38 protein-coding genes and 1 other RNA gene (1 of these 39 only partly in view) are annotated in these 57,671 nt (G+C 66.3%); 18 read left to right on the plus strand and 21 right to left on the minus strand.

Annotated elements, in window-relative coordinates:
* Positions 1-10 precede the first annotated feature (10 nt).
* The 4 genes from ssrS to OU994_RS27265 form a co-directional block, all read right to left on the minus strand.
* A non-coding RNA gene (ssrS, locus tag OU994_RS27250) (6S RNA) lies at positions 11-191 on the minus strand.
* Positions 192-237: 46 nt separating this feature from the next.
* Positions 238-549 (minus strand): cell division protein ZapA, encoded by a 312-nt coding sequence (locus tag OU994_RS27255; protein ID WP_131144200.1) that lies wholly within the window; start codon positions 547-549, stop codon positions 238-240.
* Entirely contained in the window at positions 546-776 is a 231-nt protein-coding gene (locus OU994_RS27260; protein ID WP_131144199.1) for a hypothetical protein, read from the minus strand. The genes OU994_RS27255 and OU994_RS27260 overlap by 4 nt, the downstream gene beginning before the upstream one ends.
* 348 nt (positions 777-1,124) lie before the next feature.
* Positions 1,125-1,259 (minus strand): hypothetical protein, encoded by a 135-nt coding sequence (locus OU994_RS27265; RefSeq protein WP_259772414.1) that lies wholly within the window; start codon positions 1,257-1,259, stop codon positions 1,125-1,127.
* A 347-nt stretch (positions 1,260-1,606) separates the two neighbouring features.
* On the opposite strand from OU994_RS27265, the gene groES reads away from it, so the two are divergent.
* Positions 1,607-1,897, plus strand: a complete 291-nt coding sequence (gene groES, locus OU994_RS27270) for a co-chaperone GroES (protein ID WP_130187819.1) — start codon at positions 1,607-1,609, stop codon at positions 1,895-1,897.
* 38 nt (positions 1,898-1,935) lie between these two features.
* On the plus strand, positions 1,936-3,582 hold the full coding sequence (gene groL / locus OU994_RS27275; RefSeq protein ID WP_130187818.1) for a chaperonin GroEL: 1,647 nt from the start codon (positions 1,936-1,938) through the stop codon (positions 3,580-3,582).
* A 465-nt stretch (positions 3,583-4,047) separates the two neighbouring features.
* Here the strand turns inward: groL and OU994_RS27280 are convergent, their stop codons facing one another.
* Complete coding sequence (locus tag OU994_RS27280; RefSeq protein ID WP_165497569.1) at positions 4,048-4,221, minus strand: hypothetical protein; 174 nt, start codon at positions 4,219-4,221, stop codon at positions 4,048-4,050.
* A gap of 274 nt (positions 4,222-4,495) precedes the next feature.
* Here OU994_RS27280 and OU994_RS27285 point away from each other — a divergent pair, with 274 nt between their 5' ends.
* The 4 genes from OU994_RS27285 (at position 4,496) to OU994_RS27300 (ending at position 8,250) form a co-directional block, all read left to right on the plus strand.
* On the plus strand, positions 4,496-6,286 hold the full coding sequence (locus OU994_RS27285; protein ID WP_131144198.1) for a thiamine pyrophosphate-requiring protein: 1,791 nt from the start codon (positions 4,496-4,498) through the stop codon (positions 6,284-6,286).
* Positions 6,287-6,361: 75 nt separating this feature from the next.
* Positions 6,362-6,916 (plus strand): hypothetical protein, encoded by a 555-nt coding sequence (locus OU994_RS27290; protein WP_281608458.1) that lies wholly within the window; start codon positions 6,362-6,364, stop codon positions 6,914-6,916.
* 32 nt (positions 6,917-6,948) lie between these two features.
* Positions 6,949-7,590 (plus strand): glutathione S-transferase family protein, encoded by a 642-nt coding sequence (locus OU994_RS27295; RefSeq protein WP_131144197.1) that lies wholly within the window; start codon positions 6,949-6,951, stop codon positions 7,588-7,590.
* Positions 7,591-7,605: 15 nt separating this feature from the next.
* Positions 7,606-8,250: a hypothetical protein gene (locus OU994_RS27300; RefSeq protein ID WP_281608459.1), complete on the plus strand. Its 645-nt coding sequence runs from the start codon at positions 7,606-7,608 to the stop codon at positions 8,248-8,250.
* Here OU994_RS27300 and OU994_RS27305 read toward each other — a convergent pair.
* The 4 genes from OU994_RS27305 to OU994_RS27320 form a co-directional block, all read right to left on the minus strand.
* Positions 8,234-9,496, minus strand: a complete 1,263-nt coding sequence (locus tag OU994_RS27305) for an MFS transporter (RefSeq protein WP_281608460.1) — start codon at positions 9,494-9,496, stop codon at positions 8,234-8,236. The two genes, OU994_RS27300 and OU994_RS27305, sit on opposite strands and share 17 nt — an antisense overlap.
* A gap of 78 nt (positions 9,497-9,574) precedes the next feature.
* Positions 9,575-10,126, minus strand: coding sequence for a PadR family transcriptional regulator (locus tag OU994_RS27310; RefSeq protein WP_281608461.1), 552 nt, complete (start codon positions 10,124-10,126; stop codon positions 9,575-9,577).
* 353 nt (positions 10,127-10,479) lie between these two features.
* Positions 10,480-12,345, minus strand: coding sequence for a glucokinase (locus OU994_RS27315; RefSeq protein ID WP_281608462.1), 1,866 nt, complete (start codon positions 12,343-12,345; stop codon positions 10,480-10,482).
* Between the two features lie 97 nt (positions 12,346-12,442).
* Entirely contained in the window at positions 12,443-14,071 is a 1,629-nt protein-coding gene (locus OU994_RS27320) for an alpha-glucosidase family protein (RefSeq protein ID WP_281608463.1), read from the minus strand.
* Positions 14,072-14,339: 268 nt separating this feature from the next.
* On the opposite strand from OU994_RS27320, the gene OU994_RS27325 reads away from it, so the two are divergent.
* From OU994_RS27325 to OU994_RS27335, 3 genes are all read left to right on the plus strand, one after another.
* Positions 14,340-15,932 (plus strand): oligopeptide:H+ symporter, encoded by a 1,593-nt coding sequence (locus tag OU994_RS27325; RefSeq protein ID WP_281608464.1) that lies wholly within the window; start codon positions 14,340-14,342, stop codon positions 15,930-15,932.
* Between the two features lie 236 nt (positions 15,933-16,168).
* Positions 16,169-17,926: a methyl-accepting chemotaxis protein gene (locus OU994_RS27330; protein WP_281608465.1), complete on the plus strand. Its 1,758-nt coding sequence runs from the start codon at positions 16,169-16,171 to the stop codon at positions 17,924-17,926.
* Positions 17,927-18,010: 84 nt separating this feature from the next.
* Complete coding sequence (locus OU994_RS27335; RefSeq protein ID WP_281608466.1) at positions 18,011-20,797, plus strand: alpha-1,6-glucosidase domain-containing protein; 2,787 nt, start codon at positions 18,011-18,013, stop codon at positions 20,795-20,797.
* 244 nt (positions 20,798-21,041) lie between these two features.
* Here OU994_RS27335 and OU994_RS27340 read toward each other — a convergent pair whose 3' ends face one another.
* The 6 genes from OU994_RS27340 to OU994_RS27365 all read right to left on the minus strand — a co-directional run bounded on the left by OU994_RS27340 (position 21,042) and on the right by OU994_RS27365 (position 29,717).
* A complete protein-coding gene (locus OU994_RS27340) occupies positions 21,042-21,908 on the minus strand; it encodes an IS3 family transposase (RefSeq protein ID WP_281608467.1) in 867 nt (288 codons plus the stop codon).
* Complete coding sequence (locus OU994_RS27345) at positions 21,905-22,252, minus strand: transposase (protein ID WP_281608468.1); 348 nt, start codon at positions 22,250-22,252, stop codon at positions 21,905-21,907. Before OU994_RS27345 ends, OU994_RS27340 begins: the two co-directional genes overlap by 4 nt.
* An 82-nt stretch (positions 22,253-22,334) precedes the next feature.
* Positions 22,335-24,002: an alpha-amylase family glycosyl hydrolase gene (locus OU994_RS27350; RefSeq protein WP_281608469.1), complete on the minus strand. Its 1,668-nt coding sequence runs from the start codon at positions 24,000-24,002 to the stop codon at positions 22,335-22,337.
* Between the two features lie 19 nt (positions 24,003-24,021).
* On the minus strand, positions 24,022-25,653 hold the full coding sequence (locus tag OU994_RS27355; RefSeq protein ID WP_281608470.1) for an alpha-D-glucose phosphate-specific phosphoglucomutase: 1,632 nt from the start codon (positions 25,651-25,653) through the stop codon (positions 24,022-24,024).
* A 149-nt stretch (positions 25,654-25,802) separates the two neighbouring features.
* The gene (locus OU994_RS27360; RefSeq protein WP_281608471.1) at positions 25,803-27,128 is read right to left on the minus strand and encodes an MFS transporter; all 1,326 of its coding nucleotides are present in this window, start codon (positions 27,126-27,128) and stop codon (positions 25,803-25,805) included.
* Between the two features lie 204 nt (positions 27,129-27,332).
* On the minus strand, positions 27,333-29,717 hold the full coding sequence (locus OU994_RS27365; protein ID WP_281608472.1) for a TIM-barrel domain-containing protein: 2,385 nt from the start codon (positions 29,715-29,717) through the stop codon (positions 27,333-27,335).
* A gap of 107 nt (positions 29,718-29,824) precedes the next feature.
* Here OU994_RS27365 and OU994_RS27370 point away from each other — a divergent pair, with 107 nt between their 5' ends.
* The 3 genes from OU994_RS27370 to OU994_RS27380 all read left to right on the plus strand — a co-directional run bounded on the left by OU994_RS27370 (position 29,825) and on the right by OU994_RS27380 (position 34,699).
* Positions 29,825-31,720 carry a M2 family metallopeptidase gene (locus tag OU994_RS27370; protein ID WP_281608473.1) on the plus strand — a complete coding sequence of 632 codons (1,896 nt, stop codon included), beginning with the start codon at positions 29,825-29,827 and terminating at the stop codon, positions 31,718-31,720.
* A 179-nt stretch (positions 31,721-31,899) separates the two neighbouring features.
* Positions 31,900-32,373: a hypothetical protein gene (locus OU994_RS27375; RefSeq protein WP_281608474.1), complete on the plus strand. Its 474-nt coding sequence runs from the start codon at positions 31,900-31,902 to the stop codon at positions 32,371-32,373.
* A gap of 154 nt (positions 32,374-32,527) precedes the next feature.
* Entirely contained in the window at positions 32,528-34,699 is a 2,172-nt protein-coding gene (locus OU994_RS27380; RefSeq protein ID WP_281608475.1) for a TonB-dependent siderophore receptor, read from the plus strand.
* A gap of 294 nt (positions 34,700-34,993) precedes the next feature.
* On the opposite strand, the gene OU994_RS27385 is transcribed toward OU994_RS27380, so the two are convergent.
* Positions 34,994-37,726 carry a TonB-dependent receptor gene (locus OU994_RS27385; protein WP_281608476.1) on the minus strand — a complete coding sequence of 911 codons (2,733 nt, stop codon included), beginning with the start codon at positions 37,724-37,726 and terminating at the stop codon, positions 34,994-34,996.
* 459 nt (positions 37,727-38,185) lie between these two features.
* Here OU994_RS27385 and OU994_RS27390 point away from each other — a divergent pair, with 459 nt between their 5' ends.
* Entirely contained in the window at positions 38,186-40,108 is a 1,923-nt protein-coding gene (locus OU994_RS27390) for a glycoside hydrolase family 13 protein (RefSeq protein ID WP_281608477.1), read from the plus strand.
* A complete protein-coding gene (locus OU994_RS27395; RefSeq protein ID WP_281608478.1) occupies positions 40,105-43,434 on the plus strand; it encodes an alpha/beta hydrolase-fold protein in 3,330 nt (1,109 codons plus the stop codon). Before OU994_RS27390 ends, OU994_RS27395 begins: the two co-directional genes overlap by 4 nt.
* Here OU994_RS27395 and OU994_RS27400 read toward each other — a convergent pair.
* Positions 43,368-43,925 carry a GNAT family N-acetyltransferase gene (locus OU994_RS27400; protein ID WP_281608479.1) on the minus strand — a complete coding sequence of 186 codons (558 nt, stop codon included), beginning with the start codon at positions 43,923-43,925 and terminating at the stop codon, positions 43,368-43,370. The genes OU994_RS27395 and OU994_RS27400 overlap by 67 nt on opposite strands.
* A complete protein-coding gene (locus OU994_RS27405) occupies positions 43,922-45,205 on the minus strand; it encodes an amidohydrolase family protein (RefSeq protein ID WP_281608480.1) in 1,284 nt (427 codons plus the stop codon). Before OU994_RS27405 ends, OU994_RS27400 begins: the two co-directional genes overlap by 4 nt.
* Positions 45,206-45,396: 191 nt before the next feature.
* Here OU994_RS27405 and OU994_RS27410 point away from each other — a divergent pair, with 191 nt between their 5' ends.
* The 4 genes from OU994_RS27410 to OU994_RS27425 all read left to right on the plus strand — a co-directional run bounded on the left by OU994_RS27410 (position 45,397) and on the right by OU994_RS27425 (position 52,664).
* A complete protein-coding gene (locus OU994_RS27410) occupies positions 45,397-46,401 on the plus strand; it encodes a phasin family protein (RefSeq protein WP_281608481.1) in 1,005 nt (334 codons plus the stop codon).
* Between the two features lie 228 nt (positions 46,402-46,629).
* Entirely contained in the window at positions 46,630-48,381 is a 1,752-nt protein-coding gene (locus OU994_RS27415) for an ABC transporter ATP-binding protein (protein ID WP_281608482.1), read from the plus strand.
* A gap of 130 nt (positions 48,382-48,511) precedes the next feature.
* Positions 48,512-50,275, plus strand: a complete 1,764-nt coding sequence (locus OU994_RS27420; protein ID WP_281611732.1) for an ABC transporter ATP-binding protein — start codon at positions 48,512-48,514, stop codon at positions 50,273-50,275.
* A gap of 304 nt (positions 50,276-50,579) precedes the next feature.
* A complete protein-coding gene (locus OU994_RS27425) occupies positions 50,580-52,664 on the plus strand; it encodes a diguanylate cyclase (protein WP_307731755.1) in 2,085 nt (694 codons plus the stop codon).
* A gap of 136 nt (positions 52,665-52,800) precedes the next feature.
* Here the strand turns inward: OU994_RS27425 and OU994_RS27430 are convergent, their stop codons facing one another.
* The 3 genes from OU994_RS27430 to OU994_RS27440 form a co-directional block, all read right to left on the minus strand.
* Positions 52,801-53,244, minus strand: a complete 444-nt coding sequence (locus OU994_RS27430) for a hypothetical protein (RefSeq protein ID WP_281608483.1) — start codon at positions 53,242-53,244, stop codon at positions 52,801-52,803.
* Between the two features lie 65 nt (positions 53,245-53,309).
* The gene (locus tag OU994_RS27435; RefSeq protein ID WP_281608484.1) at positions 53,310-54,611 is read right to left on the minus strand and encodes a hypothetical protein; all 1,302 of its coding nucleotides are present in this window, start codon (positions 54,609-54,611) and stop codon (positions 53,310-53,312) included.
* A gap of 4 nt (positions 54,612-54,615) precedes the next feature.
* Positions 54,616-57,671, minus strand: the 3' portion of a protein-coding gene (locus OU994_RS27440; protein WP_281608485.1) for a tubulin-like doman-containing protein. It continues 610 nt past the right edge of the window; only the last 3,056 of its 3,666 coding nucleotides appear in the window; the start codon falls outside the window, past its right edge — the gene reads right to left on this strand; it ends in the stop codon at positions 54,616-54,618.

Below are 57,671 nucleotides of genomic sequence, written 5' to 3' on the forward strand. Positions count from 1 at the left end.
GTACTTCATATAGGGCCCCGCCTGTGCCGTCATGCCGGCATCCTGAACCTAACGGTTCAAGGCGGCCACAGTCAGTTCAACTTCGGGTTCATCGGACTAGCGACGCTCACACCCGCCGAACAATGTTCCGCGACCTATGCGTGTTAATGGTTCAAGGAATATATGGCACTTCTCGAACACCGCAGGGTAGGACGCAGTTTACTCCTCAAACGCCGTCAGGGAAAGTCCTATCGTGCGTCAGAAGAGATTTTCCTGCGGGGTCAGCGCGCCGTCGAGCACCCGGTGCATCGCGGCGATCTTGTGCTGTACTTCCAGCAGCGAGATCTCCGACAGCGGGCCGGCCGGCGCCTTGGCCGTCAGGAATTCGGCGGCCATCGACAGCGCGGCCATCACGGCGATACGGTCGTTGCCCTTCACCTTGCCCGTGTCGCGGATGGTGGTCATTTTCTTGTCCAGCAGGGCCGCCGCTTCGCGCAATGCGCGTTCCTCGCCGTCCTTGCAGACTAGGCGATACGACGAACCCAGGATATTGACGTCCACGTTGCTCATGACTGGAGGTCCTCTTGCTCGGGGGTTGCCGTTTCCAGCGGAGGGATATGTTCCAGCAGTGCCGACACGCGCGCATGCGCTTCGGCCAGGCGCTTCTGGTATCCCAGGTTTTCAGCCACCAATGCGGCATTGGCCTGGCGCAGCTGGGCGTTTTCACGCCGCAACGACAGCGCCAGCTCGGCCAACTGCTCGATCTTGTCGGAAAGTTCTTGGAAGTCTGCAATCATCCCGCCACTATAGGGCGGCGCGATAACGTGGTCAACCGAATCGGGACGGTTCTTTACTTAATTACATCTTAATGGCAGAACGCCGCTACAAGGAAGGCGGGCGGGATAGCGGATGAGGTGGCGGATGAGGTAGCCGGTGAAATGGCGGACGAGGTGGCCCATGACATGACCGATGCAGCAGCAGAAGTAAATAGGCGCAGAAGTAAGTAGTAGCCGAAGTAAGTAGTAGCCGAAGTAAGTAGTAGCCGAAGTAAGTAGTAGCAGAAGCAAGTAGCAGAAGTAAGTAGCAGACGCAGGTAGCCGACATGCATGCCGCCGGATGGCGGCATGCCAGGAATGCCGGGCCAGTCAGGTGACCGTGCCCAGCGCCAGCAACAGCATGGCGCCAGCCAGCACGCCCAACGCCGCGCCGGCGGCCACGTTGATCGCCACACGCACCCATTCCGGCGCATGCAGGTCTCTGGGGAATTTCGTCTGGAACATCGCAGCCTCCGTAGACAATGCAACGTTTAATGCTTGCAATCCCTGCAACGTTAATACAGTGCAACGCTTATGAAGTACAACCTGATGCCGTGCAACCTGATGCAGTACGTCAATGCACGTGTGAAGAATGCTTCCGAATGCGAACGGACAGTGTGCACCTCCGGCGAAGCTTTGTCAAAACACAAACGGGGCTTTCCGGCCTCCCGCTGCGAGCGCTACCGCCGATAGAAATTTTCCCAATATGAATTCTCTTGAAATCACTTAGGACCATCCCTATAATTGTTGGCACTCGTTAGTCGAGAGTGCTAACAACGAATCAACCTCACTGTACACATAAGGAGTTTTGTATGAACCTTCGCCCTTTGCACGATCGCGTCATCGTCAAACGCCTGGACCAGGAAACCAAGACCGCATCCGGTCTGATCATCCCTGATGCCGCCGCCGAGAAGCCGGATCAGGGTGAAGTGCTGGCAGTGGGCAACGGCAAGGTTGCCGACAATGGCACGCTGCGCGCACTGGAAGTGAAAGTCGGCGACCGCGTCCTGTTCGGCAAATACTCCGGCCAGGCCGTCAAGGTCGATGGCGAAGAGCTGCTGGTGATGCGCGAAGAAGACATCCTGGCGATCGTCAACAAGTAATCGGCCGACCCCTTACATAGAATCTGGAGATTTCCAACATGGCAGCTAAAGAAGTGATTTTCGGCGACGCAGCGCGCGCCAAAATGGTTGAAGGCATCAACATCCTGGCCAACGCGGTCAAGGTCACCCTGGGCCCGAAAGGCCGCAACGTCGTGCTGGAGCGCTCGTTCGGCGCCCCGACCGTGACCAAGGACGGTGTCTCGGTCGCGAAAGAAATCGAACTGAAGGACAAGCTGCAGAACATGGGCGCGCAGATGGTGAAGGAAGTCGCATCGAAGACTTCCGACAACGCCGGCGACGGCACCACCACCGCGACCGTGCTGGCACAAGCCATCGTGCGCGAAGGCATGAAGTTCGTTGCCGCCGGCATGAACCCGATGGACCTGAAGCGCGGCATCGACAAGGCCGTCGCCGCCACCGTCGAAGAACTGACCAAGATCGCCAAGCCATGCACCACCTCGAAGGAAATCGCCCAGGTTGGCGCGATCTCTGCGAACTCCGACTACTCGATCGGCGAGCGCATCGCTGAAGCGATGGAAAAAGTGGGCAAGGAAGGCGTCATCACCGTGGAAGACGGCAAGTCGCTGAACGACGAGCTGGACATCGTGGAAGGCATGCAGTTCGACCGCGGCTACCTGTCCCCGTACTTCATCAACAACCAGGAAAAGCAGGTCGCTGTCCTGGAAAACCCGTTCGTCCTGCTGTTCGACAAGAAGATCTCGAACATCCGCGACCTGCTGCCGGTACTGGAGCAAGTGGCGAAAGCCGGCCGTCCGCTGCTGATCATCGCCGAAGACATCGAAGGCGAAGCGCTGGCGACCCTGGTGGTCAACAACATCCGCGGCATCCTGAAGACCTGCGCAGTGAAGGCTCCTGGCTTCGGCGACCGCCGCAAGGCCATGCTGGAAGACATCGCAGTGCTGACCGGCGGCCAGGTGGTGGCTGAAGAAGTCGGCCTGACGCTGGAAAAAGTCACGCTGGCAGAACTGGGCCAGGCCAAGCGCATCGAAGTGGGCAAGGAAAACACGATCGTCATCGACGGCGCTGGCGAAGCTGCCGGCATCGAAGGCCGCGTTCGCCAGATCCGCGCACAGATCGAAGAAGCGACCTCGGACTACGACCGTGAAAAACTGCAGGAACGCGTGGCCAAGCTGGCCGGCGGCGTTGCCGTGATCAAGGTTGGCGCTGCCACCGAAGTCGAAATGAAGGAAAAGAAAGCCCGCGTGGAAGATGCACTGCACGCTACCCGCGCTGCCGTGGAAGAAGGCATCGTTCCTGGCGGCGGCGTGGCCCTGCTGCGTGCCCGCGCTGCGCTGACCGTCAAGGGCGACAACCCTGACCAGGAAGCCGGCATCAAGATCGTGCTGCGCGCGATGGAAGAGCCGCTGCGCATGATCGTGCAGAACGCCGGCGAAGAATCGTCGGTGGTGGTCAACGCTGTCCTGGGCGGCACCGGCAACTACGGCTACAACGCCGCCAACGGCACCTATGGCGACATGGTGGAAATGGGCGTGCTGGATCCGGCCAAGGTAACCCGTTCGGCACTGCAGAACGCCGCATCGATCGCCGGCCTGATGCTGACGACCGACTGCATGGTGGCGGAAGTGGTGGAAGACAAGCCAGCCGGCGGCATGGGTGGCATGGGCGGCATGGGTGGCATGGGCGGCATGGACGGCATGATGTAATCATGCGGTAACTGCCGGCTTCGGCCAGCTGCACCTGAAAAGGCTGCTTCTTCGGAAGCAGCCTTTTTTACGTCAAGGTCGCCTGGAAAATGGGGATGTACCGCTTACGAAAATCCGGGACGGAGCCTAATGCCGCTTAGATAAGTCCACCCCAAGTGCAAATTCCGGGGTCAGACCCGGCGGGTCTGACCCCAGCCCTTCGCTGTTGGGGTGAAAGCATGCGCTTCCAACGTATCGGGTAACGCTTAACTTAGCGGTATCAGGGACAGACCCTGTTTTTCGGGAAACTTCCTCAAAAACAGGGTCCGTCCCGGATTTTGGCGTCGATGCGACCGCATAACGCTCGACGCGACCGGGCTTCGACACACCCCTTCCCGGCTCCGCAAACAACAACGGCCGCCGAAGCAGCCGTCGATGACGTCACGGGAAGCGCGTCATGGAAGTACGCGAATCATGTTCGCAGGCTCAGGGCCGCCGTCGCGCCAGCCCGGCGCCCACGGCGCTGCCGAGGCCGACACCGAGGCCGATGCCCATCGCGAAATTGCCCATTGCAACACCGATCGCGCAGCCGATCGCTGCACCCAGGCTGATACCGAAGCCAACATAGCGCCCGGTGCGGTCGTCCGGTTCCATATCCATCTTGCGTCTCCTGTTCCGTGGTTGTTGTGGGACCAATATACACCCGGTTTTCGTTCTCTCTGCTGTTTTTTTAAGCGGATCGTCCCGCTTGAACAACGTTTTCAAACTGCCGGGTTATGCGGTTTTGCGTTGCATCAAAGCTCACTTTTCACTCCCGAACCATGGCCCCGGCGGGGCCTCGCGAAGGGGCGGATGGTGCACCGCAATGCTTGCGTGCGCCTGCCGCCCGGCCATCGACTTATCATTTTTGCTTGACTAATCGAGCGAGAACGACATGGCAGATACGGTGGGCGACTTCCTTTTGCAACGCCTCGGCGAATGGGGCGTGCGGCGCGTGTTCGGCTATCCCGGCGACGGCATCAACGGCATCATGGGTGCGTTCGGCCGCCAGGAAACGATCGAATTCATCCAGGTACGGCACGAGGAGATGGCCGCCTTCATGGCCACCGCGCACGCCAAGTTCACTGGCGAAGTGGGCGTGTGCCTGGCCACCTCCGGCCCCGGCGCCGTGCACCTGCTCAATGGCCTGTACGACGCCAAGCTCGATCACCAGGGCGTGGTGGCCATCGTCGGCCAGCAAAAACGCATGTCGATGGGCAGCGACTACCAGCAGGAAGTCGACCTGCAGGCGCTGTTCAAGGACGTCGCGCACGAATACGTGCACATGGCCACCGATCCGGCCCAGGTGCGCCACCTGATCGACCGGGCCTTCCGCATCGCCAAGGAAGAACGCGCCGTCACCTGCCTGATCTTCCCGAACGACGTGCAGGAGCTGGCCGCGGTGCCGAAGCCGCCGCGCGAGCACGGCACCGTGGTCTCGGGCATCGGCGCCCTGACCCGCAGCCACGTGCCGCCGCAGGCTGCGCTGCAGCAGGCCGCGCGCATCCTCAACGAAGGAAAGAAAGTCGCGATCCTGGCCGGCGCCGGCGCGCTGCACGCCACCGACGAGCTGATCGAAGTGGCCGACATCCTCGGCGCCGGCATCGCCAAGGCGCTGCTGGGCAAGGCCGCCGTGCCGGACGACCTGCCCTTCGTCACCGGCACCATCGGCCTGCTCGGCACCAAGCCCAGCCACGACATGATGAACGACTGCGACACGCTGCTGATGGTGGGCTCGAACTTCCCGTACAGCGAGCACCTGCCGAAGGAAGGCCAGGCGCGCGGCGTGCAGATCGACATCGACGCGCGCCGCGCCAGCGTGCGCTACCCGATGGAATTCAACCTGATCGGCGATTCCCGCGAAACGCTGCGCGCGCTGATCCCGCTGTTGCAGCGCAAGACCGAGCGCCAGTGGCAGGACGACATCCGCGCCAACGTCGAGCGCTGGTGGCGCGTGCTGGAAGGCCGCGCGATGAACGAAGCCAATCCGATCAACCCGCAGCGGGTGTTCTGGGAACTGTCGCCGCGGCTGCCGGACGACTGCATCATCGTCGGCGATTCCGGCTCGGCCACGAACTGGTACGCGCGCGACGTCAAGATCCGGCGCGGCATGATGACCAGCGTCTCCGGCGGCCTGTCCACGATGGGCTGCGCGGTGCCGTATGCGATCGCCGCCAAGTTCGCCCACCCGGAACGCCACGTGATCGCGCTGGTCGGCGATGGCGCCATGCAGATGAACGGCATCAATGGCCTGATCACGATCGCCAAGTACTGGCAGCGCTGGGGCAACGGCAAGCTGGTCGTCATGGTGCTCAACAACCAGGACCTGAACCTGGTCACGTGGGAAGAGCGCGTGATGGGGGCCAACCCGAAATTCGAAGCGTCGCAGGTCATGCCCGATTTCCCCTACGCGCAATACGCCGAGCTGGTGGGCCTGAAAGGCATCCGCATCGACAGCGCGGATGCCGTGGCCGCCGGCTGGGAAGCGGCGCTGGCATCGGACCGGCCGTGCGTGCTGGAGATGGTGACCGATCCGCACGTGCCGCCGCTGCCGCCGGACGTGCCGGCCAAGCAGGCCGCCGCCTACTTCAAGGCCTTGCTGAAGGGCGACCCGGACGCGCTGGCCACCGTGCGCGCCAGCATCAAGGAAACCTGGGAGGGATGGTTCCCGCCGAAGAAAGATTGATCCCGCGAGCGGCATCGTGGCGTGCATTCGATTGGCGCTGTGCAAAGAACGCCTTTCGATTACCATGTTCGCCACATGGACACGAAAAACCGCACGAGCAAATCCTCCCATCTTCCCGCCCTGGCCGGCACGCTGGCCGGGCTGCTGGCCGCCGCGCTGGGCGCGTGGTACCTGTATCCGCAGCACGTGGGGCCCGGCACCGGGCCGGCGCGGGTACCTGTCGCCGCCCCTGCCACCGCCTCCCCTGCGTCACCCACTGCTTCCGCCCCTGCCCCCGCTGCCGCTTCGGTCGCAGCGACGCAGCCCGGGCAGCCGCTGACCAGCGAGCAGGCCGTGGCCCGCCTGATGGCGCTGCCCGAACTGCAGGCCTGGGCACAGCGTATCGAGAAGGCATCCGGCGGCGCGGTGCGTGGCGCCGTGATCCCCTTCGACCCCGCGCCGCGCACGGTGAACGGCAGGCAGTATCACCAGCTCAGCTTTGTCGAGAACCGGCCGGAAGCGGCCGTCACGTGGCAAAGCTTCCTGGTCGGCGTGGCCGATGGCGAGATCCTCGTCGACGATGACGAATCCCTGTTACCGCTGGCGCGCTGGCGCACCGAACAACGACCGATGGAACGGGCCGCGCGCTGACCCGGCCATCACCGACCACCATGGAGCCACCGATGTACACGCTGTATTACTCCCCCGGCGCGGCCAGCCTGGCCGTGCATGCCGCGATCCACGAGACCGGCGCGGACCATCAGCTGGTCAACGTCGACCTGGACGTGCCGCGCACCGACGACTACCTGCGCCTGAACCCGCAGGGTACCGTGCCCACGCTGCTCATCGACGGCGTCGCCCACCGGGAGTCGGCCGCCCTGCTGATGCTGCTGGCCGAGCGCCATCCGGAAGCGAACCTCGCCCCCGCGCCGGGTGCGCCGGGCCGCGCCGAATGGCTGCAGTGGACCGTGGCGCTGGCCACCTCGCTGGGTGGGCCGTTCAGGCACTGGTTCTACCCGCAGGACCTGGGCCGCGATACGCACGACGAGGCCAGCCGGGCGCCGGTGCGCCGCACGCTGGAAGCCGGATTCGAACGCATCGCGTCGCACCTGGCGGCGCATGGCCCCTACCTGCTGGGTGAGCAGTTCAGCTCGGCCGACTACCAGCTGTGCATGTACATGCGCTGGTCGCGCGCCATGCCGAAGCCCGCCACGGAATGGCCGGAACTGGACCGGCTGGCGCGGCTGGTCATTGCCCGCCCCGCATGGCGCAGCGCGGTCGCGATGGAAAAATTGCGCGGCTGGCAGCTTGATGGCGACCAGTGACAGTACAATGACGCCATGTTCAAGAAACTCATTGCCGCGTTCTCGTCGCGCCGGCACGCTTCCGCTGCCCAGCCCTACAAGCAGGACGAACTGAACCTGATGTACCAGCTGCTGTTCTGCGACGATCCGCAACTGGTCCAGCAGGGGCCGGAACCCGCATCGCTGTTCGGCACGGCGCCGGATCCGCGCGTGGTGCAGACCATCGGCGAAGATCCGGCCGAGGAAAGCCGCGTGCGGCTGCTGGCCTGGCAATGGCTGCGCGCCGCCGGCCAGCCGGTTGCCTCGCGTGAATTGCTGGGCGTGGTCGTCGAAGTGCCGCTCGAGGGCGGGCTGGACGTGCTGGCCGCGTATGCCGACGGCACCGTGCGCTACATCCACCATACCGGCCGCGTGGCCGTCTTCGAAGGCGCGCCGGACAACGTGGCCCAGCAGGGCAAGCTGCTGGTGCACGCGGCCATCCCGCTGGCGTCGGCCAAGGGGCTGGCGAAACACCGCGCCGCCCCGCCGGTGCTCGGCAACCTGCGTTTGTCGCTGCTGGCCGCGGATGGCCTGCATGTGCGCGACGGCACCTTTGGCGACGTGGACCGCGACAAGCTCGCATCGCCTGTCCTGAAACAGGCGCAGCGCCTGCTCGACATCGTCGTCAGGCAGGGCTCCTGACCGCCGGGGCGCCGGGCACTTCCCGCACCCGCCCCACCCACCACCAGGTAAACAGCGACAGGCCGGCGGCCAGCCAGCCGTTCAGGCCGTAGCCGCTGATGTGGCCGTCCGCATCCGTGTGCAGCCACAATCCGCCCAGCAGCGCGCCCAGGCCCGTGCCGACCTGCTGCACGGCCGCATTGGCGCTGAGGAAGGCGCCGCGGCGCCGCGGATCGGGCACCGTCGTCATCAGCGCCTGCAGCGGCACGTTGCGGCCGTTCATCGCCACCATGAAGAACGGGAACAGGCATACCAGCGCGACCAGCGGCCAGTGCGCCGACAGTTCCGGCAGGTGCGTGATCACCAGGATCGGCACCACCGAGAACAGCACGAAGATGCGGAATACCCGGTGCCGGCCGGCGCGGTCCGACCAGCTGCCCACGAAGCGCGAGCTGAAGAATGCCGCCACCCCGCCCGCCATGTAGATCCACATGATATCGCCCGGCCGTACACCCAGATTGCCGACCAGGACCGGCGAGATGAACGGAATCACCAGCATGCCGTTCAACATCGTCACGAATGTCAGCAGGAAGGCGCGCAGGTGCTCCGGCACGCTGAACAGCGCCAGCAGTTCCGGCAGCGCGCGGGCTGGCGCAGAGTGCCGGTCGAGGTGGGCCGTCAGCGGCGGCAGCACGAACGCGGCAAGGCACCAGATCGCCATCGACGCCGCCACCAGCAGGTAGAACGGCGATTGCCAGCCGAAGCGGGCCGCCAGGCCCACGCCCAGCGGCACACCCAGGATCGCGGCCATCGAGAACGACGTCATCACGACGCCGGTCGCGTAGCCGCGCCGCTGCGGGGCGATGAGGTCGCCGATGATCGCCATGCCGATCGCGCCCAGCACGCCGCCGGTCAGGCCGGCAAAGGCGCGCGACAGGACCAGCACGTGGAAATTCGGTGCCATCGCGCAGGCCAGGTTCGACAGGTTGAACAGGAAGAACACCGTCAACAGCATGCGCTTGCGGTCGAAGCGGTCGATATAGGTGGCGGCCAGCAGGCCAGACAGCCCCGCGCACCACGCGTAGGCCGACACGGCGCCGGAAAATTGCGCCGGGCTGATGGAAAACGCCGCCATCAGCTGCGGCGACAGCGGCATCATGACCATGAAGTCCATGATGACGGTGAACTGGGTCAGCGCCAGCAGCCACAGTACGAGCCGCTCGCGCGCCGGGGCCAGGCTGCCCGCGGGAGGAGGAGAAGTGGTCATTCTTGTTTTTCTTTCCGGGGCGGCGCCAGCGCCGCCCCTGCCGGTTGGTCGGATGCCGCTTTGTCCGATGCCGTATCCTTACGCCAGCTGGCGGATCTCGTCGGCCGCACGGCGCAGGATCGCCGCGATCTGGTCGGCGCGCGCCGGCGGAGCGGCCGGATCGCGGCCCTTGTCGATCACCGCGGCCTTCAGCTCGTGCATCACCGAGCGCAGGCTGTCGCGGTTGCCGGCGTGCGGCTCGGCCAGGCGTGCCATCAGCGCATCGACCATTTGCCGGTTCTCGTCCAGGAAGGCCTGCCCCTCGGGCGTGATGGAATGCAGCTTCTTGTTGCCTTCGCTGCTGATGGAGACGTGGCCCATGTCGTACAGCATCGCCATCAGCGGATAGATCGCCCCCGGGCTCGGCGCATAGCCGCCACCGACGCGGCTCTCCAGCTCCTTGATGATTTCATAGCCATGGCGCGGCTTTTCCGCGATCAGCTGCAGCACGACATAGCGCATCGCGCCCGCATCGAACATGCGTGGCCCCCTGCCGCCAGGGCCGCCGCCGTGCCCGCCGCCGCCACGGTGCTGGGGGTGTTCGTGGGAACGGGGGCCATGGTGCCGGGATTGATGGAACATGTGGAACATGTGAAGTCCTTAAGATATATCGCAATAAGACATATCTTAAACCATCTGCGATATATCGCAAGAAGTTTTTATGGCACGGCCGGATTCCAATGCTGCGCCGGCCGGCAGGCGTTTCCGGTATGGTTGGCGCATTGCCGCGGCAGGCATCGACTCATGCCGCGGCGCAATGAAACCAACCGCACAGGAGGATGTATGCGCAAGATGATCATGATGGCGATCGCCGGCTTTATCTGGAAGAAGGTGCAGGCAAGGATGCACCGGGTGCCCGCGCAGGGCGCGCGCCGCCGCTACTGACGCGGAGGGCAAAAAAAAACGCCGGGGCAACCCGGCGTTTTTTCGTTGGGCGGTACTGGTCAGCTGTCCAGGTGGGAAATCAGCAGGCGCGAACCGCTCGCGGCGCCCTTCCCTTCCAGCACCAGCGCCTTATTCTGCGAGTCGAGCGAAATGCCCACGGTGAGGATGTCGATCAGCAGCAGCTGCAGGATGCGCGAAATCATCGACAGGAACGTAGTGCTGTCCTCGCTGTGGTCGACCGCCAGGCACACGCTGGCCTTCTTGGCCAATGGCGACTGGCTGGTGGTGATGGCGATGACATCGGCGCCCGCCGCGCGCGCCGTGTCGACGGCATCGAGCAGTTCCGGCAGCCGGCCGGAGTTGGAGATGGCGATGACCACGTCGCCCGGCTGCAGCAGCTCGGCCGCCAGCGACAGCAGGTGCGAATCGCCGTACGACGCGGTGGGAATGCGGAAGCGGAAGAACTTGTGCTGCCCGTCCAGCCCCACCACGCGCGAATTGCCCATCGCGTAGAACTCCACCTTCTTGGCCTTTGCTACCAGCGCGATGGCGCGGTCGATGGCGCGCACGTCGAGCTGGTCGCGGAATTTCAGGATCGCCGACACGGTGTTGTCGACCACCTTGGCCGACAGGTCGTGCGTGCTGTCGCTGTTGCGCACCTGGCTGTGGCGCACCGGGATCGCGCCCGTCAGGCTGCTGGCGAACTTCAGCTTGAAGTCGGCCAGGCCCGTGAAGCCCAGCGAGCGGCAGAAGCGGATCACGGTCGGCTGCGACACTTCGGCCAGCCGGGCGATATCGGCGATGGGTTCGTTCAGCACGAGGCGCGGCTGTTCGAGCACCAGTTGCGCCACGCGCTGTTCGGCCGGCGTCAGCTCGCGCAGCAGCGTCTGCACGCGCTCCATCAGCGTGTTGGCGCCGCTGCGCCCGCGCAGGTGTTCGGAAAGGATCGTGGCCACGCCGTAGAACGCCGGGTTCGGCGTGGTGATCACGTAGGTGGGGATCTCCGCCAGGTAGGACGAGAAGCGGCCCTTGGCCTCGAAGCGGGTGCGGAACGGCGAAGCGCGGAACCACTCGCCCATGCGCGGCACGATGCCGCCGCCGATGAAGATGCCGCCGAAGGAGCCGAGCGTGACGGCCAGGTTCGCGGCCGCGCCGCCCAGCATCGCGGAGAAGCACTCGAGCACCTCGATGCACAGCGCATCCTTGTCCTTCAGGGCGCCGGAAATGATCTGCTGGGACGTCAGGTCGCGCACGTGCAGGCCGTTGCGGCGGGCCAGCGCACGGTAGATGATTTCCATGCCCGGGCCGGAGATCAGGCGCTCGTTCGACACGTGCGACCAGGTCTGCCACGCGTACTGCAGGATCGCGTATTCGCGTTCGTCGGCCGGCGCGAAGTTGTTGTGGCCACCTTCCGAACCGAGGGTCACGAAGCCGTCGACCGTGGGGATCACGCCCGAGCAGCCCAGGCCCGTGCCCGGACCGAGCACGCCGATGACGGAGTTGGCCGCCGGCGCGCCGCCGCCGACCTGCATCAGGTCGGTCGGCTTCAGGCCCGGGATGGCCATCGCCAGCGCGGTGAAGTCGTTCACCACCAGCAGCGTGTGCAGGCCCAGTTCGCGGCGCACTTCGTCGGTGGAGAACTGCCAGTCGCGGTTCGTCATCCGGATATAGTCGCCGTGCACCGGATTGGCCAGCGCCAGCGCACCGTGGTTCAGGTTGATGCCGGGATGGTCGGCGAGATAGCTGCGCAGCAGCGGAACGATGCCGGTGTAGTCGTCGCATTGCAGCACACGCACGGCCTGGTATTCGCCTGGTGCCGTCTGCAGCGCGAAGCGCGCATGCGTGGCGCCGATGTCGGCCAGCAGCCGCGGGCCGTCGGCAAATGCGGCGCGCCCCAGTTTCTGTTCCACTTCCACTTGTCTCATCTCGCTCTCTTTTTACGTGTTGCTTCGCTCATGCGGGCGAGGTCGCAGCATACCCGAAACGGGCGCGCCGAAAAAGCCGGCGCGCCCGCCGGAAGGTTCAGCCTTCGTAGCCGTACCACCCGCCACAGGCCGGCAGCCTGGCGATGCCATCGACGATCTCGCCCGGCAGCCCCGCTTCGCCGAGCTTCTGCGCGCCCCTGGCCTGCGGCAGCGCGAACGTCACTTCATTGCCGCCCAGGTTGAACACGCACAGCACGGCGCGCTCGCCGGGCAGCGTGCGGCGGAATGCCAGCACCGGCCCCGGCGCTTCCAGGAACTCGATATCGCCGCGCGTAAGCTGCGGCATGGTGCGGCGCCACGCGATCAGCCGGCGCGCGAAATTGAGCGGCGATGCCGGATCCGCTTCCTGCACGGAAGCCGCCGCCGCGATGTGCTCCGGCGCCACCGGCAGCCATGGCTTGCCGCTCGTGAAACCGCCGTTGTCGCCATCGGTCCAGGCGATCGGCGTGCGGCAGCCGTCGCGGCCCTTGAACTCGGGCCAGAACGTGATGCCATACGGGTCCTGGATCAGCTCGTACGGCACGTCCACTTCCGTGAAGGCCAGCTCGTCGCCCTGGTACAGGCACGGCGTGCCCTTCAGCGACAGCTGCATGGCCAGCGCCACCTTTCCGAACGCCACAGGGTCCTTGCCGGCGCCCCAGCGCGTGGCCACGCGCGGCACGTCGTGGTTGCCCACCGACCAGGACGCCCAGCCATCGCTGACGCGCCGCTTGAAGTCTTCCACCTGCGTGCGGATGTGGCGCGCCGAATGGTCTTCGGTCAGCAGGTTGAAGCTGTAGGCCATGTGCAGCTTGTCGCCACCGGCCGTGTATTCGGCCATGAACGCCAGCGCATCGTCGGCTCCCACTTCGCCGATCGACACGGCGCCGAATTCGTCCAGCACCCGGCGCACGCGCTGCAGGAACGGCACGTTCTCGGGACGGCACTTGTCATACACGTGCGCCTGCATGCCGTACGGGTTCACGTCGGTGACGGTCGACGTGTCGCGCACCGTGGCCGGCGGATTGCTGCGCAGTTCCTGGTCGTGGAACTGGAACGTCACGGCATCGAGCCGCACGCCATCCACGCCGCGCTGCAGCCAGAAGCGCAGGCTGTCCAGCATCGCCTGCTGCACTTCCGGATTGTGGAAGTTCAGGTCCGGCTGGCTGGTGAGGAAGTTGTGCATGTAGTACTGCTTGCGGCGCGAATCCCACTGCCACGCCGAACCGCCGAAGATGGACAGCCAGTTGTTGGGCGGATTCCCGTCGGGCAGCGGGTCGGACCACACGAACCAGTCGGCCTTCGGGTTGTCGCGGCTGCTGCGGCTTTCCACGAACCACGGATGCTGTTCCGAGCAATGGCTCATCACCTGGTCGATCATGATCTTCACGCCCACCGAGTGCGCCTTGGCGATCAGCCGGTCGAAGTCGGCCAGCGTGCCGAACATCGGATCCACGTCGCAGTAGTCGGCGATGTCGTAGCCGAAGTCCTTCATCGGCGACTTGAAGAACGGCGAAATCCAGACGATGTCCACGCCCAGCTTCGCGATGTAGTCGAGGCGGTCGGTGATGCCATTCAGGTCGCCGATGCCGTCGCCATTCGTGTCGAGGTAGCTGCGTGGGTACACCTGATAAATGATGGCTTCCTGCCACCAGGTCGCGCTGGTTGGCTGCGTGGAGTTGGTCATGAAGGTTCCGATGAAAGTTGACGGGGTAATGTAGATAATATACAGCAACGGTATGAATAGTTCAACGGATCGGAGTGACGACGTAGTCAGGCGTCATCCATATAAAACAATGACTTACCGTGCAACTGTCCGATAATTTCCACACGCTACCGTAGTCAAACTACAGCATCGCCAAAGCCGGCCCTTTTGACAGGGCAGACCCGGCCATTGCCAGCCCTGGCCGATTCGGCATAGCATCGCGTCCATCCACAATTCGAGAAGGCTATCCATGGCAAACGCCACCCACGAAGCAGGCTACGGCCCGCTGCCGCGCCAGATACCGTACATCATCGCCAACGAAGGGGCCGAACGCTTTTCCTTCTATGGCATGCGCAATATCCTGACGCCATTCCTGATCAGCACCCTGCTGCTGTTCGTCCCCCTGGAAGACCGTGCCGGCGAGGCCAAGCACGTATTCCACACGTTCGTCATCGGCGTGTATTTCTTCCCGCTGCTGGGCGGCTTCCTGGCCGACCGTTTCTTCGGCAAGTACAACACCATATTCTGGCTCAGCCTCGTGTATGTCATTGGCCACGCCTGCCTGGCGATCTTCGAGGACAACCTCACAGGCTTCTACTGCGGCCTGTTCCTGATCGCACTGGGCGCGGGCGGCATCAAGCCGCTGGTGGCCGCGTTCGTCGGCGACCAGTTCGACCACACCAACAAGAAGCGCGCCAAGGTGGTCTACGACGCGTTCTACTGGATCATCAATTTCGGCTCGTTCTTCGCGTCGCTGCTGATGCCGCTGTTCCTGAAGAACTACGGCCCCGCCGTGGCATTCGGGATCCCCGGACTGCTGATGGCGCTGGCGCTCCTCATCTTCTGGATGGGGAACAGGAAATACGTGCACGTGCCGCCGGCGCCGCCCAGCCCCGATTCGCTGACGCGGGTGTCGCGCACCGCCCTGCTGGCGAAACAGCCCGGCCAGGGCCGGCCCGGCCTGGTGGTGGCCGGGCTCGGCGCGGCGGGCGCCGTGGCGTCGCTGCTGATGTCGTTCTCGTGGGGCTTCGTGATCGCCGCCTGCACGGCGCTGGTACTGCTGCTGGCCGGCTGGGGCATCGGCACCGCGATGCAGCTGGAGCGCGCGCGCGGCCATCATCCGGATGCGGCGGTGGAAGGCGTGCGCGCCGTGTTGCGCATCCTCGTCGTGTTCGCGCTGGTCACGCCGTTCTGGTCCCTGTTCGACCAGAAGGCATCGACCTGGATCGTGCAGGCGAATACGATGACCAGCCCGGTCATCAACCTGCTGGACTGGGAATTCCAGCTGCTGCCGGCGCAGATGCAGGCCGTGAACCCGGCGCTGGTGATGCTGCTGATCCCGTTCAACAACCTGGTGATCTTCCCGCTGTTGAGCAAGCTCGGCCTGGAACCGACCGCCCTGCGCCGCATGACGGCCGGGATTGCCTTCTCGGCCTTTTCCTGGCTGGTGATCGGCTGGATCCAGGTCTCGATGGATGCCGGCACGCCGATGTCGATCCTGTGGCAGCTGGCGCCCTACGCGCTGCTGACGATGGGCGAGGTGCTGGTGTCGGCCACCGGCCTGGAATTCGCCTACAGCCAGGCGCCCGCATCGATGAAGGGCTCGATCATGAGCTTCTGGACGCTGGCCGTCACCGTCGGCAACCTGTGGGTGCTGATCGTCAATGCCAGCGTGAAGAACGACGCGGTGCTGGGCCATATCGGCGAGACCGGGCTCTCCGTCATCGCCTTCCAGATGTTCTTCTTCGCCGCCTTCGCCATGCTCACGGCGCTGGCGTTCGGGCTGTACGCGCGGCGCTACAAGATGGTCGACAACTACCGGGCCAGCGCCGCCGTGGCCTGATCGACATCGACCGTGGCCGATCTGTCCAGCTTCCCGCTGGCACCTCGGCCGCGGCATCGAAAAATAGTGCCGCCGCGTGCGGCGCGCACGCAACAAATCCCCGCACGCACCGCAAGACTTCCCTATAATTGCCCTACGGCACCAATAGCATGTGCCGGCCGGCCCCGCCCAGCCCTCGCGCCGCCGGATCCTGACCGCCCTCCTCCTCGCGGTCGTCGACTCCCAAACGGATAACCATGAACCTGAAGAATATGAAAGTCGGCACGCGGCTGGCCCTTGGCTATGCAATCGTGCTGGTCCTGCTGCTGATCATCGTCGGCGCGGGCGTGATGAAAATGCGCGAAATGCAGGAGCGCATCCAGAACATCACCGAATTCAACAATACGCAGATCCGGCAGCTCAATACGGCGCAGGACAGCGTGGCGGACCGCATGATCGCGCTGCGTAATCTTGCACTGCTGACCGACGAGAACGCCATGCGGCTCGAGGCCGAGCGCCTGCGCAAGCAGGAGGCACTCTACGCGGAAGAGATGGGTAAAGTGACCAAGAGCCTGGAAGATCCCAGCACGGATCCGAAGGAAAAGTCGCTGATGGCAACGATCGTGGAGCAGGACCGGATCGCCAGGCCATTGATGGCGGAAACGGAAAAGCTGGGCCTGGCCAACCAGGCTGCGGAGACTACCAGCATGCTGATGGACAAGGTCCGCCCGGTCCAGAGAGTCTGGATGAATACGATCGATGAGCTGATCACGCTGGAAGAAGGCTTGAACGAGGAAGAAGCGAACGAGGCCAAGGACGCCTACCACACGGCCGTCCGGCTGATGCTGATCCTCGCCGTGGTCGCGCTGGTCGTCGGCATCACCGCCGCCGTGCTCATTACGCGCACGCTGCTCAAGCAGCTGGGCGGCGAGCCAACCGAAGCGGCGGCCGTCCTTGCCCGCATCGCCGACGGCGACCTGACCGTGGACGTGCCCGTCAAGGCCGGCGACACCGCCAGCATGATGTTCGCGATGCGCACCATGCGCGACAAGCTGGCCGCCATCGTCGCCGAGGTGCGCACCGGTACCGACACGATCGCCACTGCCGCCGCCGAAGTCTCGGCCGGCAACCAGGACCTGTCGTCGCGCACCGAAGAACAGGCCAGCTCGCTGGAAGAAACCGCGTCGTCGATGGAAGAACTGACGTCGACCGTGCGCCAGAACGCCGAGAATGCCCAGCAGGCCAGCGCCATGGCCGCCTCGGCCTCCAGCGTCGCGGCACAGGGTGGCAGCGTGGTGGCCCAGGTGGTCGACACGATGGGCGCGATCGATGCGTCGGCCAAGAAGATCGTCGACATCATCTCCGTCATCGACGGCATCGCCTTCCAGACCAATATCCTGGCGCTGAACGCGGCCGTCGAGGCGGCGCGTGCCGGCGAGCAGGGCCGCGGCTTTGCCGTCGTGGCCGGCGAAGTGCGCAACCTGGCGCACCGTTCCGCCAGCGCCGCCAAGGAAATCAAGGCGCTGATCGACGACTCGGTGGAAAAGGTCGGCGTGGGCACCCAGCTGGTCGGCCAGGCCGGCGCCACCATGAACGAAGTGGTGGGCAGCGTGCAGCGCGTGACGGACATCATGGCGGAAATCTCTTCCGCCAGCCGCGAGCAAAGCAGCGGCATCGACCAGGTCAACGTGGCGATCACGCAGATGGATGAAGTGACGCAGCAGAACGCCGCGCTGGTCGAGGAAGCCAGCGCCGCTTCCGAAGCCATGCAGGAACAGGCCCGCAGGCTGGCCGAACTGGTGGGCACGTTCACGCTGGCGCAAGGTACCGCTCCGGCGCCGGCCACACGGAAAGCGATCGCGCCATCCGCTCCCGCAAAGCAGGTTGCGAAGGTGGCTGCAAAGCCCGCCGCGCTGCCGTCCGCCGCCGGGCGCCCTGCCGTGGCCAAGGCCGCTCCGGTCAGCCGCAAGGCCCCGGTGACCGCCGGTTCCGAGTCGGACTGGGAAGAGTTCTAAGCCGCGCGCATGGCCGTGCGACTACAGCATGGCTGTAGTCGCAAGCTTCCTTTACCATACGTTCCCATCGAAACAGGGGGACGCATGGATCATCCACACCGCAGCCGCGCGCTGCGCCTCGCCGTCGCCGCGGCACTCATGTCATCGGGTGCCGCAGTCGCAGCTTCCACATCCGCAGCTTCCACATCCGGCGCTGCTTCATCCGCCGCCCTCTGCGACGGCGACGCTTTCCAGACCGTCCTCTTCACCGCCGCGGCCAGCATGGCCAATGCCGACGCGCGTGCCGCGTGGATCGACCGGCGCACGCTGGCCTGGCCCGGCGCCCGCACCGATGCGCGCACCCGGCTGTACCACGCTGCAAACGCATCGCTGACGGCGCCGCGCGGCGGCAAGGTCGGCGGCGCCGATGGCTTCCTGCCACTCGCGGCCACGCCTGCCGCGCTGCCGGAACGCCTGCGCTACCTGGGTGATGGCCCCGTGTTCGCGCTGCGCGAGGCGGACGTGGCGCGTATTGGTGACGGGTATGCCGGCCTGCATCGGCAACAACTTCTGCTGGTCAGCGAGGCGGCAGATGGCACCGTGCTCGATGCCACGCGGGTGCAGGTGGCCGGCGCGCTGGACGACCTGTATGCGGCTGCCGAAGCGGTACCCGACCTGGGGGCGACGCCGCGCGCGAACGGCACCACCTTCAAGCTGTGGGCGCCGACCGCGCGGCGGGTTGCCGTCTGCACGTACGACGCGGGGACCGGACCGTCGCGCGCCGCCACGCCGCTGCGCTTCGACCCGCGCACGGGCGTGTGGTCCGCCACGCTGGCCGGCAACCTCGACGGCAAGTACTACCGCTACGCCGTGGACGTTTATGTACCTGGGCCCGTGCCGGGCGCCGGCATCGTGCGCAACCTCGTCACCGATCCCTATTCCGTCAGCCTCACCACCGATTCGCGGCGCAGCTACATCGCCGACCTCGCCTCGCCGCGCCTGAAACCCGCCGGATGGGACCAGGATGCGCCACCCGCCAAGGTGCGGGCGCAGCCGGACATGTCGATCTACGAACTGCACGTGCGCGATTTCTCGATCGGCGACGCGACCGTGAGCGCGGCGAACCGCGGCAAGTACACGGCATTCCTGGAATCCGGCTCGGACGGCATGCGGCACCTGCGCGCCCTGTCGCAGGCCGGGCTGACCGACGTGCACCTGCTGCCGGTGTACGACATCGGCAGCATTCCCGAGAAGGCTTGCGTCGCGCCGGCGCCGACCGGCGCGCCGGACAGCGACGCCCAGCAAAAGCTGATCGGCGCCAGCAAGCTGGCGGACTGCTACAACTGGGGCTACGACCCGTATCACTACAGCGCGCCGGAAGGCAGCTACAGCACCGATCCGGCCGATGGCGCGCGCCGCATCGTCGAGTTCCGGCAAATGGTGCAGGCGCTGCACCGCGCCGGCCTGCGCGTGGGCATGGACGTTGTCTACAACCACACCTATACCGCCGGCCAGGACGAGAAGTCGGTGCTGGACCGCGTGGTGCCCGGCTACTATCACCGCCTCGACGCGAAAGGCGCGATCGAGCGCTCGACCTGCTGCGAGAACACGGCGACCGAGCACCGCATGATGGGCAAGCTGATGGTCGACTCGAGCGTGCTGTGGACGCGGGCTTACCACATCGATTCTTTCCGTTTCGACCTGATGGGCCACCAGCCGCGCAGTGTGATGGAAACGCTGCAGCGGCGCGTGAACGCCGCGGCGGGCCGGCACGTGAACCTGATCGGCGAAGGGTGGAATTTCGGCGAAGTGGCCGATGGCAGGCGCTTCGTGCAGGCATCGCAACTGTCGCTGAACGGCAGCGGCATCGGCACCTTCAGCGACCGTGGCCGCGATGCGGTGCGCGGCGGCGGTGCCGGCGACGCGGGGCACGACATGCTGGCGCGCCAGGGGTATGTGAACGGCCTGGTGTACGATCCGAACGGCGCCGCGGAACATGCCCCCGCCGAGTTGCTGAAGGCCGCGGACCTGGTCAGGGTGGGCCTGGCCGGTACCCTGCGCGGCTACCCGCTGCAGACGCACACGGGCGAAGTCCGCGAACTGCAGCGCATCGACTACGGCGGCCAGCCGGCCGGCTATGCGAGCGAACCGGGCGAAGTGGTCAACTACGTGGAGAACCACGACAACCAGACGCTGTACGACCTGAACGTGCTGCGCCTGCCGGCATCGACCTCCACCTCTGATCGCGCCCGCGTGCAGGTGCTGGCGGGTGCGATCAATGCCTTCAGCCAGGGCGTGGCGTACTTCCACGCGGGCTTCGACATCCTGCGCTCCAAGTCGCTGGACCGCAACAGCTTCGAATCGGGCGACTGGTTCAACCGGCTGGACTGGACCTACCGCGACAATTATTTCGGCACCGGTCTGCCGCCGGCCGCCGACAACGGCAAGGACTACCCGCTGTTCCAGCCGCTGCTGGCCAATCCCGCATTCAAGCCGGCACCCGCCGACATCGCCTTCACGCGCGACGCGTTCCGCGACCTGCTGAAGATCCGCGCCAGCAGCACGCTGTTCCGGCTGCGCACCGCGGCCGACGTCACGCAGCGGCTGCGCTTCTACAATACCGGCCCGGCCCAGGTGCCGACCGTGATCGCCGGCAGGCTCGATGGCGCCGGCTACGACGGTGCCGGCTTCCAGGCCGTGCTGTACCTGCTGAACGTCGACAAGGTGGCCCGGTCGATCGACGTGCCGCAGGAAGCCGGCCGCAGCTGGAAGCTGCACCCCGTCCATACCGCCCCCGACGCCGCCGACCGGCGCGCCGGCGAAGCCCGCTACGACCCCGCCACCGGCCGGTTCACCATCCCGCCACGCACCGCTGTCGTCTTCGTGGAATAAAAGCCACAAGAACCGTTACCAAGGACTTGGGGACAGTCCCCCTGAGAGGGACACTCCCCACGCTTCTTACAACAAAAGTGTGGCGCCATTGCCAAAAGCACCCAACATCGGCCATCAGGTGCCCAACGCCCGCAAAAAAAATCGGGGACAGTCCCCCTGGGAGGGACAGTCCCCATGTTATTTACAACAAAAGAGTTGCCTGAAACCGGGGTCAGACTGAGATGTCCCGGGTTACGTAGACGCTTCAATTAAGCATCTGATGCTGTTTTTCGATTTCGATCGGGCTGCGGTACCCCAGCGTTTGATGGGGCCGCCGCAGATTGTAGTACAGCTCGATGTAGTCGGATATTTGAGTGATCGCTTCGGCCCGTGTCGTAAAGATGATGTGGCGGGTTTTTTCGTTCTTCACTGTGGAGAAAAAGCTCTCCGCCACAGCGTTGTCATGACAGTTTCCACGTCGGCTCATACTTGGGATTAAGTCGTTCGTCTCGAGCACGTTCCGATACTCCTTTGAGCCATAAACTGAGCCTTGATCGGTATGGCATATTAGTCCTGGTGCCGGCCGGCGCTGCACGATCGCCATCTGGAGCGCGGCAATCGGCAGCATTGCATCTTGACGAGGGCTCATGGCCCAGCCAACGATCCGGCGAGCAAACAGGTCAAGAACAATGGCCAGATGTAGCCAGCCTTCGCGGGTGTGGATGGTAGTGATGTCACTGACCCATGCCTTGTTCGGTAAGGGCACGGTGAAAACTCGGTCGAGCAAGTTAGGGGCCGGTGGCTCTGTGTGCTGATGGGCACGCATGACGCGAAACTTTGCCTTGCGCAGTGCCTCAATGCCCTCAAGTTTGCGTAATCGCGCAACGCGATGCTTGCCACACTCTACGCCATCGCTGTTCAGTTGGTGCCACGTCTTCACCGCTCCCAAAGCCTGGTGACTCGAGTCGTGCAGGCACCGAATTTTCTCACGTAGTGAGAGATCCTCCTGGCTACGTCGGCTAGGTGGCCGGCGGCGCCAGGCATAAAAGCCGCTGCGACTAATCTCCAGCACGCGGCACAGCGCTTTCACAGGGAAGTGATTGCGGAGTTCTTCAATGGCGGCGTACTTCACTGCTTCTGTCGCTTCAAGTACGCGTCGAACTTTTTTAGGATGGCCAGCTCCTCCTGGGCGCGAGCCAACTGATGCTTTAATTGCACGATCTCACTTTCTTCACTCGCCGGCTTACGCCCTCGCGAACTGAAGCTGGCCTCCGGCCCCTTTTGCTCTAGGGCCTTGGCCCATTTATAGAGCTGATTGCGCCTGACGCCCAGCTCCAGTGCCAGCGCTTCCGCCGTCTGTTTGCCATCGTTAAGACGAGCAACAGCGGCAAGCTTGAATTGTTTGGTGTAAACAGAACGACGCTGCCGTTCGGCGGCAGCATCTTCAGATGGGGATTTTTCTGGCTTGGTTGTCATAGATTCCTCTGAGACGTATTGTCTCTTGTTTAGGATGTCCACGAAACCCGGTACACCTCAGACCCCGCTTTCAGGAAATTATTCAGCGGGCGGCTTCGAGCAGTACGGTGCTGAACTTGCCGCCGGTGCGCACGGTGCCGTTGGTGACGGTGTAGGTGACGCCGGCATAGGCGTCGCGTACCTTGCTGCCGTTGGCGAAGATGCCGCCGACCTTGATCGCGACGGGCTTGCCGACCGGGACGTCCAGCGCCACCACGACCTTGTCGCTCATGCCGGTGCCGGCATAGGTGCGCGAGAAGGTATAGGGCGCGTCGGCCAGCCTGGCATGCGCACCGGCGCCGATCGACACGTGGGCGCGCCGGAACTGCCCCAGCTTCGCCCAGTGCGCGCGCACGTCGGCGACACGGTAGCCTTCGCGCTGCGCGTTGTTCGACAAATCGTCCCAGTTCATCATCGAGCGCAGTTTCGCGTCGCCGACGGCTTCGGCGATGTCGAGCCGGCGCGCGGTCTCGTCGCCGTAGTAGATCTGCGCGGCGCCCGGCGCCAGCAGCAGCTTGCTGGCCGATTCGAACGGTTTCGCGCGCGCCGCGTCGAACGGGTTGCCATCGTCGTGCGAATCGAGATAGTTCAGTACCGACTTGCCCCGCAGCGGGCCGCGCAGCTGCGCATCGAACTTCGCGAACACGCTTTCGTAGCCGCCCTTGGCATCGTTCGGCAGGCTGAAGTTGATCAGGCTGTCGAAGCCGTTGGCGTAGAAGTCGGTCCTGACACCGCCGCCCATGTCGAACTCGCGGCCGTGACCGATCGAATAGTTGTACACCTCGGCCACGGTGAAGAACTTGCCGTCGCCCAGCACCTTGCCGGGATTGGCCTTCTTCCATTCATCGTGCGCCGCTTCCGTCACCGTGCGCAGCTCTTTCCACACGCCCGCTTCGGTATGCTTGACGGTGTCGGCACGGTAGCCGTCCAGGCCGTACTTGCGGACCCAGTCGGCGTGCCACTTCATCAGGTAATAGCGCGGCGCGCGCGGGTAGCCGGTGCGCGCGAAGAAGTCATCGAGCTCCTTCACCTCGCGCTCGTAGCGCCCTTCCTTCTTCCATTTCTCGGCCAGCGCCGGCGGCAGCGCCACCGGCGTATCGCTTTCGGTGCGCACGTCCGGCAGGTTCGCCACCAGCGTGCACGAGATGGTGGTCGGCGCGTCCTTGTGGGCGCAGGTGGGCGACGTGCGCACCCAGTCCGCCGGCCACACGGGATCGGCCTCCGTGACCGGGCCGGTGTGGTTCATCACCACGTCGAGCAGCACGCGGATGCCGCGCGCATGGGCCGCGTCGACGAAGTCGCGGAAGTCCTGCTCGGTGCCCAGGTTGGCGTCGATGGCGGTGAAGTCGCTCGCCCAGTAGCCATGGAAGCCGTAGGACTTGCCGGTACCTTCATCGGTGCCGGCATGGATCTGCTCCACCGGCGGCGTGAGCCAGATCGCATTGACGCCGAGGCTGTCGAAATACCCTTCCTTGACCTTGGCGGTCAAGCCTTTCAGGTCGCCGCCCAGGTAGCCCCGCAGCGGCGCGGCATCGGCCTTGCGGCCGTATGCCAGGTCGTTCGACCGGTCGCCGTTGGCGAAGCGGTCGGTGAGCAGGAAGTAGACGGTCGCGTTCTCCCACATGAACGGCATTGGTTTTGGCGGCGCCGCCAGTGCGGACGTGCCGGAGGCGGCCAACAGGATGGACAATGCGATGGATGTGAGCTTCATGCGACCTTTCGAGGGTGGGTTAAGTGATCACGGTAGGATTGCTGCGCCCCGTGTTGTAGGCGATGCTGGCCACGCTGTCGGCGATGGCGATCAGCGCCGCCAGGGCCTGCTGGGTGGGAATGTGGTGCTGCTCGGGATCGGCCTCGTAGCGCTCCAGGTAGACGCGCAGCGTGGCCCCTTCGGTACCCGTGCCCGACAGCCGGTAGACGATGCGCGAGCCGTCCGTCATCACGATGCGGATACCCTGCTGCGTGGCTTTCGCGCCGTCGACCGGATCGGTGTACTCGAAATCGTCGGCGAAATCGACCGTGTAGTGGTTCATCTCCACGCCCTTCAGGGCCGCCAGCTTCACGCGCAGGTCGTCCATCAGCACCTTGGCGGCGTGCGCGTCGATGCCTTCGTAGTCATGGCGCGAATAATAGTTGCGGCCGAAGCGCTGCCAGTGTTCCTCGACGATCTGCTGCACGGACTGGCCCTTCACGGCCAGCAGGTTCAGCCAGAACAGCACGGCCCACACGCCATCCTTCTCGCGCACGTGGTTCGAGCCGGTACCGTAGCTTTCCTCGCCGCACAGCGTGGCCAGGCCGGCGTCCAGCAGCGTGCCGAAGTACTTCCAGCCGGTCGGCGTTTCATAGCAGGGGATACCCAGCGCCGCGGCCACGCGGTCCGCCGCGCTCGAGGTAGGCATCGATCGGGCGATGCCGGCGATGCCGCCGCGGTAGCCGGGCGCCACCTGCGCATTGGCCGCCAGGATCGCCAGCGAATCGGATGGCGTGACGTCGAACTTGCGGCCGACGATCATGTTGCGGTCCGCGTCGCCATCGGAGGCGGCGCCGAAATCGGGCGCATCGTCGCGCGCCATCAGCTCGATCAGTTCCGCCGCGTTGACGGGATTGGGGTCCGGGTGCCCGCCGCCGAAATCCTCGCGCGGCACGCAGTTGATCACGGTACCTTCGGGCGCGCCCAGGCGGCCTTCGATGATGGCCTTGGCATAGGGGCCTCCCACCGCATGCATCGCATCGAAGCGCATCGTGAAGCCGCTGGCGAACAGCTTGCGGATCGCGTCGAAATCGAACAGCTGTTCCATCAGCTCCGCGTAGTCGTCGACCGGGTCGATCACTTCGACCTGCATCTGCTCCAGGTAGGAACGGCCGCCGTGGTCGATGTCCAGGTCGGGCGCGTCGCTGATGCGGTACGAGGCGATCGTGGTGGTGCGCTGGTAGATCGCATCGGTCACCGCTTCCGGTGCCGGGCCGCCATTGCCGATGTCGTACTTGATGCCGAAGTCGCCATCCGGCCCGCCGGGATTGTGGCTGGCCGACAGGATGATGCCGCCCATCGCCTCGTACTTGCGAATGACGCACGACACCGCCGGCGTGGACAGGATGCCGCCGCGCCCTACCAGCACGCGCGCCACGCCGTTGGCCGCGGCCATCTTGAGGATGGTCTGGATCGCCGCGCGATTGTGGAAGCGGCCATCGCCGCCGAGCACCAGCGTCTTGCCGGCCAGGTCGCCGAGCGTATCGAATACGCACTGCACGAAGTTCTCGAGATAATGCGCTTGCTGGAATACGCCGACCTTCTTGCGCAGGCCGGAAGTGCCCGGCCGCTGGCCGGCGACGGGCGTGGTTTGAATCGTCTGAATTGCCATGTTTGCTCCGCTGTGGTGTTACCTGAAGATTAACATCCCAGCCTACCGCGATCCAGTGCGCAATGGCGCGCGGCTCATGGCCGATCGCACCGTTTTCAGGTTGACGCCCACAGGTGGACGCCCGCAGGCTGGCGCCTGCAGGTCGACCCTTACTTCTGGCGCCGCACGTTATCGGTCACGAACACGGTCAGCACGGCGGCCACCAGCAATGAGGCGCCGCCCAGCACCAGCGTCTTGGCCGCATGGCCATCGAACATGTGGCGGATCACGAACCCCAGCACGACACCGGCGATGATCTGCGGGATCACCACGAAGAAATTGAAGAGGCCCATGTAGTAGCCCATCCGCTTGGCCGGCAGCGAGCCGGCCAGGATCGCGTACGGCATCGTCAGGATGCTGGCCCAGGCCAGGCCCACGCCGATCATCGGCAGCATCAGCATCTGCTTGTCGTGGATCTGGAACACGCTGGCCAGCGACACGCCGCCGATGGCGAGGCAGGCCATGTGCACCGCCTTGCGGCTGGTGAGGCGGGCCAGCACCGGCAGGATGAACGCGGCCAGCGCGGCGACACCCGAGTACACGGCGAACATGATGCCGACCCAGTTGCCGGCGGCCTGGTAGGCGGCCGAGCCGGCATCGGTGGTGCCGAACACGTTCTCGGCCACCGAGGCGGTGGTGTAGATCCACATCGTGTACAGGCCGACCCACGTGAAGAACGACACGTACGCCAGCTGCACCATGGTCTTCGGCATGCGGCCGAAGCCGCCGAGGATCTCGGCCAGCGCATGGCCCAGGCCCTTGGCCGCACTGCGCTCGCGCTGGAACTCTTCCATGTCCTCGGGCGGCAGCTCGTCGGCCGTGAACACGGTCCACAGCACGGCCAGCAGGTACACCGTGCCGCCGGCGTAGAACGCATAGCGGACCGAATCCGGAATGGCGCCGGCGGGGGCCACGTTGCTGACGCCGAGGTAGTCGGTGAAGATGGTGGGCAGCAGCGAGGCGATGACAGCGCCGCAGCCGATGAAGAACGTCTGCATCGCGAAGCCGGCGGTCTGCTGTGACGCATCGAGCTTGTCGCCGACGAAGGCGCGGAACGGCTCCATCGATACGTTGATCGCCGCATCCATCATCCACAGCACGATGGCCGCCATCCACAGCGCCTGCGAATTCGGCATCAGGAACAGCGCCAGCGACGCGAACACGGCGCCCAGGAAGAAGAACGGCCTGCGTCGCCCCCATTTCGGGTGCCAGGTATTGTCGGACAGGTAGCCGATGATGGGCTGCACCAGCAGGCCGGTGGCCGGCGCCGCCAGCCAGAGCAGCGGCAGTTCATCGGGGTTCGCGCCCAGCGTGGAAAAGATCCGGCTGGTATTGGCATTCTGCAGCGCGAAGCCGAACTGGATGCCGAAAAAGCCGAAGCTCATGTTCCATAGCTGCCAGAACGACAGCCGGGGCTTGGTGGAAGAAGGTTGCATCCAGGGTCTCCGATGTTATGCGCTATCCTATTTGTAGCAAAATAACATGACCGGAAAACCCCGTCAATGGAGGAACGGCGGGTGAAAGTGCCGAATTCCAGTGCTTTTGTAGTCAAACAACAGAAAAATTAGGGACGGACCCTGTTTTCTGAGAAATTTCCTCAAAAACAGGGTCCGTCCCCATTTTTTGCTGGTTCGGTGGCTTTACAGCTGTACCGAGACCTTGGCCGCCAGCTTCGCGCGGGCCGGCAGCACGGCCTTCGCCACCCGCGTCTTCGCATCCCACGTGAATGCCAGCGCGCGCCCGTCGAGCAGCACGCGCTTTGGTTTGGCGATGCCGTGCACGTGCAGCGTGTAAGCGCGCACTACCGGCGCCGCGGCGCTGCCAGCCTCGGTGGCGATGCCGATATCGAGCGAGCCGGCCTGCACGGCGGCGCTGAAGCGGGCGATCTCGTACTTGCCCTTGCGGTAGGCATCGGCGGTCGCGCCATCGTCGTCGTACAGCATGCCGGTGGATGCCGTCACCGCCGCGTCGTGCCAGTAGTGCAGGTCGATGCTGCGGCCGCTGTAGTCGCGGGTCGACTGCACCACCGGCGCCATCGGCACGAATGCCCCTGCGCGCACGTAGACGGGAATGCGTTCCGCCGTCACGGGCACCGTTTCGAGGATGCCGCCACGGTGGCGCTCACCCGTATGGAAATCGAACCACGTACTGCCCTTGGTCGGGAAATACACTTCCTTGCGCTGCGCGCCCGGCTCGGTCACCGGCGCGACCAGGAAGCTGCCGCCCCACAGGTAGGTCGAAGCGAGCGTGCCCGCGTCGTTCAGCGTATCTTCGAACAGCACGGGGCGCATCAGCGGCATGCCGGTGGTGCTGTTCTCGAACGCCATCGTGTAGTGGTACGGCAGCAGCGCATAGCGCAGCCGGATCGCCTCGGCCGCCAGCTGTTTGGCACGCGGCGCGCGGTACACCGGTTCTGCCGGCACCTCTTCCTGCGCGTGCGGCCGGAACACGGGCTGGAACACGCCGTACTGCAGCCAGCGCACGTACAGCTCGTCGTCCAGCACCGGACCGGCGAAGCCGCCCAGGTCCGAGTGCATGTAGCCCAGGCCCTGCATGCCCATCTGCAGGGCGATCTCCATCTGCGACTGCAGTCCGCCCCAGCTGCGCGACACGTCGCCCGACCAGGGAATCATGCCGAAGCGCTGCGAGCCCGAATAGCCGGCCCGCATCAGGATGAACGGGCGCTCCTCCGGGAAGTCCTTCGCATAGCCCTCGGCGATCAGCCGCGCCCAGTCGTGGCCATAGATATTGTGCACCTGGTCCGCCGAGCCGGTGGCATGCTGCAGGGGCGCCGGGTGCAGCTCCGGTTCGCCGAGGTCGCCCCACCAGCCGGCCACGCCCTGCTCCTTCAAGCCCTTGTAGATCTTCCAGAACCAGTCCTTGCCCTGCGGGCTGAAGATGTCGACCAGGCCGGTGTTCCCGAAGAAGAAATCGTACGTATAGGGTTTGCCTTCCTTCGTGGTGGCCAGCGCCTTCGCATCCACCGCTTCCTGCCAGCGGCCCGATGTCGTCAGCACGAACGGCTCGGTGATCACCACCGTGTTCACTCCCTTCGCCTTCAGGTCGCGCAGCATGCGCCGGGGGTCGGGGAAATGCTCCTTGTCCCACGCCAGGTTACCCATCGTGCCCTGGACTTCCTTGCCGAACCAGTACAGGTCCAGCACCACCGCGTCGAGGGGAATCTTCTCGTCGATGAAGCGGTCGACCACGGCGCGCACCTCCTTCTCGTCGTGGTAGCCGAAGCGGCTGGCGAAATTGCCGAAGGCCCAGCGCGGCGGCAGCGGCTGGCGCCCCGTCAGGCTGGTATAGCCGGCCATCACCCCGGCCCAGTCGTCGCCGGCGACCACCTGGTAAGTCTTGCGGCCGCCGATCGTCTCGTAGGTCAGCGTGCCATCCCGGCGGCTGTCGAAATCGAGCCAGCCGGCCTGCGGGTTATCGAAGTGCAGCGCGTACTTCTTCGACGACAGCGCCACGGGAATCGTGAAGTTCAGCAGTTCCGAGCGGTTGCCGTAGCCATAGTGCGCCTTGTTGTACAGCTGGAAGCGGTTGCCGCGGCGGTTCATGCCCACGGCGCGCGCGCCGGCGCCGTACAGCGCCTCGTCGGCATCGAGCGCGAACTCCAGCGCGTCGGCGCCGTTCTTCTTGGTGTAGCCCAGCTTCTCCGCCACCAGCGGCTGGCCCTTGTAGCTGTAGGCGATGCGCAGCGGCCGGCGCTCGATGGTGACCGTGATGCCCGCCGTCGCATACTGGATGCGGCCATCGGCCTCCTTCACCGTTGCCGGCACGCCCGCCGGCGGCAGCACCACGGCGTGCGAGCGCGCATCGAACCGTTCGCCGTTCGGGATGAAAGTGGTCTCGACGATCGCCGCCGAATATGCCCTGATCCGGTAGCTGCCGTCGTTGGTGGCGATGTGCAGCACGCCATCTTTCTCGCTCCAGTTTTCCACGTGCCGCGCGGCGTTCTGCGCAACGGCGAATTGACTGGCGAAGGTAAGTGCGAGCGCAGCGGTCGTGATGATTTTCATGGGGGCCGATGGGAGTTGGAGAAGAGCCGAGAGCATGACAAAACAGCGACATGAAAACAAGCCCGCGTGCGCTATATTGGGTGCTTCATTCACGGATCGGAGGAACGATGGACACGAAGCCGCTGGTGCAGGCGCTGGCGCCCGCAGTCATCCTGTTCGCGCTGGGCGCGGGCACGGCGCACGGCAAGCCGGAGAAGAAGGCGCAGGCGAAAGGCGCGGCCAGCACCGCCGTCAAGGCAAGGCCCGCGGCCAGGGCATCCGCCGGTCCCACGCTGGCCGACGCCAAGCGCTTCCTGGCGCAGACCGAGGCGAAGTTCGACAGGCTCAATGCCGAGCAGGCCCGCGCCGACTGGGTGGGCGCGAACTTCATTACCGACGACACCGAAGCCATCGCCGCCTACTTCGGCGAACTGCAGCTGGATGCGGCCGGCCAGGCCGCGCTGGCGGCGCGCCGCTACAACCACCCGGGCCTGGCGCGTTCGCTCAGCAACAGCGATGCGCGCAAGCTCAAGCTGCTGCAGCTGACGCTGATGCTGTCCGATCCGAAGGAACGCGCCGCCTACGCGGCCGCGCGCGCGGCGCTGAGCGGCGCCTACGGCAAGGCGAAGTACTGCCCCACCGATGGCCGCCCGTGCATGCCGCTGGGCGAACTGGAAAAGATCCTGGCCACCAGCCGCGATCCCGCCAGGCTGCTCGATGCGTGGTCCGGCTGGCATGCGCAGTCGCCCGCTTACAGGGACCGCTACGCCGACTTCGTGCAGCTGTCGAACAAGGGTGCCCGCGAAATGGGTTACGCGGATACCGGTGCGCTGTGGCGTTCCGGCTACGACATGCCGCCCGAGGAATTCGCCTTCGAGATGGAGCGCCTGTGGCTGCAGGTGAAGCCGCTGTACGAAGCGCTGCATGAGTACACCCGCTACAAGCTGCGCGCCGCGTACGGCCCGAAGGTGGTGCCGCTGACCGGCCCGATTCCGGCGCACCTGTTCGGCAACATGTGGAGCCAGACCTGGGACAACATCTACCCGCTGCTCCAGCCCGCATCCGGCGCCAGCGGCTTCGACCTGACCAAGGTGCTGGAGAAGCGCAAGACCACGCCGAAGCAGATGACGGAGTATGCCGAGCGCTTCTACACCTCGCTGGGCATGCCGAAGCTGCCGGCCACTTTCTGGGAACGCTCGCTGCTGGCGAAACCGCGCGACCGCGAGGTGGTATGCCACGCTTCCGCATGGACCATCGACGGGCAGGACGACGTGCGCATCAAGATGTGCATCAATCCCACGGCCGAGGACTTCGCCGTGATCCACCACGAGCTGGGCCACGTCTACTACTTCCTCGCCTACCGGGACCAGCCGGTGCTGTTCCGCAATGGCGCCAACGACGGTTTCCATGAAGCGATCGGCGACACCGTGGCGCTGTCGATCACGCCCGCCTACCTGAAGCGGATCGGCCTGATGGACGAAGACCCGGACCCGAAGGCGCAGATCGGCGACCTGCTGCGCCGCGCGCTGTCGAAGGTGGCCGTGCTGCCGTGGGCCTACATGGTGGACCGCTGGCGCTGGGATGTCTACGCCGGCGCGACGCAGCCGGCCGACTACGACCGCAGCTGGTGGCAGCTGCGCGAGCAGTACATGGGCATCGGCCGCCCGCTGCCGCCGCAGGCCGGCGGCTTCGACGCCGGCGCCAAGTACCACGTGCCGGCCGACGTGCCCTACGCCCGCTACTTCCTGGCCAATCTGCTGCAGTTCCAGTTCCACCGGGCGCTGTGCCGCGAAGCGGGCCACGAGGGCCCGCTGCACGCGTGCTCGATCCACGGCAACGAGAAGGCCGGCAAGAAGCTGCGGGCCATGCTGGAACTGGGCACCAGCAAGCCGTGGCCGGAAGCGCTGAAGGCCATCAGCGGCGAAGACCGCATCGACGGCGGCGCCCTGCTCGAATACTTCGCGCCGCTGAAGGCCTGGCTCGACGAGCAGAACCGGCTGCTGGCGGCGCAGCAGAAGGGGTAGGCGTCCAGTGGCATGCGTGCGCCGCCAGTCGCGCCATCGACCAGCCGTGATCGACGGTTCGGTCGATCACGGCCAGCGGGCATGTTCCGCAGTCGAGCGACGGGAAATTTCTGTGCTGCATCAACGAACGCAGGAAACGCGATGCTAGATTGACTCTCCCACTGCACTGGAGACCGATCATGGGCACTCCCATGTCTTTCTCGAATCTCATCGGCGAACGCCACGCCCCTGCCGCGTTCCGCCTGCTTGCCGCAGCAGTCCTGGCCTTCGCTTCGACGCAGGCATACGGTGTGGACGCGGATGAACGTACCGTCACCGGAAAGTGGCGCGTAACCGCAGCAGTGGATGGTGCCGACATTGCGTCTCTCGACGAGCGCGAAGCCAGGAGCATGGTCAACAAGATCATGGTGATCGGCCCGGACAACGTTCAATTCGGCACTCACGCGTGCGGGCCGTCGGCATTCGAAGCGGAAAGCGTGGAACCCCGTCTCTTCCTGCGACGGCAATTCCACGCCAACGCTGGGAACCTGGGCCTCGCCAATCCTGTCACTGCCGTGAAGTTGAACTGCACGACGGTATTCATCAAGAATGCGGACACACTGCTGATCTTCTGGGATGGCTGGTTCTTCAATGCAGTGCGGATGAAGCCCTGACCAGGTGTTTGGTGCGACAGGCCCGGCTTGCCGGGCCTTGTCCATTTGACACCCCCACGTTATACTTGACGATTCTACTCAACTATTAAGCAGCCAGCCGCCGCCAGCCCGCTTCCTCCAGGTGTCCACCTGGTGCCCATTCAGGAAGGGTTTCATGGCGCAGTTCTCCCAGCCGGCACGTGCCGGCCGATTTACATCGCATCCCACATTTCATCCGCTGGCGCTCGCGCTGCTGTGCGCCTGGGCACCCGCCCACGCGGCCGGCCCGGCTGCCGACGCGCCGGCGGAAGCCGATGCCGCCCCGGTCGCGGTGGTGAAGATCGAAGGCAGCAAGCCCGAAGACGAGTTCGTGGCCCGGCGCAGCGGTTCGGCGACGAAGACCGACACGCCGCTGATCGAAACGCCGCAATCGATTTCCGTGATCCCGGCCGAGCGCCTGCAGCTGCAGGGCGCGCAAACGCTGCGCCAGACGCTGAACTACACGGCCGGCCTGGTCTCGGTATCGTTCGACAGCCGCGGCGACAGCATCACCTCGCGCGGCGGTTCGCCGACCTCGCTGGTCGACGGCCTGCAGTACAACTTCGGCTTCTACAACACCACGCGCCCCGATCCGTTCATGCTCGAACGGGTGGAAGTCTTGCGCGGCCCGTCGTCGGTGCTGTACGGCCAGGGCAGCGTGGGCGGCGTGGTCAACTACGTGACGAAGAAGCCGCTGGCGGAACGGCGGCGCGAAGTGCAGGTGCAGGCCGGCAGCCATGACCGCAAGCAGGTGGCCGTCGATGTCAATGAAGTGCTCGACGATGCCGGCCACTGGCGCGTGCGCGTGGTGGCGATCGGCCGCGACAGCGGCTCGCAGGTGAACCACGTGGCGGACGACCGCAAGGTATTCATGCCGTCGCTGACATGGGCGCCCGGCGCCGATACGTCGCTGACGCTGCACGCGCTGCGCCAGCAGGATGAAAGCGGCTCGCTGATCGGCTTCTTCCCGTGGCAGGGCACGCTGCTGCCGTCGCAGTACGGCCAGATCCCCACCGATACCTTCACCGGCGAACCGGGCTGGGATGCCTACAAGACGGACCAGACCTCGTTCGGCTGGCAGTTCAGCCACCACTTCAGCGACAGCGTGGTGCTGCGCCAGAATGCGCGCAAGAGCAATTCCGAAGTCGACTACCGCAGCGCCTACACCAGCTTCACGGCCATCCCGTCGCGCGGGCGGCCCGGCCGCCCCGTGTTCAACGCCGACAACCGCACGATCGAGCGCGACCTGATCCAGCAGGCCAACGCGCTGGACACGCTGCTGTTCGATACGCAGCTGGAAGCGAAGTTCGCCACCGGCCGCTGGCAGCACACCTTCCTGGCCGGCTTCGACGTGCAGCGCGCCGAGACGCGGCAGGCCACCGGGCGCGGCATCGCGGCGGCGCTCGATGTCTACAATCCCGTGTACGGCAGCTTCACGCCGCCCGCATCGCTGGCGCATCAACCGACCGCGGTGCTGCACCAGAAAGGCTTCTACGTGCAGGAACAGGCCAAGTTCGATGAGCGCTGGGTCGGCGTGCTGGGCTGGCGCCGCGACCACGCCGAGAACGACATCGAAGGGCGCCCCGCTTCCCGCACCGACGACAAGGCCAACACGAAACGCGTGGGCCTGCTGTACCTGGCCGACGGCGGCCTGTCTCCCTACGTCAGCTACGCCGAATCGTTCCTGCCGCTGGGCGGCGTCGATGTGTACGGCGAGCCGTTCAAGCCGCAGCGCGGCAAGCAGTGGGAAGCGGGCATCAAGTGGCAGCCGGCCGCCGCGGTCACCGCCTCGCTGGCGCTGTACCAGTTGCGCGACCAGAACCGCAAGACCACCGATCCGGCCAATCCGCAGAACAGCCTGCAGCTGGGCGAAGTGAAGGTGCGTGGCGCCGAGCTGGAAACCGCCGGGGGCGTGCGCGGCTGGGACTGGACCGCCGCGTACACCTACACTGACGCGCGGGTGTCGCGCAGCAATGGCGCCGACCTGGGCAAGCGCGTATCCGGCATCCCGAAGCACAACGTGTCGGCCTGGCTGTCGCGCGGCTTCTCGGTCGGCGGCGTCGATGGCTTCACGGCCGGCGCCGGCGTGCGCTACCTCGGCACCTCGTGGGATGGCACCGATTCGCTGCAAACGCCGTCGGCCACGCTGGTCGACGCCATGCTCGGCTACCAGGCGGGCCCATGGCGCTTTACCCTGAACGCCGTCAACCTGGCCGACAAGGTGCAGATCACCACCTGCCTCGCGCGCGGCGACTGCTTCTACGGGCAGCGGCGCACGGTGATGCTGACGGCGCGCTATCTCTGGTGACCGAAAACCGGTGACAGGCTCGAATTCTTTTGAAACGTTTCCCGAAAATCGGAGCCTGTCACTAATGCCGCTCATATAAGCTCACCCCAAGTGCAGATTCGGGGGTCAGACCCGGCGGGTCTGACCCCGGCCCTTCGCTGTTGGGGTGAATGCATGCGTTTTCAAAGCGTCGGGTAACGCTTAACCAAACGGCATTAGAGCCTGTCAACGGTTTTCTGCCAACGAAAAAGCCCCGCCGCTTGCGCGACGGGGCTTTTTGCATTCCGGCTGGAAGCGCGATCAGAACTTGTAGCGTCAGAACTTGTAATTCACGCCCAGCAGCAAGGTGCGGCCGTACTTCTGGTATTCCAGCTGCTGGTTCTTCGAACCGTTGTAGGTTTCGTAGGCGGCGTTGCGCAGGTTGTTCGCCTGCAGCACGATGCCCATGTCCTTCAGCGGGCCGTTCTGGAACGTGTAGCCGATCTGGAAGTCCAGGATGCTCTCGCCCACCACGTAGCGCAGCGAACGTTCGGCGGCGAAGTTGCCGATCTCGCCCACGAAGTCGGAACGCTTGCGCTGGCTCAGGCGGGTCTCGAAGCCGTTCTTCTCGTAGTACACGGTCAGGTTCGTCACGCGCTTGGACAGGCCCGGCAGCGGGATGTTCTGGCCGATCGAGCCATCCGGTTCCTGGATCGCGATATTGCTGTCCGTGTAGGTACCGGAAGCCACGATGCCGAAGCCGTCGAGCACCGGGGTCAGCATGTTCAGCGGCAGGGAGCCGGACAGCTCGATGCCGCGCATCACGCCGCCGTTGCCGTTGTATGGCGCCTTGTAGTCGCCGAACACGGTGTTGGCCTTGGTACCTGGCACGAACGCCGAGAAGTCGTAGGTCTTCGTTTGCGTGAAGATGTACGTGTCGAGCTTCTTGAAGAAGAAGGCGGCGGCCACGTAGGCCTTCTTGCCGAAGTATTTTTCATACGACAGGTCGAATGCCTTGGCGCGCCACGGATCGAGCTGCGCGTTGCCGCCCGAGGCACCCGGCTTGAACGTGGTGTCCGACACGCCGAAGTCCAGCGCGGCGCGCAGCTGGTCCACGCGCGGGCGGGCGATCTGCTTGGCCATCGCCACGCGCACGGTCTGGTCGTTCGGCAGGCCGAAGTTCAGGTTCATGCTCGGCAGCCAGTCGTTGTACGACTTGCCGTCGTGGATCGGCTGCACCTGCTGGTCGCCGGCCAGCGCACCGTTGAAGTACTTCGAATCGGAGAACTGCTTGGTGTGCTGCACCTGCACGCCGAAGTTACCGCGCAGCGAGATGTCGCCGAACTCGTGTTCGATGTTGGCCTTGGCGTAGGCGGTCGAGATCTTCTCGCGCACCGACCAGTTCTTGATCAGGATGGCGCCGCTGCCCGCGGTCGGGTTGAACGTCATGTAGCGCGCGACGACGGCCGGCACGTCCCATGCCGGCACGTTGCCGACACCGGCGAAGCCCAGGTCGACGGAGCCGTACAGCAGCGACGGATCGATGGTGGTCGGGTTGCCGGCCAGGTTGATGTTGCCTTCCGGCTGGTCCTTGTCCTTCGAGCGGTCGCTGTGGTTGACGCCCACGTCGAAGCCGGAGAACCAGTTTTCCAGCGCGGCCGGGGCCTGGAAGTTGGCGGCCAGCTTGACGCTCTTCAGCTCATCTTCCACGTACGGTACCTTGCCGTAGCCGGAGCCGTAGATCGTGTTCTTCACGTACAGGTTGGCCGAATCGCTGTAGTCGTTGCGGCCGGGCGCCATGCTCGGGAACGTGCCCGTCTTGAATGCCAGGTTCACGGTGTCCAGGTACTGCGCGTTGTTGACGGCGCCCAGTTGCAGGTTGTTTTCCAGGCCCAGTTCATCGCGCTTGGCTTTCGACCACGACAGGTCGGCCACCAGCTTCACGCCATCCAGGCGCCATTCGTTGTTCCAGCCCAGCGCGCGGATATCGTCGCGGCGCTCGGTGAACATGCCGCGCACCAGCGGGTAGACGTTGTTGGCGACGGCGGTGCTGATCGCGTTGCCGTTCTTCGTCAGGTTCGAGTAGAACGGCTCCGGCTGCAGGCCGCCATTCCAGCCGGACAGGTTGACTTCGAACTGGTTGGCCGTGTCCTCGTGCTTGAAGATGGACGCGTAGAAGTCCAGCGTGCTGGTGAACTGCTTGCTCGGACGGTATTCCACCACGCCCATCAGGCCGTCGCGGCGGTTGTAGCCGGTGCGGGACAGCGCCTTGATGCCGTCGGTGGCGGTGGTGCCTGCCGGCAGGCCGGTGCGCGCATCGGTCTTCCACGGTTCGTAGATGCCGGTCTCGTTGGCCAGCACCGGCGACTCCAGGTGGGCGAAGCCGATCGCCACGCCCAGCTTGCGGTTCAGGAACTGGTCGATGTAGCTGATGGAGAAGCGGTTGCCCAGCGACTTCGTGTTGGCCATGCTGCCCAGCGAATTGTGCTCGGCGCGGGCGTTCATCGCCACGGTGCGCTTGCCGAAGTTCAGCGGCCGCACGGTCTGCAGGTCGATCGTGCCGGACAGGCCCTGGCCGATCAGGCCGGCGTCCGGGGTCTTGTAGATCGTCACGCCGGACAGCAGCTCGGATGGATACTGGTCGAACTCCACGGAGCGGTTGTCGCCGGTGGACACCTGTTCGCGGCCGTTCAGCAGCGTGGTGGAAAAGTCCGGCGACAGGCCGCGTACCGAGATCACCTGCGCACGGCCGGCGACGCGCTGGGCGGCCAGGCCGGGCAGGCGGGCAATCGATTCGGCGATGGAGACGTCCGGCAGCTTGCCGATGTCTTCGGCGGAGATGGCTTCGACGATCGACGACGAATCCTTCTTGACCGAGATGGCGTCCTCGATGCCGCGGCGGATGCCGGTCACGGTGACGGTGGCGATCGGCGCCTCGGCCGCCGGGGTGGTTTGTTCCTGCGCGACGGCCGGTGCGGCCAGCGCGGCGATGAAGATTGCGCAGCCGGTAGCCACCGGGCTCAGTTGCAGGGCCGTGCGCGTGCTGCGCTCAGGCGCGAAGAATTTCATGGAAGTCCCCTCACTAATTTACGATTTTTCCCACGATCAATAACTAGCTCGACTACATGGGAATCCAAGGATTGCGGCCGCTCTATCAGACGTCCTGCAAGAATTTTGTATTAAAACTAGATCGAGTGTCAATTGAAGTTCTATTCAACTACGCCGCTTTCGCCTGTTCCCAGGCCTATTCACGGCCTTTTGGGCGGTTTCGTTGTATCGTGGCTACAGAAGCCCGGCAATGGATCTGTAGTGGAACTACAGAATACGACGCTGAGCAAGCGTTTCCACTGTAAAGATGTAACGAAAGCGCCATTTCCCGGGGCGGGATGTATTAAAACTAAGCCCACCACGGTGCAGATCGTTGTGCGAGCCCCTTGATCATAGTATTCTGCTCACGTTTTGTCTTTGAGCAGGCCGATCAAGAGCCTGTAGTCCCACTACTTCACCAGCGAAGTCCTGAGGAGACCCATGCACCCTGCCCTGCTGCCGCCGGCCTGCGCCATGCCGCTGCTGTTCGCCGCCACACTGGTTTCGCTGCCGGTATCGGCCACCCCCGCCAGTTATCGCATCGCCCACCTGGAACCCATGTCGTGGTGGGCCGGCATGCGCCACCCCGCCCTGCAATTGATGGTGCACGGCGAGCGCATCGCCGACCTGCAGCCGGCGATCGACTACCCGGGCGTGCGCATTGCCGGCACCACGCGCGTGGCCAGCCCGAATTACCTGTTAATCGAACTGGAACTGGCCGGCGACGTGCGGCCGGGCAGTTTCGCCATCGCCTTCAGGCCCGCGGGCCAGGCCGGCGACAAGGCGCCGCCGGTCCTCACGTACGACTACCGGCTCCAGCCCCGCGCACCGGGCTCGCGCGAGCGGCAGGGCTTCGGCGGCCGCGATGCGATCTACCAGGTGATGCCGGACCGTTTCGCCAACGGCGACCTGGCGAACGACAGCGCCGCGGCGATGGCCGACAAGGCCAATCGCGCGGCGGGCGGTGGCCGCCACGGCGGCGACCTGGCCGGCATGGCCGCGCATCTCGGCTATGTGGCGGAGATGGGCTTTACCCAGGTCTGGCCCACGCCGCTGCTTGAAAACGACATGCCGGCGTACTCCTACCATGGCTACGCGGCCACCGACTTCTACCGCATCGACCGGCGCTACGGCGGCAATGAAGACTTCCGCGCGTTCGTGGCGGCGGCGCGCGGCAAGGGCATCGGCGTGATCCAGGACGTGGTGCTGAACCATATCGGCGCCGGCCACTGGTGGATGAAGGACTTGCCGATGCCGGACTGGATCGGCTACGGCGGCAAGCCGGTGCTGACGAAACACCACCGGGTGGCGAACGGCGACCCGTACGGCAGCCGCGCCGATGCCCGCAATTTCACGGAAGGCTGGTTTTCGCGCGGCATGCCGGACCTGAACCAGGCCAATCCCTTCATGGCCACCTACCTGATCCAGAACACCATCTGGTGGATCGAGTATGCCGGACTGTCCGGGCTGCGGATCGATACCTACGGCTATTCGAACAACGCCTTCCTTACCGAATGGTCGCGCCGCGTGCTGGACGAATACCCGAACCTGAATTTGGTCGGCGAGGAATGGAGCACGCGCGTGCCGGTGGTGGCGCGCTGGCAGCAGGGCAAGCAGAACCACGACGGCTACCTGTCGCACATGCCGTCGATGATGGATTTCCCGCTCAACGATGCGCTGCGCCGCGCGCTGGCCAGCCCGGTCGATGAAAAAGGCGTCGACAGCAACCACGGCACGTTCAGCCTGAACGACCTGTATGAAACGCTGGCCCAGGACCACCTGTATCCGGCGCCGCAGGACCTGGTGCTGTTCGAGGGGAACCACGACCTGCCCCGCACCTGGAGCGTGCTGAATGAAGACATGGGCCTGTGGCGCATGGCGATGGCCTACCTGGCCACGGCACCGCGCATCCCGCAGTTCTACTATGGCACCGAGATCCTGATGCGCAGCACCACGCAGGGCCGCGACGACGCCTCGTACCGCCACGATTTCCCCGGCGGCTGGCCGGGCGACAGGGTGAACGCCTTCACTGGTGCCGGCCTCACCGCCGCGCAACGCGAAGCGCAGGCCTACCTGAAGAAGCTGCTGAACTGGCGCAAGGGCGCTACGGTCGTCCACGGCGGCCGCACAATGCACTTCGGGCCCGAACAGGACACCTACGTGCTGTTCCGCTACGACGGCACGCGCAAGGTGATGCTCGCGCTGAACAAGAACCCGAAGCCCGTCACGCTCGACACCGGCCGCTTCGGCGAAATGCTCGACGGCGTGGCCACCGGTACCGACGTCATCACCGGACAAACCTTTAATTTCGACCGCGGCATCGCGCTGCCGGCCCGCACGGCCATCATCCTGGAGCTGAAATGAACCGCACCGCCATCGCCACCGCCACCCTGGCCCTGCTGGCCGCCAGTCCCCTGCAATGCGCCGAACAGGAAGTCCCCTTCGGTTCCTGGGGCCGGCAGGAAAATGTCCGCATCACGACGCCGGACGACACCGCGCCGCTGCGCACCTACACGCACCGCACCACGATGGCCCTGCGCGACGGCGATCCGCAAACCGTCACCTATGCGGAAAGCGCCGACCTGCCACGCGTGCGCAGCGGCAACCTGGCATTCGATGCGCTGTTCGCGATGGCGATGGCCGAGATGCGGCAGGATGCCGTGTCCCACATCCGCGACGACAGCTACAACGTCGATGACAAGCGCGCCGGCCAGCCGATTCCCTGCGAGTGCTTTGAAACGGGCGAGAAATGGCATTACGTGTGGACCCGCGACCTGTCGTACGCGGCCGGCCTGGGCCTGGGCATGCTCGATCCCCAGCGGGTGCGCAACTCGCTGCAGTTCAAGCTCTCCGGCTACCGCGACGGACTGAAGAAGCCGGCCGCCGTGCCGGGCAGCGGCGATGGCCTGCAGATCGTGCAGGATACCGGCAGCGGCGGCAGCTGGCCGGTCAGCACCGACCGTGTCACCTGGGCATTCGGCGCCGACGAGGCGCTGAAGGCGCTGCCGCCGGCGGAACGGGCGGCGTTCGCGCCCATCGCCCTGAAGGCCCTCCGGAACACCATCGAGATCGACCGCGTGGCCGTGTTCGATCCCGCGGCGGGCCTGTACAACGGCGAGGAATCGTTCCTCGACTGGCGCGAGCAAAGCTATGCGGGCTGGATCCCCGGCCAGCTGGCGCACATGGCGACCGCCAAGGCCCTGTCGACCAACGTGGCGCACTACAAGGCACTGTCGCTGGCCGCGCAGCTGGCCGGGGAACAGGGCGATGCCGCCACGGCGCAGCGCTACGGCGACTGGGCGGTGCAGCTGAAGGATGCCATCAACGGCCGGCTGTGGCTGAAGGATGCCGGCATGTACAGCAGCCTGACGGCCGGCCACTTCGACGGCGCACCGCAGCACAAGTTCGACTGGCTGGGCCAGGCGCTGGCCATCGTGACCGGCGTGGCCGACGCCGAGCAGGCCGCCAGCATCGTCGAACGCTATCCGGACGGGCCGATGGGCGCGCCGGTGATCTGGCCCCAGCAGCCGGACCGCGCGGTGTACCACAACCGCGCCATCTGGCCGTTCGTCACGGCCTACGGCCTGAAGGCGGCGATCCAGACGCTGAACGTGGAAGCGGCCGATGCCGCCTACGACACGCTGCTGCGCGCGGCCGCCGTCAATGCCTCCAACATGGAGAACTTCGAGTGGCTGACGGGCTTGCCGATGTTCGATCCGAGCGGCGGCAAGCAGCCGGAGCTGGCCGGCCCGGTCGTCAATTCGCGCCGCCAGCTGTGGTCCGTCGGCGGCCTGGCCGGCGCGCTGATCGGCGGCGCGTTCGGCATCTCCACCACCAGCGACGGCATCGTCGTCGCCCCCTTCATCACGTCGAAACTGCGCAACGAGGCGTTCCAGGGCGCCAGCAGCGCCACCCTCTCCGGCCTGAAGCTGCGTGGCCACGCGATCGACGTGCAGGTGGTGCTGCCGCCACCGCAGTTCCAGGCCGGGTACCACGAGGTGCAGCAGGTGCTGCTGAACGGCAAGCCGGTCGATCCGCGCATCAAGTGGGCCGACCTGGCCGAGCGGAACACCATCGTGGTGCAGCTGGGTCCCCTGCTGCCGGGGCGGCAGAAACTGACCAGGGTCGCCGCCGATCCGCTGGCCATCGATCCCGCCGTGTTCTCGCCGGCGGAACCGGCGATCGCCTCCGCCAGCCGGGGCAAGCTGGCATTCGGCGCCGCGCCGGCCGGCGGCGCCGTGTACAACGTCTATCGCGATGGACGGCTGGTGGCCGCCAACGTGAAAACCGCGGCGTGGACCGATCCGGCGCCCCGCGCCGCCGCGTGCTATGCGGTGGAAGCGGTGTACCCCGTATCGGGCAACCGCAGCCACCACAGCGCACCCGCCTGCACCGGCGCCGCGATCGACATTCCCGCGGGCGACGCGCGCATCGCCGCCAGCATCAGGGCGCGCGGTGGCGTGATCGGCGGCTGGGGCGCGCCCGAGGACACGTTCAAGGCAGCCATCACGGTCCGGCAGCCCGGCACGTATGCCGTGCAGGTCCGCTATCGGAACAACGCCCACCAGGTCAACCTGGGCATCACCGGCGGCGTCAAGTGGATGAAGGTGCTCGATGCCGGCGGCGGTACCGTCGCGCAGGGCGTGGTGCAGCTGCCTCACTCGCCCGAAGGCCAGCCGGTGTATTCGACGCCGCTGGCGGCGCAGCTGGCCGCTGGCCGCTACACGGTCGAACTGACGGACTTCATCAACATGAGCAGCCTGCAGTCGAACGCCACGTACGCCGATGCCGGAGGCAAGGCGGGCCCGATGAACCGGTTCGACATCCACGGCCTCCGGCTGCTGGCCACGAGTGCCCCCGCACCCGCCCCGGTGGCGAAGGGCCGCCTGGAAATCGTCGACCGGTTCGCGTCGCCACAGCTGGGCAACGAGCGCAAGCTGCGCATCTGGCTGCCGCCCGGCTATGACAGTAACGCCGGCAAGCGCTACCCGGTGCTGTACATGCACGACGGCCAGAACCTGTTCGACCAGAAGACGGCCTACAGCACCGAATGGCATATCGACGAAGTCGCCGACCGCCTGGCCGCGCAGGGCGACATGCGGGAGATCATCGTGGTCGGCGTCGACAACACGCCGGACCGCAACGCCGAGTACACGCCTTGCTGCGACCCGCGCTGGGGCGGCGGCAAGGTGGCGGCCTATGGCCGCTTCCTCGCCGATACCGTGAAACCGTACATCGACAGCCACTACCGCACGCTGCCGGACCGCGCCAATACCGCCGTGATGGGATCGTCGTTCGGCGGGCTGGCGTCGCTGTACATGGCGCAACACCACGCGGACGTGTTCGGCCACGCCGGCATCATGTCCGGCTCGTTCTTCTGGAATGGCGGCGCATTGGTCGGCACCGCGCCGCGCGCCGCTGCCACGCCGGTACGGCTGTACGTGGATGCGGGCACGGGCATGGATGGCGTCGAGAGTACCCGCGCCTTCCACAAGGCGTTGCTGGACAAGGGTTGGCGCGCCGGCGGCAACCTGCTGTACGTGGAAGACGAAGGCGGCATCCACAACGAGCGGGCCTGGGCCGGCCGCGTGCATCGCGCGCTGACCTGGTTCTTCCCGCCCGCTCAGCCGCGCAGCGGCAAGTCCGCTTCCGCGCCCGTGGCGCAGGCGGCGCCGAAGTCGATGCAGTAGATATTCGTATCGCGCAGGTCCGGCGGGAAGCGCGCGCTGCGCAGGAAGCTCAGCCCGAGCTTTTCCAGCAGCGCGATCGACGGCGCGTTGGCCGGGCTGGCGATGCCGAACAGGCGCCGCAGCCCCAGCTTGCGGCGGGCGTGATCGACGATGGCCGCCGCCGCCTCATGCGCATAGCCCTGGCCCCAGTAAGGCGGCGCCAGCGCATAGCCGATGTCGGTGCCGGGCAGCGTATCGCGCAGGATCAGGCCGCACAGGCCGAGCGGCGCGCCATCGGCCTTGCGTTCCACGAGGTACAGCGAATAGCCGAGCAGCCGCTGCAGGCGCATCGGCCCGGCCACGATGGCGGCGCGCGCGTCGTCCAGCGTGCGGATGCCCTTGTCGCCGATGTGTTCCAGCCACGACGGCTCGTTCACCAGCGCCAGGTAGAACGGCGCATCGTCCTCGCGCATCGTGCGCAGCAGCAGCCGCTCCGTTTCCAGGATCTTCATCGGGCCTTGCCCAGCTGGCGGAAGTCGGCGCTGGCGGGCCGGCCCGGCAGGTCGAGCCGCGCCACGGCACGCGGCGATTCGGCCACGATGCGGCCGCGCCGCATCACCATGCGGCGCGCCGCCCGCAGCCGGATCGCCTCGACCGGATCGGCCGCGTCGAGCAGCACCAGGTCGGCATGGCAGCCCGGTTCCAGGCCGTACCCTTCCAGGCCCAGGATACGCGCCGGATTCTCGGTGACGGCGGCGAAGCACGCGCGCATCGCCTGCTGGCTGGTCATCTGCGCCACGTGCAGGCCCATGTGCGCCACCTCCAGCATGTCGCCGGATCCCATGCCGTACCACGGGTCCATCACGCAATCGTGGCCGAATGCCACGGTGACGCCGGCCGCCATCAGTTCCGGCACGCGCGTCATGCCGCGCCGCTTCGGGTACGTGTCGTGGCGGCCCTGCAGCGTGATGTTGATCAGCGGATTGGCGATGGCCGCCACGCCGCTTTCCGCGATCAGCGGCAGCAGCTTGCTCACGTAGTAGTTGTCCATCGAATGCATCGACGTCAGGTGCGAACCGGCCACCCGGCCGTGCAGTCCCAGGCGGTTGGTCTCGAAGGCCAGCGTTTCGATGTGGCGCGACAGCGGATCGTCCGATTCGTCGCAGTGCATGTCCACCATCAGGCCCTGTGCCGCGGCGAATTCGCACAGCACGCGCACCGACTCGGCGCCATCGGCCATGGTGCGCTCGAAGTGCGGAATGCCGCCCACCACGTCGACACCCATGCCGATCGCCCGCTTCAGGTTGGCCAGCGCGGTGGGGCTGCGCAGCAGGCCGTCCTGCGGGAACGCCACCAGCTGCATGTCGAGGTAAGGCGCCACGCGGCGCTTCACTTCCAGCAGCGCCTCCACGGCCAGCAGCCGGTCGTCGCAGACATCGACATGGGTGCGGATCGCCAGCAGGCCGCGCGCCACCGCCCAGTCGCAATAGCGCATGGCGCGTTCGACCAGCGCTTCCTGGGTCAGGGCCGGCTTCAGTTCTCCCCACAGCGCGATGCCTTCGAGCAGCGTGCCGCTGGCGTTCACGCGCGGCAAGCCATACGACAGCGTGGCATCCATGTGGAAGTGCGCGTCGACGAACGGCGGCGCGACCAGGTCGCCTTCCGCATCGATCTCGCGCGCGGCGGTAACGGCGAGGCGCGGCGCCACGGCGGCGATACGGCCTTCCTGCACGGCGATGTCGATGCCGGTACGGCCATCGGGCAGCGTGGCGTTGCGAATGACGAATTCCATGAGCGAGCTCCGGCAATGGGGATGGCCGATTGTAGGGATAACGGGCCGCGGCATGCAACGCTTGCCGCAGAAATGGATGTTGCAGTGCATAAATCAACGAATAAAGAAAGCACAAAGCGCTTTGCAATGCCTTGTTTCATCGCTAGAATGCCTTTATTGCAACGCACCATTCCTTGTTCTTAGGAGAGCTCATGTCTTCGATTACCGAACAGATTTCCGCAACGAGCAGATCGCAGTTAGAAAGCCAGCTCAACTTCCTGAACAGCGTGCTGAAGAATACCGTCGAGGGCGCCGGACAGATCGTGGCGCTGAACCTGAGCACCGCCCGCAATGCCGCCGAGCGCGGCACGGCCGCGGCGCGCCAGCTGATCGAAGCAAAGGATTCGCGCGCCGTACTCGACCTGGCCAAGCCGGCCTCCGCCATCGAAAGCCTGGTGGCTTACCAGCGCGAACTGTTTTCCATCGCTAGCCAGACCCAGCAGGCCTGGCTGAAAACGGCGACGGACCGCTTGCGCGCCGTGCCCGACAAGACGCTGGTGCTGGCCGCGCCCGTCGTGGCGCAGGTGTCGGAATCCGCGGTCAACGCGGCGACGGCTGCCACCAACGCTGCCGCCGAGGCAGCCCAATCGGCCGCCACCGGCGCCACCGACACGGCATTCCGCGCCGCGCAGGCGGCCAGCGACGCCGCGCAGGCCGCCTCGAACAGCACGGTGGAAGCAGCCCGCGCGGCCAGCGGCACCGCGGCGCAGGCAGCCACCACGGCTGCTCAGGGCACCACCGAGGCCGCCACCAGGGCCGTGCAGGACACGAGCGAAGCCGCCACGAAGGCCACGCAGGACGCCACCGAGGCAACGGTCAAGGCCTCCCGGGACGCCACCGAAGCGGCAACCAAGGCCACCGGCGACGCCGTCGAAGCGGCCAGCGACAACATCGCCAGGGCAGCCGAAGCGGCACCGGCCACCACCGACGTGGTCGTCGAAGCGGTGGAACGCGTGACGGAAGCGGCCGCGCAGGCACCGGTCGCGGCACCCGTCGCCGCCGAACCGGCCGCGTCGACGGCGCCGCTGTTCGAGACCGAAGCGGCGGCATCGAAAACCGTGCGCGGCAAGCCGGCCACGAAACCGGTCGCCGAGGCACTGGCCGCGCTGGCCGACAACAAGCCGTCCCGCTCGGCCCCGGGCAAGTCGCGCAAATAAGCGCCGCACAAGCGACAAACAAGCAACAAGCAAGCGACAAGCAAGCAACAAGCAAGCAACAGGCAGCCGGCACGCATGCCGCTGGCAAACCGCAAGCGAACCCGCCAGCCAGGCGGCAACCAAGCGGGCAAGCAAGTCCATCCCTCCGGCGCCGCCGGGTCCGCACGGACCCGGCAACGCGCTCCGCCCGCCTGATGTATCCTTGCGAGCTTCACTGAAGGATATGTCATGAGTTTATCGAGGCTGATCACGGGCTTCGTGAGGGTGCACTGGCGCGCGTATGCCAGTGCCGGCGTGATGCTGGCGCTGGTCGCCGTCATCGGTGTCTGGATTCCCCGCAAGGTCGGCCAGCTGGTCGACGCACTGGCCGCGCAGCGCCTCCCGCACGCCGAACTGCTCGAAGGCGTGGGCCTGCTGCTGCTGGTCGGCGTGGCCAATTATGGCTTGCGCGTGGCATGGCGCATCAAGCTGTACTCGACCGCCTACCGCCTGGGCGTGGAATTGCGCACCCGCTTCTACCGGCGCCTTACCTTGCAGGGCCCGGCCTTCTACCAGAAGCAGCGCACCGGCGACCTGATGGCGCTGGCCACCAACGACATCGATTCGATCGAGCAGGCCGCCGGCGAAGCGATGCTGGCCGGCTTCGATGGCGCCCTGACGCTGGTGCTGGTGATCGGCATCATGACGCTGGGTGTCGACTGGCGGCTTTCGCTGGTCGCGCTGCTGCCGTTCCCGCTGATGGCCTACGCGTTCTGGCGCATTTCCTCGCAGATCCACAAGGCGGCCGCCGATTCGCTGAAGCGCTTTTCGGCGCTGAACGACCATGTGCAGGAAACCCTGTCCGGCGTGCGCACGCTGCGGACGCTCGGCCTGGAAGGGCGCAGCGCCGCCACGTTTTCCGAACTGGCCGGCAAGGCCGCCGACGCGGCGCTCACCGCGCAGCGCTGGGAAGCGGGCTATGAACCGGCGGTGGGCCTGACGCTGGCCGCCGCTACCGGCCTGACGCTGGGCTTGGGCGGCTACCTGGTGTGGACCGACCAGCTGACGATCGGCGCGCTGACCAGTTTCTCGATGTACCTGGGCCAGCTGATCTGGCCGATGTTCGCGGCCGGCTGGGTGCTGTCGCTGCTGGAACGGGGCCGCGCCGCGTGGCAGCGGCTGCAGCCGATGCTCGACGCGCCGCTGACCATCGCCGACCACGGCACGCTGGCCGAGCTGCAGCCGGGCGACCTGGCGCTGGAACACCTGACCGTCTGCTATCCCGGCCAGTCCGAGCCGGCGCTGGCGGACGTGTCGCTGCGCCTGCGCCCCGGGCAGACCCTGGGCCTGGTGGGGCCGACCGGCTCCGGCAAGACCACGCTGCTGCGCGTGCTGCTGCGCCAGATGGCGCCGCAGTCGGGCAGCGTGCGCTGGAACGGCCATGTGCTGGAAGACTACCGGCTCGACGCGCTGCGCAGCGCGATCAGCTGGGTGCCGCAGGAATCGTTCCTGTTCTCGGCGTCGATCGCCGAGAACATCGCGCTGGCAAAGCCCGGCGCCACCCGGGCCGAGGTGGAACATGCGGCCGACCTGGCGGCGATCCACGACGACATCCTGCTGTTCCCGCACCGCTACGAAACGGAAGTGGGAGAGCGCGGCATCACGCTGTCGGGCGGGCAGCGCCAGCGCGTGGCGATCGCCCGCGCCCTGCTGTCCGACAACGACCTGCTGCTGCTCGACGATGCGCTGTCCGCCGTCGATACCGGCACCGAAACGCGCATCCTCGAACACCTGGAAGAACTGCGCCGCGCGCGGCCGGTGCGCAGCGCCATCATCGCAAGCCACCGGCTGTCGGCGGTGGTGAACGCCGACTGGATCGTCGTGCTGCACCACGGCCGCATCGTCGAGCAGGGCACGCATGACGACCTGCTGGCGCGGGATGGCTGGTATGCCAGCCAGTGGCGCTACCAACAACTGGAGGCGAGCCTCGATGCAAGCTGAAGACCTGGCGACGGAAAAAGACGCGCAGCACGGTGAGGGAAAACGCGTGGGAAAAGGCGCGGAGCAAGGCGTGGAAAAGGAAATGGAAAAAGGCGGGGAACAGGCCGCGGACCCGGCCCATGCCGACTCGATGCGGCGCGCGTTCGGCCTGCTGAAGACGGCCGCTGGACCGGAAGGACACCACCTGTGGTGGGCCGTGCTGTGGCTGGCCATCGCCGCCGGCCTGGAAGTGATCGGCCCGCTGCTGGGCAAGCGGCTGATCGACGAGTACCTGCTGCCGCGCGTCATGGACTGGACCGCGATGGGGCTGCTGCTGGGGGCCGTGGTGGCCACCGGCTGCGCCTCCACCTGGCTGCGCTACCTGCAGCTGGTGCGCCTTTCCGGGCTGGCGATGCGCTCGGTGCAGCGCCTGCGCGAGCGGGTGTACGGCCACGTGCTGCGCCTGCCGATGGCGTTCTTCGACCGCGCCATCACCGGCCAGCTGGTGTCGCGCGTGACCAACGACACCGAGGCGGTCAAGGGCCTGTACATCCAGGTGCTGTTCGTCATCCTCGACAGCACCATCGTGCTGGCCGGGACCATCCTGGCGATGGCCTGGCTGGACTGGCGGCTGATGTCGCTGGTGGTCGGGCTGATGCCGTGCGTGCTGCTGATCGTGTGGCTGTACCAGCGGCTGTCGGCGCCGGCCGTGGCGAAGGCGCGCCAGCTGCGCAGCGACATCAACGCCCAGGTGGCGGAATCGATCGGCGGCATGAGCGTGCTGCAGGCGAACAATGCCCAGGCCCGCTTCGCCGAACGGTTCAGCCGCACCAACGAGGACCAGTACACCCAGCGGGTGGCCGAGATCCGCGCCAACGCCTGGCTGCTGCGGCCGGCGCTGGACATGCTCAACGTGGTGCTGCTCGCCTCGGTCATCTGGCTGTTCGGCCAGCGCGCCGACGGCACCGTGCTGGGCGTGGCCGAGGTGGGCGTGCTCTATGCGTTCATCAGCTATATCGCGCGGGTGATCGAGCCGCTGATCCAGATCACCATGCAATTCTCCCAGCTGCAGCAGTCAGTAGTGGCCACCGCGCGCGTGGCCACCCTGCTCGACGAGGCGGGCTCGCCCGAACACGGCAAGGGCGCATCCGGCGAAGCGGCCAACGAGGCCGTCGCGCCGGGCACGCCGGCGATCGACATCCGCCACCTGGACTTCGCCTATGTCAACAACCAGCGGGTGCTGCACGACCTGTCGCTGCAGATCCCGCAGGGCGCCTTCTACGGCATCGTCGGCCATACCGGCAGCGGCAAGTCGACACTGCTGTCGCTGCTGCTGCGCTACTACCCGGCGCCGCGCGGCAGCATCCTGATGAATGGCCAGCCGCTGGACGATATCGGCCTCGACGCGTTCCGCGCCCGCGTGGGGCTGGTGCCGCAGGACCCGTTCCTGCTGGCCGCTTCGGCGCGCGAGAACATCGACATGGGCCGCAACCTGCCGCCCGAGCGGATCGAGCGGGCCGCCCGGGCCGCCCATGCGCACGAGTTCATCACGGCGCTGGAAGATGGCTACGACACGCTGCTGGGCGAAGGCGGCTCGCGGCTGTCGTCCGGCCAGAAGCAGCTGATCGCGATCGCCCGCGCGCTGGCCGGCGAGCCCCGCGTGCTGCTGCTGGACGAAGCCACCTCGCGCATCGACAGCGCCACCGAGCAGATCGTGCAGCAGGCGCTGGATGAACTGCGCGGCCAGGTAACCATCATCGCGATCGCGCACCGCCTGTCGACAATCCGCGATGCCGACCGCATCGTGGTGCTGAACCATGGCCGCATCGAGGAATCCGGTTCGCACGACGCGCTGATGCGCATCGAGGGCGGCCTGTACCAGCGCTTGTACTTGCTGCAACAGCTGGCCGCCTGAGCTTGCAAACCCGGCAATGACGGCAATGCCGCTTAGTTAAGTGTGAGCCGACACATTGAAGCGCATGCATTCACCCGAAAGCAAAGGGCTGGGGTCAGACCCGGCGGGTCTGACCCCGGAATCTGCAGTTGGGGTAGGCTTATCTAAGCGGCATCAGCCAATGACAAAAAAATACCGTTGTTGCGTAAATGCCGTGCGGGACCGCCCATTCGTGAAATATCACGGGTGGGCGTGAGATTCCACAAGGCAACAGGCCTATAATAAGGCACAGCCGTGCACTACCCCAGCGCGGCAAGAACTTGCCGTGGCCACCCTGCTCCCTATCCCCCGTCTCCGCGCCGTACGCCGTCTCGCCGCCGCCCTGGCGCTGGCGCCTGCGCTGGCGTTCGGCCAGGCCGACCTCGATGCGGAGCTGGCGGCCACGCGTGAAATCGTGCGCTTCGTCCCGGACGACGCGGCCGCCCGGCTGGGCCGGCTGGAAGCGCGGGCGCGGGCGGCGCCACTGGCGACCCGTGCCGAATTCCTCTGGCTGTACAGCAGTGCCATCCGGCGCAGCGGCGACCCGAAGCGCGCGCTGGCGATGGGCGACGAACTGGTGGCCTGGGGCCGAAAGGCGCGCGACGACGCCACCTATGCCAAGGGCCAGCTGGCCCGTGCCTATGCGCTGTACGAGCTGAACGACCTGGCCGGTTCGCACCAGGCGAACTTCGAGGCGGAACGGGCGGCCAACCACACCGCCGACCTGCCGCTGCGCGTGCAGGCAACCATCTCGGCCGGCCAGTCATTCCAGGAACAGGGCAACTACCCGGCCGCACTCGGCAAGCTGCAGGCCGCCATCGACCTGGCGCGCAAGGTCGCGGATGACGACGCGCCGCTGGCCGGCGCGCTCAATGCGCTGACCTTTCTGTACATCGACATGAAGCAGTACGACAAGGGCTGGGAAGTGCAGCGCGAATCGCTGGAGGTGGCGAAGCGGATGCGCTCGCCGGGCCGGCTGGCGATCGCGCTGGGCACCGAGTACGGCCTGGCCATCGAATCGGGTCAATACCAGCGCGCCCGCCGCGCGCTGCAGGAGGGCCTGGCGGTGGAGCGCCGCCTGGGCGCGCGGCAGATGATCGCCGACACGCTCGTCAACCTGTCGGACAGCTACCTGAAGGAGCGCGACTATGCGCGCACCGCCGATGCCGCCCGACAGGCGCTGGCGGCGGGCGTGGACATCAACAGTCCCAGCGTGATCGCCACGGCGCGCGTCAACCTGGGCCAGGCTTACCTGGGCATGGGCCGGGTCGCCGAGGGCAAGCGCCAGTTCGAGGCGGGCCTGGCCGGCTTCGAGAAAAACGGCGACAAGCCGGAACTGCAGGCCGTGCTGATCGAATACGGCGCCGCGCTGGAGCGCGCCGGGGACTACCATGGCGCCATCTCCGCCTACCATCGCGAGCGCCGCATCTCGGACGAGATGTTCGCCGAACAGCGCCAGAAGGCCGTGCTGGAACTGCAGCAGAAATACGATACCGAAAAGAAGGCGCGCCAGATCGAGGCGCTGCGGCAGGAAAACCGCGTCAAGGGTGCCGAGCTGGACAATCGCCGCCTGCAGCAGCGCATCTGGTGGCTGCTGGCGCTGGTGTTCGCGCTGGCCGCCGTGGTGGTGGGCCTGCTGTACCGCAAGGTGCGCCAGGCCAATGCCCAGCTCGAGGTGAAGAACCAGGAACTGAAGCAGCAAAGTTCGCTCGACCCGCTGACGTCGCTGTACAACCGCCGGCATTTCCAGGACTTCATGCGCACCCACGCGCAGGTGGAGCGGCGCCACCATGGCGGCGGTGCGGGCGACGAGCTGGTGGGCGCCCTGTTCCTGCTCGACGTCGACCATTTCAAGCACATCAACGATACCCATGGCCACGCCGCCGGCGACGCGGTCCTGAAGACGATCGCCGCCAACCTGCGCGAAACGCTGCGCGAGACGGACATGATCGTGCGCTGGGGTGGCGAGGAATTCCTGGCGTTCCTGCCGGCGGTGCCGCGGGACGGCCTCGATGACGTGGCGCGCCGCATCCTGCGCGGCATCTCTTCGCAGGCCATCGCCTACGGCGAGAAGACGCTGCGCATCAATGTATCGGTGGGTTTCGCGCCCTACCCGCTGGCCCCGGGCGGCACGCCGCTGTCATGGGAGCGCGCCGTCAACCTCGTCGACATGGCGCTGTACATGGCCAAGTCGCACGGCCGGAACCGCGCATATGGCCTGCATGGCTTCCATGACCTGGAGCGCACCACGCTGGAAGCGATCGAGCAGGATCTGGAAGGCGCATGGCGCAACGGATTCGTCGACCTTGCCGTGGTGGCCGGCGATGCGGTGCCGGTGGATGGGGTCGAGCGGCAGCAAGCGCCGGCTTGAGGGCCTGGACCGCTGCGGCGGACCGACCGGTTTTCGCATGATGTTGCCGATTCCTGAACAGAAAACCGGTGTCGTACACTTTTCCCCACAACGACGCTCGGAAAAAATGTCCGGCACCGGACGCGGCGGCCACTGGCTACTTCGCCTTGCCCTTCGCCTCGTCCTCCTGGCGCGCGGCCTCGGCGCTGGCCTGCATCTTCTCGCCGGCCCGCTCGAGTTTCTCGCCTACCACTTCGGCTGCCTTGTTCAGCTGCTCGCCGGCCTTCTCGGCCGCCTGGTCCAGTCCCCGGCCGGTTTCCCTGGCCGCATCCTGAAAGTCCTCGCGCGCCTTTTCCAGGTGCACGGCGGCCTTGTCGGTCGCCTGGTCCAGCTCGCGGCCGGTGTCCTTCGCCGCGTCCTGCAAGTCCTCGCGTGCCTTGTCCAGGTGGCCGGCCGCCTTCTCGGTGGCCGCGTCGATGTCCTTGCCGGCGCGCTCGACGGACTCCTCGACACGGCGGTCGTCTTCCTTGTGGCAGCCGGCAAAAGCCAGCAGCAGCGCCAGCGTTCCGGCGCCCATGATGAATCGTGATGGTCGTTGCATGATGTCCTCCTTGCCGGCAGCTTAACAAAATTCGCCGGCGCAGCGCGGCGCGGATGCCGGCGGCCCTATTCGCAGCGCTGGCCGACCCATTCGCGGCCGCCCTGGACGCAGGCGTGCAGCTCGCGCTCCAGGCGGGCGGCCCTGTCGCGCAAGGCGCCGCACTCGGCGCCACCGGCCGCGGCGCACTGGCCGGCCAGGCCGATCGCGCTGCGGTAATTGCCCTGGGCGAGTTCGCGCTCGGCTTCGCCCTGCAGGCGCCGCGCTTCGGCGCTGCCGGAAGCCGTCCTTGCCGCGGTCGCTACCAGGGGCGACGTGGCCGGCTGCGGCGGCGCCGCGGACAGCGGCGGCGGATAAGCACCCTGCCCGGCCGGCCGGCCCTGGTCGGGCCTGGCCTGGCCCGGAGCCGCCTGTGCACCTTCCAGCAGCGTTGCTTCCAGCATCCGCGACAGCGCTTCGCGCAGCGAGTCGATGCGCTGCCGCGTTTCCGGCCGGCGCAGTTTCTCGGCCGCGTTCAGCTTGGCTTCGACGCAGGCGCGGTCCCGCCGGTCCAGGCAGGCGCTGGCATCGTCCAGCAATTTCTCGGCACGGCGCGCATCGATGCGGCTGCGCATCTCGCGCGCGGGCTCGTCCTCGCCCCAGCGCTTGACGAATGCCGACAGCCGCGTCGAGGCCTTGTCGAGCGCGTTCGCGGCCAGCGCCGTTTCCAGTGCGGCGCGCGTGTCGGACCATGCCCTGGCGCGCTGGCTTTTCTTTTCGCAGGCCGGCGCGGTGGCGGAGATGGCTTTCTGCAGGCGCGCCAACTGGGTCGCGCTGGCCTTCTCGCGGCGCAGGTCGGCCAGCGCTTCGCGGGCATCGCCGATCTTGCAGCTTTCGGTCAGCGCGACGGCGTCGTCCACTTTCCTGTCCAGTTTCTTCGCCGGATCGCCCGGCTTGACCAGGAACCAGATCGCCAGCAGCAGTAACGCCACGAACAGCCAGGTACCCTTGCCGATTGGCTTGCGCAGCGGCGGCTGCGATGGCCCGCCGGGCACCCCGCCCGGTGGCCGGGGCACGCCGGCTTGCGGCTGCGGCTGCTGGTAGCGCGGTGGCGGGGCCGGCTCCGGGCGCGGCGCGGCGGGCGGCCGGGCCGGTGCCGCCGGCGATGGCGTCGGCGCGGCGGCCGGCGTGCGTGGCGGTATCGGTGCAACCGGCGGCGTCGGAGGCGATGTGGGAGGCGAAGCGGGCGGCGGCACCGGCGCCGGCGGCGGAACGGCGGTGCTCCGTGGTGCCGCGGCGGCTTGCCCGGTGCCGCAGTAAGGGCAGAACCGCACGGCGCGGGGGAAGCCGCGCCGGCAGGCTTCGTTTATGCAGCGAAAGTCTGGCGTCACCGTTTTACTCCGGGTCGGGGATATCGTCCACCGGATCGGGGATTGCCTGGGCGAACAGCGGCGCCAGTTCCGCCACTGCCCCGGCCGGTTGCCATTGATCCACGTGCGGCACCCAGCGCATGTTCCAGGCCTTGGTGGCGGCGGTGACTTCGCCGCGCGCGATGCGCTCGGCCAGCTCGGCCACCGTGTACGGGCCCTGCTGCATCCGGTCGACGAACACCTTGAACAGGGAGGGCGCAGCGGACGCGTTGCCCGATGCAGCGGAAGACGCGGCCGCCGGCGAGGCCATGCCAGCCGGCCCGTTCACCGCCTTGGCGATGGACACGCCGCCGGCCAGCAGCGCCTGCGCCGCGGCATTCCCGGCCAGATACTCGGCGCGCGGCACGCGCTTGTCGACGCTGTGCTGCACTTCCCACTGGTAGGCGTCGGACGCCGATCCCGGCACCGGCTCGCTCCACTGCGTGAGCAACTCCAGCGCGCGGTCGAGCGCGCCGGCCAGCGATGGCTCGGCCGCCAGCGCGCGCCGCAGCCATTCGTCGTGCAGCCGCTTGGCCGTGATGTTCGGCAGCGAAGGCGACGGCAGCTCGGCGCCGGTCTCGTCCACTTCCAGGCGCGGCTGGTAGACGCGGTGCTGGAAATAGCGCATCAGTGCCGCCAGCAGCAGGAACTGGTGCGGCCCCATGCGGGCCAGGCGCTGCTGCACGGTGGCCACGATCTGCTCGCGGTAGTACGACGGCAGCCCGTTCGAACGCACCGCGTACTCATTGCCCACCTGCAGCCATTCGCCGGAACCCTGCTCCACTTCGAACAGGTACTGGCCGCGCGGCTGGAACGATGCCTCGCGGTCGGCCAGGTCGGCCTTGCGTTTCAGGACGCCGAGCGCCACGGCCTGCAGGAACCATTCGTAGTCGTCGGCCAGCCGGTTCAGTTCATCCATGCCGGGCGCGATCGGGTGGCGGAAGCGCGTCGCATCGAAATGCAGGTGGGTCGGGATCTTCGGGTTCTCGATCTGGTACGAGGTGCGCCACGTGGGCAAGCCGCGCAGCACCGTCATCGGGTAGCCGGACAGTTCGATGTAGCACACCGCCCGGCCCTTGACGCCGGTGTTGACGATGTTGACCAGCTCGCCGTGGAAATAGCCGGTGGGCGCGGCGGCGCGGATTTCCGGTTCCAGCCGCTTCCACGCATTGACATCGCCCACGCCGACGAAGCACTTGAACTGGTCGGCGCCCGGCGTGAACTCGGCCGAGAAGCGCGCGTTCACCCACGGCATGGCGCTCTTCAGCCATTCGGCGAACACGCGCTGCCGCTCCTGCACGGACATGGCCAGCAGGCGCTCGAGCAGCGGATCGGCCGGTTCCGCGTTGCCGCCCGCTTCCAGCTCCTCGGTGGACAACTGCGTCTGCGCCCGGCGGAACAGTTTCAGCAGCAATGACGAACGCAGCTTCTCGTCGCCCAGTTGCGGGAACAGCCGCGCCGAGCCGCCGAATTCCAGCAGCACTTCCTCGCTCCACGCCGACACGTCGCCGGTCAGCTTCACGGGCGGCGGCGGCTCGTCGCTGGCCAGCTTCATGTAGGTGGCATGGTCGTGCTGCGCATCGGCGCGCAGCTGCGCCACGCGCTGGTCGACGGCGCCCAGCATGGCTTCCACGCAGCGGCGCCCTTCCTGGAATTCGCCGGCGATGCCGGACCAGACGGCCTGGCCCTTTTCATCGACCGATTGCGGTTCGCCCAGCCACGCGGACACTTGCCGCAGCACCTCGGCCGACTGGCCCGCCGTGACGGACAGCAGGTGGAAGCGCAGGTAATCGGCGATGTCGCGCTTCAGGTGGACGATCACCTCGCGCGCCTGCGCACCGGCATTGATCCACTTGCCAGCGGCCTGCGAAAGATTGTTGAGCGATTCCTCGACCTGCCGGGTGCGCAGCGCATCGCGCATTTCGCGATAGCGGCGCTCGTTGTGTTCCATGCGCGGGATATCGCGCTGGGCCACGCGGGCCTTGATCTGCTCCAGCAGCGACAGCACGAATTCCAGGCCGCCCTGGCGGCGGTCGTCCAGCAGCGCATACAGGCGCTCGCGCACGCGGCCCTTCAGGCGCATCACCAGTTCCTGGGTGTGGCGCTTCAGCCGGTCTTCGCTGGTCTCGGCGATGGCGCCGGCTTCGCGGATCGCATCGCGTTCCAGTTGCGGCAGCAGCTCGGCGATCTTGGCGCGCCATTCCTTCAGGTCGTAGCCGCCCGTGATGCGGTCGATCTCGGCCTGCACCTTCGCTTCCACCCGCTCCAGCAGCGAGCGCTGGTCCTTGTCCATCAGCAGCTGGTCGGTCAGCGCGTATTCCTGGAACGGCGTGACTTCCACCGTGCCCTTCTTGAAATCCGGGAATTCGTCGAACGGGCGCTCGGCCAGCCACATGTGCTCGCGCATGAACACGTCGCGCTCGCCGTCGCCGGCGCGGCGCGCGGGCGCGCCATCCTTGCCGATGATGCCGAAGAACGCTTTCACCATCAGCGCCGCCAGTTCGTAGGCGCGGATATCCTCGCGCAGGCCCTGCTGCGTGTCGAGCACGGACTGGCCGAACGCCGAATACACTTTCGAGTACGACAGGCGCATGTCGCCGAAGCGCGTCTCGGGCACCTTCGGATTGAATGGACCCAGCTTGTGCTGCTGCTGGTTGACGGCGACCGAGCGCTTCCGGTTGGCAAAATCGGCCGAGGCGAAATCCTCGAACAGCGAATCGGCCACCATCTGGTAGACGTCCTTGACATCCTGCGTCGCCTTGTTCGCCAGGTTCGCCGTGTCGACGAAATACACGTCGTCATACGGCGCGCCGCGGCCGACCAGGCTGTCCGGATCGGCCCAGCGCACCTGCGCGTTCATGTCGCGCATCGCCGTCTCCATTTCCATCAGCGTGGCGTAGGCATTGGCCTCGGTGCGTTCCTTGTTGGCGCGCGCATACCCGGTGGGCATGAACATCACCAGGTCGACCTGGCTGTCGGCCACTTCCTGCCGGGCGATCGCCTTGGCCAGCCAGCCCAGGTCGAGCGCCGTGCCGGCGCCGG

The organism is Pseudoduganella sp. SL102 (assembly GCF_027856995.1).
Lineage (GTDB): Bacteria > Pseudomonadota > Gammaproteobacteria > Burkholderiales > Burkholderiaceae_D > Rugamonas > Rugamonas albidiflava.

Bases quoted from the DNA above. Each gene is read 5' to 3' on its own strand.
- groL (WP_130187818.1), top strand. From the start codon at position 1,936: ATGGCAGCTAAAGAAGTGATTTTCGGCGACGCAGCGCGCGCCAAAATG.
- OU994_RS27430 (WP_281608483.1), bottom strand. From the start codon at position 53,244: ATGCAACGACCATCACGATTCATCATGGGCGCCGGAACGCTGGCGCTG.
- OU994_RS27350 (WP_281608469.1), bottom strand. From the start codon at position 24,002: ATGAAGCTCACATCCATCGCATTGTCCATCCTGTTGGCCGCCTCCGGC.
- OU994_RS27390 (WP_281608477.1), top strand. From the start codon at position 38,186: ATGCACCCTGCCCTGCTGCCGCCGGCCTGCGCCATGCCGCTGCTGTTC.
- OU994_RS27255 (WP_131144200.1), bottom strand. From the start codon at position 549: ATGAGCAACGTGGACGTCAATATCCTGGGTTCGTCGTATCGCCTAGTC.
- OU994_RS27405 (WP_281608480.1), bottom strand. From the start codon at position 45,205: ATGGAATTCGTCATTCGCAACGCCACGCTGCCCGATGGCCGTACCGGC.
- OU994_RS27385 (WP_281608476.1), bottom strand. From the start codon at position 37,726: ATGAAATTCTTCGCGCCTGAGCGCAGCACGCGCACGGCCCTGCAACTG.
- groES (WP_130187819.1), top strand. From the start codon at position 1,607: ATGAACCTTCGCCCTTTGCACGATCGCGTCATCGTCAAACGCCTGGAC.
- OU994_RS27395 (WP_281608478.1), top strand. From the start codon at position 40,105: ATGAACCGCACCGCCATCGCCACCGCCACCCTGGCCCTGCTGGCCGCC.
- OU994_RS27280 (WP_165497569.1), bottom strand. From the start codon at position 4,221: ATGGATATGGAACCGGACGACCGCACCGGGCGCTATGTTGGCTTCGGT.
- OU994_RS27415 (WP_281608482.1), top strand. From the start codon at position 46,630: ATGAGTTTATCGAGGCTGATCACGGGCTTCGTGAGGGTGCACTGGCGC.
- OU994_RS27420 (WP_281611732.1), top strand. From the start codon at position 48,512: ATGCGGCGCGCGTTCGGCCTGCTGAAGACGGCCGCTGGACCGGAAGGA.
- OU994_RS27410 (WP_281608481.1), top strand. From the start codon at position 45,397: ATGTCTTCGATTACCGAACAGATTTCCGCAACGAGCAGATCGCAGTTA.
- OU994_RS27265 (WP_259772414.1), bottom strand. From the start codon at position 1,259: ATGTTCCAGACGAAATTCCCCAGAGACCTGCATGCGCCGGAATGGGTG.
- OU994_RS27315 (WP_281608462.1), bottom strand. From the start codon at position 12,345: ATGAGACAAGTGGAAGTGGAACAGAAACTGGGGCGCGCCGCATTTGCC.
- OU994_RS27355 (WP_281608470.1), bottom strand. From the start codon at position 25,653: ATGGCAATTCAGACGATTCAAACCACGCCCGTCGCCGGCCAGCGGCCG.
- OU994_RS27365 (WP_281608472.1), bottom strand. From the start codon at position 29,717: ATGAAAATCATCACGACCGCTGCGCTCGCACTTACCTTCGCCAGTCAA.
- OU994_RS27300 (WP_281608459.1), top strand. From the start codon at position 7,606: ATGTTCAAGAAACTCATTGCCGCGTTCTCGTCGCGCCGGCACGCTTCC.
- OU994_RS27370 (WP_281608473.1), top strand. From the start codon at position 29,825: ATGGACACGAAGCCGCTGGTGCAGGCGCTGGCGCCCGCAGTCATCCTG.
- OU994_RS27260 (WP_131144199.1), bottom strand. From the start codon at position 776: ATGATTGCAGACTTCCAAGAACTTTCCGACAAGATCGAGCAGTTGGCC.
- OU994_RS27310 (WP_281608461.1), bottom strand. From the start codon at position 10,126: ATGTTCCACATGTTCCATCAATCCCGGCACCATGGCCCCCGTTCCCAC.
- OU994_RS27335 (WP_281608466.1), top strand. From the start codon at position 18,011: ATGGATCATCCACACCGCAGCCGCGCGCTGCGCCTCGCCGTCGCCGCG.
- OU994_RS27330 (WP_281608465.1), top strand. From the start codon at position 16,169: ATGAACCTGAAGAATATGAAAGTCGGCACGCGGCTGGCCCTTGGCTAT.
- OU994_RS27290 (WP_281608458.1), top strand. From the start codon at position 6,362: ATGGACACGAAAAACCGCACGAGCAAATCCTCCCATCTTCCCGCCCTG.
- OU994_RS27325 (WP_281608464.1), top strand. From the start codon at position 14,340: ATGGCAAACGCCACCCACGAAGCAGGCTACGGCCCGCTGCCGCGCCAG.
- OU994_RS27400 (WP_281608479.1), bottom strand. From the start codon at position 43,925: ATGAAGATCCTGGAAACGGAGCGGCTGCTGCTGCGCACGATGCGCGAG.
- OU994_RS27380 (WP_281608475.1), top strand. From the start codon at position 32,528: ATGGCGCAGTTCTCCCAGCCGGCACGTGCCGGCCGATTTACATCGCAT.
- OU994_RS27285 (WP_131144198.1), top strand. From the start codon at position 4,496: ATGGCAGATACGGTGGGCGACTTCCTTTTGCAACGCCTCGGCGAATGG.
- OU994_RS27360 (WP_281608471.1), bottom strand. From the start codon at position 27,128: ATGCAACCTTCTTCCACCAAGCCCCGGCTGTCGTTCTGGCAGCTATGG.
- OU994_RS27345 (WP_281608468.1), bottom strand. From the start codon at position 22,252: ATGACAACCAAGCCAGAAAAATCCCCATCTGAAGATGCTGCCGCCGAA.
- OU994_RS27295 (WP_131144197.1), top strand. From the start codon at position 6,949: ATGTACACGCTGTATTACTCCCCCGGCGCGGCCAGCCTGGCCGTGCAT.
- OU994_RS27320 (WP_281608463.1), bottom strand. From the start codon at position 14,071: ATGACCAACTCCACGCAGCCAACCAGCGCGACCTGGTGGCAGGAAGCC.
- OU994_RS27305 (WP_281608460.1), bottom strand. From the start codon at position 9,496: ATGACCACTTCTCCTCCTCCCGCGGGCAGCCTGGCCCCGGCGCGCGAG.
- OU994_RS27375 (WP_281608474.1), top strand. From the start codon at position 31,900: ATGGGCACTCCCATGTCTTTCTCGAATCTCATCGGCGAACGCCACGCC.